Source organism: Streptomyces sp. NBC_00377, assembly GCF_036075115.1.
Lineage (GTDB): Bacteria > Actinomycetota > Actinomycetes > Streptomycetales > Streptomycetaceae > Streptomyces.
Window position 1 is genome coordinate 7498966 of sequence record NZ_CP107958.1, and the last position, 57671, is coordinate 7556636.

Genomic DNA, 57671 nt, shown 5'->3' on the forward strand with positions numbered 1-57671 from the left:
GCTGATCACGGCGGCCGGCGTGGTATTCGAGGACGACCCGAAGCTGGTCCGCGGCCTCGACTACTACACCCGCACGACCTTCGAGTTCGTCCACGACGGGCTGGGATCCCAGTCGGCGGTGGGCGGTGGCGGCCGCTACGACGGTCTCTCCGAGATGATCGGTGGTCCCGTGCTGCCGTCGGTGGGCTGGGCGCTGGGCGTCGACCGTACGGTGCTGGCGCTGGAGGCGGAGGGCGTGGAGCTGGAGCTGCCCGCCGCGACCTCCGTGTTCGCCGTCCCGCTCGGTGAGGAGGCCCGCCGGATCCTCTTCGCGAAGGTCACCGAGCTGCGCAAGCTCGGCGTCGCGGCCGACTTCTCCTACGGCGCCAAGGGGCTCAAGGGCGCCATGAAGAACGCCAACCGCAGCGGGGCCCGGTACACGGTCGTCGCCGGTGAACGCGACCTCGCCGAGGGCGTCGTCCAGCTGAAGGACATGGAGTCCGGCGAGCAGACGGCGATCGGCGTCAACGAGATCGTGGCGGAACTGGAGTCCAGGCTGGGCTGACGGGCGCGCCGCGCAGGGGAAGGGGCCGGGTCGGGGCGACCCGGCCCCTTCGTCGCGCACCGAGGGGTCAACCCGGCGCCCGCCCGTTCCTCCTCCCGGGAGAAGGAACGGGTCCAGGGTCACGCGCGTGTGCCGCCGGCCCGGTGTGCTGCCGGGTCCTGGCCGGAACCGAACGCCCGGGGGCGGCCGTACGTACTTCCTTATGTCCACCGAACGGTGCGCACCCGGTCGGGTGCGGCAGAATGGCCCCTGCCCGAAGATGGTCCAACTCTCAAGCGACGGATCGGCGTGATGAGCAAGACGACAGTGCAAGACGTCTCCACGGAGTCCGAGCCCGAGCGCGTCGCCGCGAGCGAGCCACGGACCGTGGGCGGCAGCCGCGCGTTCGCGATCCTGCTGCTGATCACCGGTGCGGCCGGTCTGCTCGCCGCGTGGGTCATCACGATCGACAAGTTCAAGATCCTCGAGGCCAAGGTCGCGGGCACGACCTTCACGCCCGGGTGCAGCATCAACCCGATCATCTCCTGCGGCAGCATCATGGAGAGCAAGCAGGCGTCCGCCTTCGGCTTTCCCAACCCCATGCTCGGCCTGGTCGCCTACGGCATCGTGATCTGCGTCGGCATGAGCCTGCTGACCCGCGCCCGCTTCCCGCGCTGGTACTGGCTGACCTTCAACTTCGGCACGCTCTTCGGCGTGGCCTTCTGCACCTGGCTCCAGTACCAGTCGCTGTACGAGATCAACGCCCTGTGCCTGTGGTGCTCCCTGGCCTGGGTCGCGACGATCACCATGTTCTGGTACGTCACCTCGTTCAACGTGCGCAACGACCTCCTGCCCGCGCCGGGCTGGCTGAAGCGGTTCCTCGCCGAGTTCACCTGGGTCCTGCCGGTCACCCACGTCGGCATCATCGCCATGCTGGTCCTGACGCGCTGGGGCGCCAACCTCTGGGCCTGAGCCCGCTGACGGACCGGCATCGGACGGGCGCCGGACAGCAGTGTCGGACCCCTGACGTAGGCTCCGATGTGTGGAGCCCGACCTGTTCACCGCCGCAGCCGAAGAACGCCAGGAGAAGGACCCCGCCGGGAGCCCCCTGGCGGTCCGGATGCGTCCGCGCACCCTCGACGAGGTGGTGGGCCAGCAGCACCTGCTGAAGCCCGGCTCACCCCTGCGCCGCCTGGTCGGCGAGGGCGCCACGGGCCCGGCCGGGCCCTCCTCGGTGATCCTCTGGGGTCCGCCCGGCACCGGGAAGACGACCCTGGCCTACGTCGTCTCCAAGGCCACCAACAAGCGGTTCGTCGAACTCTCCGCCATCACCGCGGGCGTCAAGGAGGTCCGCGCGGTCATCGACGGCGCCCGCCGCGCCATCGGCGGCTACGGCAAGGAGACCGTCCTCTTCCTCGACGAGATCCACCGCTTCAGCAAGGCCCAGCAGGATTCCCTCCTGCCGGCCGTCGAGAACCGCTGGGTGACGCTGATCGCGGCGACCACCGAGAACCCCTACTTCTCGGTCATCTCGCCGCTGCTCTCCCGCTCCCTCCTGCTCACCCTCGAGCCCCTCACGGACGAGGACCTGCGCGCCCTGGTCAGGCGTGCCGTGGCCGACGAACGCGGCCTCAAGGGCGCCGTCACCCTCCCCGAGGACACCGAGGCCCACCTCCTGCGCATCGCCGGCGGCGACGCCCGGCGCGCCCTCACCGCCCTGGAGGCCGCCGCCGGAGCCGCCCTCGACCAGGACCAGTCCGCGATCAGCTTGCAGACCCTGGAGCAGACGGTCGACCGCGCGGCGGTGAAGTACGACCGGGACGGCGACCAGCACTACGACGTCGCGAGCGCCCTGATCAAGTCCATCCGGGGTTCGGACGTCGACGCCGCCCTGCACTACCTGGCCCGCATGATCGAGGCGGGTGAGGATCCGCGCTTCATCGCCCGCCGCCTGATGATCTCCGCCAGCGAGGACATCGGCCTCGCGGATCCCAACGCCCTGCCGATCGCCGTCGCCGCCGCCCAGGCCGTCGCCATGATCGGCTTCCCCGAGGCCGCCCTCACCCTCAGCCACGTGACCATCGCCCTCGCCCTCGCGCCCAAGTCCAACGCCGCGACGACGGCGATCGGCGCCGCTCTGGACGACGTACGCAAGGGGCTGGCCGGGCCCGTGCCGCCGCATCTGCGCGACGGGCACTACAAGGGCGCCGCCAAGCTGGGGCACGCCCAGGGATACGTGTACCCGCACGACCTGCCCGAGGGCATCGCCGCCCAGCAGTACGCCCCCGACGCCATCAAGGACCGCGCCTACTACGAGCCCACCCGGCACGGCGCCGAGGCCCGCTACGCGGACGCGGTGGAGTGGACCAGGCAGCGACTCGGTCGCGACGGGTCCTGAGCACCCTGTAGACTCGCCCGAAGTGCCGCGTCCCGTGCAGTCAGAACGGGACAGTCGGCCGGAGCACCGGTCCTCGGACCCGCTCCAGGAGCGTCGCGCACCGTCGATAGGTGTCGCGGGCAGCCCATCACCACCCGGAACTCCGGGAACGGTCGATGGGCAACTCGCGTGCTGCACGTATGTGCCCAGATCAGGGGAGCGGCTGCCCGGCAGGTTCCACGCGGACCCGGCGGGTTTCCCCGGCTGCGGATGCGACCTCCCTTAACCCTGACAAGCCGGAAACCAGGAAAGAGACACACGTGGCGAACCAGCCCCGTCCCAAGGTCAAGAAGTCGCGTGCCCTCGGCATCGCGCTGACCCCGAAGGCCGTCAAGTACTTCGAGGCCCGCCCCTACCCGCCGGGCGAGCACGGCCGCGGCCGCAAGCAGAACTCGGACTACAAGGTCCGTCTGCTCGAGAAGCAGCGTCTGCGCGCGCAGTACGACGTGTCCGAGCGCCAGCTCGTCCGCGCCTACGAGCGTGCCTCCAAGGTCCAGGGCAAGACCGGTGAGGCCCTGATCATCGAGCTCGAGCGCCGTCTCGACGCGCTGGTCCTGCGTTCGGGCATCGCCCGCACGATCTACCAGGCCCGCCAGATGGTCGTCCACGGCCACATCGAGGTCAACGGCCAGAAGGTCGACAAGCCGTCCTTCCGCGTCAAGCCGGACGACGTCGTCATGGTCCGCGAGCGCAGCCGCAGCAAGACGCTGTTCGAGGTCTCCCGCGCCGGTGGCTTCGCCCCCGACGGCGAGACCCCGCGCTACCTCCAGGTGAACCTCGGCGCCCTGGCGTTCCGCCTGGACCGCGAGCCGAACCGCAAGGAGATCCCGGTCATCTGCGACGAGCAGCTCGTCGTCGAGTACTACGCCCGCTGATCCTTCCCCGGATCGGTCCGCGGCGTCCCAGGACTCCGCGCAAGGCCCGTCGTCCCCCTGCCCTTCCGGGCGGGCGGGACGGCGGGCCTTCGCACACCCCTAATCCGGTACGGACCGCCGGTGCCGGCGCGATAGGCTCGCCTTCAGACAGAGGTGTTCGTCAGACAGGGAGCGGGTGCACGCAGTGTCCGGTGGAGAGGTGGCCGGCATCCTGGTGGCCGTGTTCTGGGCGATCCTGGTCTCCTTCCTCGCCGTCGCACTGGCGAGGCTGGCCCAGACGCTCAAGGCGACCACCCGACTGGTCGCGGACGTGACCGAACAGGCCGTCCCGCTGCTGGCCGACGCCTCCGCGGCGGTGCGCTCCGCGCAGACCCAGATCGACCGGGTCGACGCGATCGCCACCGACGTCCAGGAAGTCACGTCGAACGCCTCGGCACTGTCCACCACGGTCGCCTCCACCTTCGGCGGCCCTCTGGTGAAGGTCGCCGCCTTCGGCTACGGCGTACGCCGGGCCCTGGTCGGCCGCAAGGACGACGTGCCCGCCCGGGAACCCCGCAGGACCGTGATCGTGGGCCGTACGGTCTCCCGGCGGGAGAAGCGCAAACCCCGTGGAAAGAGGGACTGAGACCAGCGATGTTCCGCCGTACCTTCTGGTTCAGCACGGGCGTTGCCGCCGGTGTCTGGGCCACCACCAAGGTCAACCGCAAGCTGAGGCAGCTGACCCCCGAGAGCCTGGCCGCGACCGCGGCCAACAAGGCGCTCGAGACGGGAGCGCGCCTCAAGGACCGCGCGGTGGGTTTCGCGCTCGACGTCCGCGACAACATGGCCCAGCGGGAGGCCGAACTGGGGGAGGCGCTGGGACTCCACGAGAACCCCGAACTCCCCGCGCCCAGGCGGTATCCCGCCATCGAGAACAACCGCAGCACCCCCCAGTACCCCGAGCGCATCGACACCACGACGCACTCGCACAACCGGAATGAGGACCACTGATGGAGTCGGCCGAGATCCGCCGCCGCTGGCTGAGCTTCTACGAGGAGCGCGGGCACACCGTCGTGCCTTCGGCGTCGCTCATCGCGGACGACCCGACTCTGCTCCTGGTCCCCGCCGGCATGGTCCCCTTCAAGCCGTATTTCCTCGGCGAGGTCAAGCCCCCGTGGTCGCGCGCCACCAGCGTGCAGAAGTGCGTGCGGACGCCCGACATCGAAGAGGTCGGCAAGACCACCCGCCACGGCACCTTCTTCCAGATGTGCGGCAACTTCTCCTTCGGCGACTACTTCAAGGAAGGCGCCATCAAGTACGCCTGGGAGCTGCTCACCACGCCCCAGGACAAGGGTGGTTACGGCCTGGAGCCGGAGAAGCTCTGGATCACCGTCTACAAGGACGACGACGAGGCCGAGCGCATCTGGCACGACGTCGTCGGCGTGCCCAAGGAGCGCATCCAGCGCCTCGGCATGAAGGACAACTACTGGTCCATGGGCGTCCCCGGACCCTGCGGCCCCTGTTCCGAGATCAACTACGACCGCGGCCCCGAGTTCGGCGTCGAGGGCGGCCCCGCCGTCAACGACGAGCGGTACGTGGAGATCTGGAACCTGGTCTTCATGCAGTACGAGCGCGGCCAGGGCATCGGCAAGGACAACTTCGAGATCCTGGGCGAACTGCCGAGCAAGAACATCGACACGGGCCTCGGCCTGGAGCGCCTCGCCATGATTCTGCAGGGCGTGCAGAACATGTACGAGATCGACACCTCCATGGCCGTCATCAAGAAGGCCACCGAGCTGACCGGCATCGAGTACGGCCGAGCCCACGACTCGGACGTCTCGCTGCGCGTGGTCACCGACCACATGCGCACCTCCGTGATGCTCATCGGCGACGGCGTCACCCCCGGCAACGAGGGCCGTGGTTACGTGCTGCGTCGCATCATGCGCCGCGCCGTCCGCAACATGCGGCTGCTCGGCGCCACCGGCCCGGTCGTCAAGGACCTCGTCGACACCGTGATCGCGATGATGGGTCAGCAGTACCCCGAGCTCGTCACCGACCGCGAGCGCATCGAGAAGGTCGCCGTCGCCGAGGAGAACGCCTTCCTCAAGACGCTGAAGGCCGGCACCAACATCCTCGACACCGCCGTCACCGAGACCAAGGCCTCCGGTGGCCGCGTCCTCGCCGGCGACAAGGCCTTCCTCCTCCACGACACCTGGGGCTTCCCGATCGACCTCACCCTCGAGATGGCCGCCGAACAGGGGCTGTCCGTGGACGAGGACGGCTTCCGCCGCCTGATGAAGGAGCAGCGGGAACGGGCCAAGGCCGACGCCCAGTCCAAGAAGACCGGTCACGCCGGCGTGGGCGCCTATCGCGAGATCGCCGACCAGGCCGGAGCGACCGACTTCATCGGCTACACCGACACCGAGGGCGAGTCCACGATCGTCGGCATCCTCGTGAACGGCGCCTCCTCGCCGGCCGCCACCGAGGGCGACGAGGTGGAGATCGTCCTCGACCGCACTCCGTTCTACGCCGAGGGCGGCGGCCAGATCGGCGACACCGGCCGTATCAGGGTGGACACCGGCGCCGTCATCGAGATCCGTGACACCCAGAAGCCGGTTCCCGGCGTGTACGTCCACAAGGGCGTCGTCCAGGTCGGCGAGGTCACGGTCGGCGCCAAGGCCCATGCCTCGATCGACCAGCGCCGCCGCACGGCCATCGCCCGCGCCCACTCGGCCACCCACCTCACCCACCAGGCGCTGCGCGACGCCCTCGGCCCGACGGCCGCCCAGGCCGGTTCGGAGAACCAGCCCGGCCGCTTCCGTTTCGACTTCGGCTCCCCGGCCGCCGTCCCGACGGCCGTGATGACCGACGTCGAGCAGAAGATCAACGAGGTGCTCGCCCGCGACCTGGACGTCCAGGCCGAGGTCATGGGCATCGACGAGGCCAAGAAGCAGGGCGCCATCGCCGAGTTCGGCGAGAAGTACGGCGAGCGCGTCCGGGTGGTGACCATCGGGGACTTCTCCAAGGAGCTGTGCGGTGGCACGCACGTGCACAACACCGCCCAGCTGGGGCTCGTGAAGCTGCTCGGCGAGTCGTCGATCGGCTCGGGTGTCCGCCGGATCGAGGCCCTTGTCGGCGTCGACGCCTACAACTTCCTGGCCCGTGAGCACACGGTCGTCGCCCAGCTCCAGGAGCTGATCAAGGGCCGTCCGGAGGAGCTCCCGGAGAAGGTCTCCGCCATGCTCGGCAAGCTGAAGGACGCCGAGAAGGAGATCGAGAAGTTCCGCGCGGAGAAGGTCCTCCAGGCCGCCGCCGGACTTGCGGGGTCCGCCAAGGACGTCCGCGGTGTGGCCCTGGTCACCGGGCAGGTCCCGGACGGCACCACCCCCGACGACCTGCGCAGGCTCGTCCTCGACGTGCGCGGCCGCATCCAGGGCGGCCGGGCCGCCGTGGTCGCCCTGTTCACGGTGAACAACGGCAAGCCGCTGACGGTCATCGCCACCAACGAGGCGGCCCGTGAGCGCGGCCTGAAGGCCGGTGACCTGGTTCGTACGGCCGCCAAGACCCTCGGCGGCGGCGGTGGCGGCAAGCCGGACGTGGCCCAGGGCGGCGGCCAGAACCCGGCCGCCGTCGGTGAGGCCGTCGACGCCGTCGAGCGGCTCGTGGCGGAAACGGCCAAGTGAGCGAGCCGATGAGGAAGGGCCGTCGACTCGCGATCGACGTCGGGGACGCCCGGATCGGGGTCGCCTCGTGCGACCCCGACGGGATCCTCGCCACTCCGGTGGAGACGGTTCCGGGCCGGGACGTCCCCGCGGCTCACCGCCGGCTCGGACAGCTGGTCGAGGAGTACGAACCGATCGAGGTCGTCGTCGGCCTGCCTCGCTCCCTCAACGGGGGCGAGGGGCCCGCCGCGGTGAAGGTGCGAGGCTTCGCCCAGGAGCTGGCGAACAAAATCGCTCCCGTATCCGTACGTCTGGTGGACGAGCGGATGACGACCGTGACGGCCGGTCAAGGACTGCGCGCCTCAGGCGTGAAGTCCAAGAAGGGCCGCTCGGTGATCGACCAGGCGGCCGCCGTGATCATCCTCCAACAGGCGCTGGAATCCGAACGGGTGTCAGGCAAAGCACCGGGCGAGGGCGTCGAAGTGGTCATCTGATCGCGATACGGTAACGTTCCGCGCGATGCGGCGGTGTTCGAACAGCGGCCGCACAGAGAGAGACGGAAACGGTGACGGGCCTGACAAAGCCGCGTGATCGCCGCCTCGCGGCTCTAGGGGATCGATGACTGAGTATGGCCGGGGCCCTGGCTCCGAACCGTGGCATCCGGAGGACCCGTTGTACGGGGACGGCGGATGGGAAGGGCAGCAGGCCCCCACGGGCCAGCAGCCTGCCTACGGTGGCCGGCCACAGCACCACCCCTACCCGCAGCAGCAGTCGCAGCAGTCGCAGGGGTCGGAGTACGGCGACTGGGGTCAGGGACAGGCGCAGCAGTACGACCAGCAGCAGTACGAGCAGCAGCAGTACGGCGGCCAGCAGTACGACCCGCAGTACCAGGGTTACGACCAGCAGCAGTACGCCCACCAGGACCCGCAGGACCCGCAGTCCTATCAGCAGGGGTACGAGGGATACCAGGAGGGCGGCTGGGACGGCACGGGCTCGCATGCCCACGTTCCGTACGCGGCCGACCCCGGCGACCCCTACGGCCAGCAGGCCGCGGCCTACGGCGCCGAGCAGCCGGACTTCTACGGCACTCCCGACGCGTATCCGCCGCCGGAGCCGCCCGCCCGGCGGCGCGCCGAGCCCGGACCGGACCCGGTGCAGGAGCCGGTGGAGGAACCCGACCCGCAGTCCGAGCGGAATCCCGACTGGGATCCCGGACCCGACCAGGGGGAGCACGCCTTCTTCGCCGGCGGCGGGGCCGCGGACGACGAGGAGGACGACGAGCCGGAGGGCCGCGGAAACCGGCGGGGCCGGGGCGGCAAGGGCACCAAGAACAAGAACAAGAAGAAGGGCCGCAACGGCTGCGCCTGCCTGGTGGTCGTGCTGGTGTTCGGCGGCGGCATCGCAGGCGTCGGCTACTTCGGCTACGACTACTACAAGAATCGTTACGGCTCGGCTCCGGACTACGCGGGCGCGGGCACCGGCCAGAACGTGAGCGTGGAGGTGCCCAAGGGCTCCGGCGGCGCCGCCATCGGCCGACTTCTGAAGGACGCCGGCGTCGTCAAGAGCGTCGACGCGTTCGTCTCGGCGTTCACGAACAATCCCGAAGCCGACGGTATTCAGGCGGGCGCGTACATCCTGAAGAAGGAGATGTCCGCGAAGAGCGCCGTGGCGATGATGCTCGACCCCAAGAGCCAGGCCAACGTGATGGTCACTCCGGGGCAGCGGAACGTGGCCGTCTACAAGGTCATCGACACCAAACTCGGGCTGACCGCCGGCACCACCAGGCAGGTGGCGGAGAAGCAGTACGCGACGCTCGGACTGCCCAAATGGGCGAACGACAACGACGAGATCAAGGACCCGCTGGAGGGCTTCCTCTTCCCGGGCACGTACGGCGCGGCCAAGGGCATGAAGCCGGAGGCGGTCCTGAAGTCGATGGTCGCCCACGCCAACGAGGTGTACGGCGAGTACGACTTCGTGGCCAAGGCCAAGGCGCTCAAGCTCGAGAACCCGCTTCAGGTCATCACGGTCGCCAGCCTGGTCCAGGCCGAGGGCAAGACGCACGACGACTACCGCAAGATGGCCGAGGTCGTCTACAACCGGCTCAAGCCGACGAACGACCAGACCAACCAACTGCTCCAGTTCGACTCGACCTTCAACTACCTGAAGGGCGAAAGCAAGATCCACATCAGCGAGTCCGAGATCAACAGCAACAAGGACCCGTACAACACCTACACCAACAGGGGCCTGCCGCCCGGCCCGATCGGGAATCCCGGCGAGGACGCGCTGAAGGCCACGATGAATCCGACCGCCGACGGCTGGATCTACTTCGTGGCGACCGACGGCGAGAGCAACACCGAATTCGCCAAGACCTACGCGGAATTCAAGCGACTCAAGGAAAAGTTCGATGCCAGCACGGGCAACTGACGCCCGCCGGGCCGCCGTACTCGGCAGCCCCATCGCCCACTCCCTCTCCCCGGTGCTGCACCGCGCCGCGTACGAGGCGCTGGAACTCGTCGGCTGGACGTACGACCGCTTCGACGTCGACGAGGAGGCGCTGCCCGCCTTCCTCGACGGGCTCGGCGCCGAGTGGGCCGGCCTGTCGCTGACGATGCCGCTGAAGCGGGCGGTCATCCCGCTGCTCGACGAGGTGAGCGAGACGGCCGCCTCCGTGGAGGCGGTCAACACCCTCGTCCTCACCGAGGACGGCCGCCGGCTCGGCGACAACACCGACATCCCCGGCATGGTCGCGGCCCTGCGCGAGCGCGGCGTCGAACAGGTCGACTCGGCCGCGATCCTCGGCGCCGGCGCCACCGCGTCCTCCGCCCTGGCCGCCCTGGCCAGGGTCTGCACCGGCGAGATCGTCGCGTACGTGCGCGGAGCGGCCCGCGCCGCCGAGATGCGGCGGTGGGGCGAGCGGCTCGACACGGAGGTCCGGATCGCCGACTGGGCGGACGCCGCCGACGCGCTGCGCTTCCCGCTGGTCGTCGCCACCACCCCGGCCGGCGCCACGGACGCCCTCGCCCTCTCGGTGCCGGAGCGGCCCGCCACCCTCTTCGACGTGCTCTACGACCCCTGGCCCACCGAGTTGGCCGCCCGCTGGTCGATGTTCGGCGGCGCCGTGGTCAGCGGCCTCGACCTGCTCGTGCACCAGGCGGTCCTCCAGGTGGAGCAGATGACCGGCCGCGCCCCGGCGCCGGTGGAAGCCATGCGCACGGCGGGCGAGCACGCCCTCGCCGCCCGCACGGCCCCGCACCACCCGTAAGCGGCCCGTCCCCGGCCGCTGCCCGTCCGCTTGCTGGACCGGCGACCGGTTCGGGGGCCGGGACGTGGGAGGATCGTAGGTGGCGGGCCAGGGCCGCGCACCCGGTCACGCCGACGCCGTACGCGAAGGACGCGCGTGCGCAGAGCAGTACCAGGGCGCGAGCACTGAGGAGCATCGTTGAGCAGGCTGCGTTGGCTGACCGCGGGGGAGTCCCACGGTCCCGCACTTGTCGCGACGCTGGAGGGCCTTCCCGCCGGCGTGCCGATCACCACGGAGATGGTCGCGGACCACCTCGCGCGGCGGCGGCTCGGTTATGGGCGTGGCGCGCGGATGAAGTTCGAGCGTGACGAGGTCACCTTCCTCGGCGGTGTCCGGCACGGCCTGACCATGGGTTCTCCGGTGGCCGTGATGGTGGGCAACACGGAGTGGCCCAAGTGGGAGCAGGTGATGGCCGCCGACCCGGTCGATCCCGAGATTCTCGCCGGTCTGGCCCGCAACGCCCCGCTCACCCGCCCGCGCCCCGGCCACGCCGATCTCGCCGGGATGCAGAAGTACGGCTTCGACGAGGCCCGGCCGATCCTGGAGCGCGCCTCCGCGCGGGAGACGGCCGCCCGGGTGGCGCTGGGCGCGGTGGCCCGGTCGTACCTCAAGGAGACGGCCGGCATCGAGATCGTCTCGCACGTGGTCGAGTTGGCCGCGGCCAAGGCGCCCTACGGGCTGTACCCGACCCCGGCCGACGTCGAGAAGCTGGACGCGGACCCGGTGCGCTGCCTGGACGCGGACGCCTCCAAGGCGATGGTGGCCGAGATCGACCAGGCCCACAAGGACGGCGACACCCTCGGCGGCGTCGTCGAGGTCCTCGCCCACGACGTGCCGGTGGGCCTCGGCTCGCACGTGCACTGGGACCGTCGGCTGGACGCCCGGCTGGCGGCCGCCCTGATGGGCATCCAGGCGATCAAGGGCGTCGAGGTCGGCGACGGCTTCGACCTCGCGCGCGTGCCGGGTTCGAAGGCGCACGACGAGATCCTCGCCACCGGCGACGGGATCAGGCGCGCCTCAGGCCGCTCCGGAGGCACCGAGGGGGGCCTGACCACCGGCGAGCTGCTGCGCGTGCGTGCGGCGATGAAGCCGATCGCGACCGTGCCGCGGGCCCTGAAGACCGTGGACGTCGCCACCGGCGAGGCGACCCAGGCCCACCACCAGCGCTCGGACGTGTGCGCGGTCCCGGCCGCCGGGATCGTCGCCGAGGCGATGGTCGCCCTGGTGCTCGCGGACGCGGTGGCGGAGAAGTTCGGCGGCGACAGCGTCCCCGAGACCCGTCGCAACGTGCGGTCGTACCTCGACAACCTCCACATCCGATGAGCGGGCCGCGGGTCGTCCTCGTGGGCCCGATGGGCGTCGGCAAGTCCACCGTCGGGCAGCTGCTCGCCGAGCGGCTCGGCGTCGCCTACCGGGACACCGACGACGACATCGTCGCCGAGCAGGACCGCAGCATCGCGGAGATCTTCGTCGACGAGGGCGAGGAGACCTTCCGCGCGATCGAGAAGGTGGCCGTACGGCGCGCCCTCGCCGAGCACGACGGCGTCCTGGCGCTCGGCGGCGGCTCGATCCTGGACGCGGACACCCGCGACCTGCTGGCCGGGCAGCGCGTGGTCTACCTGGCCATGGACGTCGAGGAAGCCGTCAAGCGCACCGGCCTCAACGCGGCCCGTCCGCTGCTCGCCGTCAACCCCCGCAAGCAGTGGCGCGAGCTGATGGAGGCCCGTCGCCATCTCTACGAGGGCGTCGCCACCGCGGTCGTGACCACGGACGGCCGCACGCCCGAAGAGGTCAGTCAAGTGGCCTTGGACGCTTTGGAGTTGAAGGAAGCATGAGCAGCGAGTCGGTAACGCGGATCCAGATCGGCGGCAGCGCGGGCTCGGAGCCGTACGAGGTCCTGGTCGGCCGTCAGCTGCTGGGCGAGCTGGGCGGGCTGATCGGCGACCGGGTGAAGCGGGTCGCCGTGATCCATCCCGAGGCGCTCGCCGGGACGGGGGACGCGCTCCGCGCCGACCTGGCCGAACAGGGGTACGAGGCCGTCGCCATCCAGGTGCCGAACGCGGAGGAGGCCAAGACCGCCGAGGTCGCCGCCTACTGCTGGAAGGCGCTCGGCCAGTCCGGGTTCACCCGCTCCGACGTCGTCGTCGGCGTCGGCGGGGGCTCGACCACCGACCTCGCCGGGTTCGTCGCCGCGACCTGGCTGCGCGGGGTGCGCTGGATCGCCGTCCCGACGACCGTGCTGGCCATGGTCGACGCGGCCGTCGGCGGCAAGACGGGTATCAACACCGCCGAGGGCAAGAACCTCGTCGGCTCCTTCCACCCGCCGGCCGGCGTGCTGTGCGACCTGGCCGCGCTGGACTCGCTGCCGGTCAACGACTACGTCTCCGGGCTCGCCGAGATCATCAAGGCCGGCTTCATCGCCGACCCGGCGATCCTCGAACTGATCGAGTCCGACCCCGAGGCGGCCCGCACCCCGGCGGGCCCGCACACCGCCGAGCTCATCGAACGCTCCATCAGGGTCAAGGCCGACGTGGTGTCGTCCGACCTGAAGGAGTCCGGTCTGCGGGAGATCCTCAACTACGGGCACACGTTGGCGCACGCCATCGAGAAGAACGAGCGCTACAAGTGGCGGCACGGCGCGGCCGTCTCCGTCGGCATGCACTTCGCCGCCGAACTGGGCCGCCTGGCGGGCCGACTCGACGACGCCACGGCCGACCGCCACCGCACGGTGCTGGAGTCGGTCGGGCTGCCGCTGCACTACCGCTACGACCAGTGGCCCAAGCTGCTGGAGAACATGAAGGTCGACAAGAAGTCCCGCGGCGACCTGCTGCGGTTCATCGTCCTGGACGGCCTCGGCAAGCCGAACGTCCTCGAAGGCCCGGACCCGGCCGTCCTGCTGGCCGCGTACGGCGAGGTGGGCGAGTAGGAGCGCGGGCGGGCGACCAGGTCCGCCCGCCTGCCGCCCGCCCGATCCGCTGCGCGCACCGGGCACTTCGGTCCGCCCCCGGCCGTTCACCAAACGACAGCCGGGGGCGGTACCGTTCAGTAGCAGAGAGGGGGGTCCGCGGCCCCCACAGCCAGCGCCCATCGCCTGTACGAGACGGAGTGGCACCGGATGCAGCACGCAGTGGGTTCTCCGCTGCCGCCGCCCCATCAGCCGGGCGGCGCTTCCCAGCAACAGCCGGGGTACCTCGGCGCCCCCTCGGGCCCTGTTCCGCCCGCGCCCCAGCCACCGGTCCCGCCCGTGCCGCACCCTCCCGCCCCGCAGCACGCCCCGGCCCCGCCGCATGCTCCCGCCCCGAGCCACGTCCCGGTCCCGCAGGCTGCCGACACCACCGGACACGTCCCGCTGCCGCCCGGCGGCCCCGTCCCCATGCCCAGCGCACCGTCGGCCCCGACCGCCCCCGACCCGGCGGGCACCACGCTGGCGGTACTGCTGATCGGCCCGGCGGGCGCCGGCAAGACCAGCGTCGCCAAGTTCTGGGCCGACCACCGCCGGGTCCCCACCGCCCACGTCAGCCTCGACGACGTACGCGAATGGGTCCGCTCGGGCTTCGCCGACCCGCAGTCGGGATGGAACGACCACTCCGAGGCCCAGTACCGCCTGGCCCGCCGCACCTGCGGCTTCGCGGCGCGCAACTTCCTGGCCAACGGCATCTCGTGCATCCTGGACGACGCGATCTTCCCCGACCGCCCGGCCGTGGGCCTGGGTGGCTGGAAACGACACGTGGGCCCGGGCCTGCTGCCCGTCGTCCTCCTCCCGGGCCTGGAAGCCGTGCTGGAGCGCAACGCCGAGCGCTCCGGCAACCGCCGTCTCAGCGACGAGGAGGTGGCCCGCATCCACGGCCGCATGGCCGGCTGGTACGGCTCCGGGCTGCCCATCATCGACAACTCCCAGCTGGACGTCCCGACGACCGCCAGGGTGCTGGACGACGTACTGGCGAGGGCGATCGCCAGTCCGCCGAAGTGGTAGAGCACCACTTACCGGCCTTCCGGCCGGTAGACGGCAGGGCTCCGGCACCGCGGGGCTCCGTTTCCATGGACGCCCGGCCCCGTACGCCGCCTCGCCTCCCTGCGGGCGTCCGGCCCTGTGTGCCGACTCCGCTCGGTGTGGGCGTCCGGCCCTGCGTGCCGACTCCGCCCCGTGCGTCCGGCCCCGGTGCGTCCGGTTGCGACCGGACCGCAATCTGGGTGATCGGGCGGGCCCGCCTCGCGCCGTTCCCCCGAACGCCCTCCCAACCGGCGCATTCCGGCCACTCCTCCTACGCTCGTGTCATGTCAGAGGTCTACGCGTCCCGCCGCACCCGGCTGAGAGAACGCTGCAACGCGACCGGCAGCGCCACCGCGCTGATCTCCCGCCCCGCCAACGTGAGATACCTCGCGGGCGCCGCCCCGAACGGCGCCGTCCTGCTGCTCGGCGGACGTGAGGATCTCCTCGTCTGCGCGGGCCCGCTCGACGACCGCGCGAGCGAGGGCCGGCCGGACGAGGCCCTGCGCGTGCACTACTTGCGCCACCCCGAGGGCGATCCGGCGGTCGCAGCCGCCGATCTTCTGGTGGGCGAGGGCGGAGACTCCCTCGCGGTGGAGGAACACCACCTCACGGTGGCCCGCCACCGCGAGTTGCGCTCCGTCGCGCCCCGGCTGCGCCTCGCCGACCTGGGCGGCGCGGTCGAGCAGCTGAGGGTGGTGAAGGACGAGGAGGAGATCTCCTGCCTGCGGATCGGCGCGGAGATCGCCGACCAGGCCCTGGGGGAGCTGCTGGAGTCCATCCTGGTGGGCCGCACGGAGCGGCACCTGGCCCTCGAACTGGAGCGGCGCCTCGTGGATCACGGTGCGGACGGTCCCGCGTTCGTCACCTCCGTCGCTACCGGCCCGCATTCCGGCCGGCGCTGCCACCGGCCCACCGATCGACGGGTCGAGGAGGGCGACTTCCTCTCCGTCTGCCTGGGGGCGAGCTACCGCGGCTACCGCTGTGAGATCGGCCGGACCTTCGTGATCGGCACGTCCCCCGCCGGCTGGCAGATCGAGCTGTACGACCTCGTCTTCGCAGCCCAGCGCGCCGGACGCGAGGCCCTGACCCCCGGCGCCGCCTACCGTGAAGTGGACCGCGCGGCACGTCAGATCCTGGACTCGGCGGGGTACTCCGAGGGCCTCCAGGAGCTCAGCGGACACGGTGTCGGACTCGAAATCGAAGAGGACCCGCAGTTGACTCCCGCGGCCATGGGTAAACTGGACGCTTGCGTGCCGGTCACCGTCGAACCGGGGGTCCACCTCCCGGGCCGGGGCGGTGTCCGGATCGATGACACGCTCGTCGTGCGCCCCGAGGCGGACGGCGGACCCGAGCTACTCACCATCACGACCAAGGAGCTGCTCGCCCTGTAGGCAGGTGCGTGCCCCGGGGTCGTCCACGTCAGTCCAGGAGATTCCGCAACCGTGGCTTCCACGAACGACCTCAAGAACGGCCTGGTGCTCAAGCTCGAAGGCGGCCAGCTCTGGTCCGTCGTCGAGTTCCAGCACGTCAAGCCCGGCAAGGGCCCGGCCTTCGTGCGCACCAAGCTGAAGAACGTGCTTTCCGGCAAGGTCGTCGACAAGACGTTCAACGCCGGCGTCAAGGTCGAGACGGCCACTGTCGACAAGCGCGACATGCAGTTCTCGTACATGGACGGCGAGTACTTCGTCTTCATGGACATGGAGACCTACGACCAGCTGATGGTCGACCGCAAGGCTGTCGGCGACGCCGCCAACTTCCTGATCGAGGGCTTCACCGCCACCGTGGCGCAGCACGAGGGCGAGGTGCTCTTCGTGGAGCTGCCGGCCGCCGTCGAGCTCGTCGTCCAGGAGACCGAGCCGGGCCTCCAGGGCGACCGCTCCACCGGTGGCACCAAGCCCGCCACCCTGGAGACCGGTCACCAGATCCAGGTGCCGCTGTTCATCACCACCGGTGAGAAGATCAAGGTCGACACCCGCACCAGCGACTACCTCGGCCGGGTGAACAGCTAACCGTGGCTGCTCGCAACACGGCCCGCAAGCGCGCCTTCCAGATCCTTTTCGAGGGCGACCAGCGCGGAGTCGACGTCCTGACGGTCCTCGCGGACTGGATCCGGCTGTCCCGGGCCGACACCCGGCAGCCACCGGTGAGCGAGTACACGATGCAGTTGGTCGAGGGCTACGCGCAATACGCGCGGCGCATCGACGAGCTGATCGCCCAGTACTCCGTCGGCTGGACGCTGGACCGGATGCCGGTCGTCGACCGCAACATCCTGCGTCTCGGCGCCTACGAGCTGATCTGGGCCGACGAGACCCCGGACGCGGTCGTCCTCGACGAGATGGTGCAGCTGGCGAAGGAGTTCTCGACGGACGAGTCGCCCTCGTTCGTCAACGGCCTGCTCGGCCGGCTCAAGGAGCTCAAGCCGTCCCTGCGGCGCGAGTAGCTCCGCCGGGCGAGCCGGGGAAGCGCGGGCCGCATGTGGCTCTCGGGCCGCACGTGGCCTGTGGGCCGCAGGCGGCTGCTGAGCCCGTCCGTGGCTCGTCGTACGGTTCCCCGCGCCCCTTCGGGGGCGTGGACATGCCGGAGGGCCCACAGCGCACGCTGTGGGCCCTCCGGCATGTCCACGTACAAGCGGCAGTGGCCGGAACCACTGGGTTCCGGCCACTGCGAGGGTACGTTTCTGCTCAGCCGTGGAGCGGCTAGCCCTCCTCGTGCGAGACCGCGCGACGGGCGTCCGCGTCCAGCACGCCCCAGCTGATCAGCTGCTCGGTCAGGACCGAGGGCGACTGGTCGTAGATGACGGCGAGGGTGCGCAGGTCGTCCTGGCGGATCGAGAGCACCTTGCCGTTGTAGTCACCGCGCTGCGACTGGATCGTGGCCGCGTACCGCTGAAGAGGGCCCGCCTTCTCGACCGGCACGTGAGCCAGTCGCTCCAGGTCCAGGACCAGCTTCGGCGGCGGCTCGGCGGCACCGCCCGGAGTGGTGCCGGGCAGGAGCTCCTGCACGGGGACGCCGTAGAAATCCGCCAGCTCGGCAAGGCGCTGCACGGTCACGGCGCGGTCGCCGCGCTCGTACGAACCGACCACGACCGCCTTCCAGCGTCCCTGGGACTTCTCCTCGACACCGTGGAGGGAAAGGCCCTGCTGGGTGCGGATCGCCCGGAGTTTGGCCCCGAGCTGTTTGGCGTATTCGCTGGACATATAGCTCCCCGGCAGTGGGTCGACGCGGCACCAGCCGCGTGCTGGTAACTCACTGTGAGGTTACGCAGCGTGATTCTTCTGCGTCAAGCCGAATGGTCCACACCGACGCTTCCGTGGTATCGACGGCCGATTAGGCCAGGGGGGTGATCGAAGGCGTCCCCCGGCCTGCTACCGTGGATGGCGCAAATCCGACGTCCTTTAAGGTCCGTCCCGTGAGGCGGAGAAGGAGGTCCGTTTCTTATGGACAAGCAGGACACCCAGCAGGACACTCCGCAGGATCTTCGGCAGGCCGACGCACGGCCCGTGCTCGAAGGCCCCGACATCGCGCGGGTGCTGACCCGCATCGCCCACGAGATCGTCGAACGCGCCAAGGGCGCCGACGACGTGGTGCTGCTCGGCATCCCGACCCGCGGCGTCTTCCTCGCCCAGCGGCTCGCCGCCAAGCTCGAGCAGATCACCGACCGCAGGATCCCGGTCGGCTCCCTCGACATCACGATGTACCGCGACGACCTGCGCATGCACCCGCCGCGTGCGCTGGCCCGCACCGAGATCCCCGGTGACGGCCTGGACGGCAAGCTGGTCGTCCTCGTGGACGACGTGCTCTTCTCCGGCCGCACCATCCGCGCCGCCCTCGACGCCCTGAACGACCTCGGGCGCCCGCGCGCGGTCCAGCTCGCGGTCCTCGTCGACCGCGGCCACCGGGAACTGCCCATCCGCGCCGACTACGTCGGCAAGAACCTCCCCACGTCGTTGCGGGAGACGGTCAAGGTCCAGCTCGCCGAGGAGGACGGTCGCGACACCGTGCTGCTCGGTGTGAAGCAGACCGCCCAGCAGTAGCACGCGCGCATGCGGCCCCGGCGCCGTGCGCCGCGCAGTCGTGCCCTGCACGCCCGTGTTCTCCCCTACCTGAACTGCCTTACGGAGCCTGACAGATGCAGCGTCATCTCATCTCGGCCGCCGACCTCACCCGCGACGACGCCGTCCTGATCCTCGACACCGCCGAGGAGATGGCCCGGGTCGCCGACCGGCCCATCAAGAAACTGCCGACCCTGCGCGGCCGCACGATCGTCAATCTCTTCTTCGAGGACTCCACACGCACGCGCATCTCCTTCGAGGCCGCCGAGAAGCGCCTCTCCGCGGACGTCATCAACTTCTCCGCCAAGGGGTCGTCGGTGTCCAAGGGGGAGTCCCTGAAGGACACCGCGCAGACGCTGGAGGCCATGGGCGTCGACGCGGTCGTCATCCGGCACGGAGCCTCCGGGGCGCCCTACCGGCTGGCCACCTCCGGCTGGATCGACGCGGTCGTCGTCAACGCCGGCGACGGCACCCACCAGCACCCCACCCAGGCCCTCCTGGACGCCTTCACCATGCGCCGCCGGCTGGTCGGCCGGGACGCCGGGATCGGCCAGGACCTCGCCGGCAAGCGCATCACGATCGTCGGCGACGTGCTGCACAGCCGGGTGGCCCGCTCCAACGTCGACCTGCTGCACACCCTCGGCGCCGAGGTCACCCTGGTCGCCCCGCCCACCCTGGTGCCGGTGGGCATCGAGACCTGGCCGTGCGAGGTGTCGTACGACCTCGACAGCACGCTGCCCAAGTCCGACGCGGTGATGATGCTGCGCGTGCAGCGCGAGCGGATGAACGCCGCGTTCTTCCCGACCGAGCGGGAGTACTCGCGGCGCTACGGCCTCGACGGCGACCGCATGGCGCGGATGCCGGAGCACGCCATCGTGATGCACCCCGGCCCGATGGTCCGCGGGATGGAGATCACCGCCGAGGTCGCCGACTCCGAGCGCTGCACCGTCGTCGAGCAGGTGGCCAACGGCGTGTCCATCCGGATGGCCGTCCTGTACCTGCTCCTGGGCGGCAACGAACCCGCCGTCAGCCACGCCCGCTCCACCGAGGAGAAGTAGAAGATGAGCAAGATCCTGATCCGTGGTGCGAAGGTGCTCGGCGGTGAGCCGCAGGACGTCCTGATCGACGGCGCGGTCATCGAGGCCGTGGGCGCGGGGCTCTCCGCCGAAGGGGCCGAGGTCGTCGAGGCGGCCGGCAAGGTGCTGCTGCCGGGCCTGGTCGACCTGCACACCCATCTGCGCGAGCCGGGCCGCGAGGACTCCGAGACGGTGCTGACGGGCACGCGCGCGGCCGCTTCCGGCGGCTACACGGCCGTCTTCGCCATGGCCAACACGTTCCCCGTCGCCGACACCGCCGGCGTGGTCGAGCAGGTCTACCGGCTCGGGCAGGAGCACGGCTACTGCGATGTGCAGCCGATCGGCGCCGTCACCGTCGGCCTGGAGGGGAAGAAGCTCGCGGAGCTCGGCGCGATGCACGAGTCGGCGGCGGGGGTCACCGTCTTCTCCGACGACGGCAAGTGCGTCGACGACGCCGTGATCATGCGGCGCGCCCTGGAGTACGTGAAGGCCTTCGGCGGGGTCGTCGCCCAGCACGCCCAGGAGCCGCGGCTGACCGAGGGCGCCCAGATGAACGAGGGCGTCGTCTCCGCGGAGCTCGGGCTCGGGGGCTGGCCCGCGGTGGCCGAGGAGTCGATCATCGCGCGGGACGTCCTGCTCGCCGAGCACGTCGGCTCCCGGGTCCACATCTGCCACCTCTCCACCGCCGGGTCCGTCGAGATCGTCCGCTGGGCCAAGTCCCGCGGCATCGACGTCACCGCCGAGGTCACCCCGCACCACCTGCTCCTCACGGACGAGCTGGTCCGGTCGTACAACCCGGTCTACAAGGTGAACCCGCCGCTGCGCACCGAGCGGGACGTGCTCGCCCTGCGCGAGGCGCTCGCCGACGGCACCATCGACATCGTCGCCACCGACCACGCCCCGCACCCGCACGAGGACAAGGACTGCGAGTGGGCCGCGGCCGCCATGGGCATGGTGGGCCTCGAGACCGCGCTGTCGGTGGTCCAGGAGACGATGGTCGAGACGGGCCTGCTGGACTGGGCCGGGGTCGCGAGCCGGATGTCGTTCAAGCCCGCCCTGATCGGACAGGCCAGGGGCCACGGGCGTCCCGTCTCGGCAGGTGAGCCCGCCAACCTCACGCTCGTCGACACGGAATACCGTGGCTCCGTGGACCCCGCGGGCTTCGCCTCGCGCAGCCGGAACACTCCGTACGAGGGGCGTGAGCTGCCGGGCCGTGTCACGCACACGTGGCTCCGGGGCAAGGCCACGCTCGTCGACGGGAAGCTCACGTGACATCTGCTGCACTACTGCTCGCGGCCGAGAAGGAATCGGCCGAAGTGACCGACTGGGCCGCGCGGATCGGCTGGGTGGTCGGCCTCGGCCTGTTCGTCGCGCTCGTCTACTGGCTGATGCGCGAGGGCTGGAAGTGGCGCGGCACGCTCCAGGGCGACCTGCCCGAGCTCCCCACCCGCCCGTCGCCCACCACCACCCGCAAAGAAATGCCGGACGACTTCGGTCCGGTGAGACTGAGCATGAGCGGCCGCTACCACGGCTCCACCACCGCCGGACAGTGGCTCGACCGCATCGTGGCGCACGGCCTGGGCACCCGCAGCCGGGTCGAGCTCACCCTGACGGACGCGGGACTGGACGTCGTGCGCCCCGGGGCGGCCGACTTCTTCGTCCCGGCCGCCGCACTGCGCGAGGCCCGGCTCGACAAGGGAATCGCCGGCAAGGTCCTCACCGAGGGCGGACTGCTGGTGGTGACCTGGGCGCACGGCGAACGGCTTCTCGACTCCGGCTTCCGCTCGGACCACGCGGCCGAGCACCGCGCGTGGGTCGACGCCATCAACTCCATGATCGACAAGACGGACAACCCGACGGAAACGGAAGGCGCACGATGACGACCTCCACCAGGGGAACCACCAAGGTTCCCGCCGTACTCGTCCTGGAGGACGGCCGGATCTTCCGCGGCCGTGCCTACGGGGCCCTGGGGGAGACCTTCGGCGAAGCGGTGTTCTCCACCGGCATGACCGGCTACCAGGAGACCCTCACCGACCCGTCGTACGACCGCCAGATCGTCGTCGCGACCGCGCCGCAGATCGGGAACACCGGCTGGAACGACGAGGACGACGAGTCGGGCCGCATCTGGGTCTCCGGCTATGTGGTGCGCGACCCCGCGCGCGTGCCGTCCAACTGGCGCGCCACGCGTTCCCTGGACGACGAGCTCGTCGCGCAGAGCGTCGTCGGCATCTCCGGCATCGACACCCGCGCGCTGACCCGCCACCTCCGCGAGCGTGGCTCCATGCGCGCCGGCATCTTCTCCGGTGAGGCGGTCCGCTCCGAGACCGAGCTCCTCGCGCGCGTGCAGGCCCAGCCGCACATGAAGGGCGCGAGCCTCTACGAGGAGGTCGCCACCAAGGAGGCCTACGTCGTCCCGGCGGTCGGCGAGAAGCGCTTCACGGTCGCCGCCATCGACCTCGGCATCAAGGGCATGACGCCCCACCGCATGGCCGAGCGAGGCATCGAGGTGCACGTGCTCCCGGCCACCGCCTCGGCCGCGGAGGTGTACGCCGTGAACCCCGACGGCGTGTTCTTCTCCAACGGGCCCGGCGACCCGGCCACCGCCGACGGTCCGGTCGCGCTGATGACCGAGGTGCTGGAGCGCAGGACGCCGCTGTTCGGCATCTGCTTCGGCAACCAGATCCTCGGCCGCGCCCTCGGGTTCGGCACCTACAAGCTGAAGTACGGCCACCGCGGCATCAACCAGCCGGTCCAGGACCGCACCACCGGCAAGGTCGAGGTCACCGCGCACAACCACGGCTTCGCCGTGGACGCGCCGCTCGACAAGGTCAGTGAGACGAAGTTCGGCCGCGCCGAGGTCTCCCACGTCTGCCTCAACGACGACGTCGTGGAGGGGCTCCAGCTGCTCGACCAGCCGGCCTTCTCCGTCCAGTACCACCCCGAAGCGGCAGCGGGTCCGCACGACGCCGCCTACCTGTTCGACCGCTTCGTATCCCTGATGGAGGGCCAGCGTGCCTAAGCGCACCGATATCCAGTCCGTCCTGGTCATCGGCTCCGGCCCGATCGTCATCGGACAGGCCGCCGAGTTCGACTACTCCGGCACCCAGGCGTGCCGCATCCTGCGCGCCGAGGGTCTGCGCGTCATCCTGGTCAACTCCAACCCGGCGACGATCATGACCGACCCGGAGATCGCCGACGCCACCTACGTCGAGCCGATCACTCCCGAGTACGTCGAGAAGATCATCGCCAAGGAGCGCCCCGACGTCCTGCTGCCGACACTCGGCGGCCAGACGGCCCTCAACACCGCCATCTCCATGCACGAGCAGGGTGTGCTGGAGAAGTACGGCGTAGAGCTGATCGGAGCCAACGTCGAGGCCATCAACAAGGGCGAGGACCGCGACCTCTTCAAGGGCGTCGTCGAGGCCGTCCGCGAGAAGATCGGGCACGGCGAGTCGGCCCGGTCGGTGATCTGCCACACCATGGACGACGTGATCGCGGGCGTCGGGACGCTCGGCGGCTACCCCGTCGTCGTCCGCCCCTCCTTCACCATGGGCGGCGCCGGCTCCGGCTTCGCCCACGACGAGGAGGAGCTGCGCCGCATCGCCGGCCAGGGCCTCACCCTCTCGCCGACCACCGAGGTGCTCCTGGAGGAGTCCATCCTCGGCTGGAAGGAGTACGAGCTGGAGCTGATGCGCGACAAGAACGACAACGTCGTGGTCGTCTGCTCCATCGAGAACTTCGACCCCATGGGCGTGCACACCGGCGACTCGATCACCGTCGCCCCGGCGATGACGCTGACCGACCGCGAGTACCAGCGGCTGCGCGACATCGGCATCGCGATCATCCGTGAGGTCGGCGTCGACACCGGCGGCTGCAACATCCAGTTCGCGGTCAACCCCGAGGACGGCCGGATCATCGTCATCGAGATGAATCCGCGCGTGTCGCGGTCCTCGGCCCTCGCCTCCAAGGCGACCGGCTTCCCGATCGCCAAGATCGCGGCCAAGCTCGCCGTCGGCTACACCCTCGACGAGATCCCCAACGACATCACCCGGGAGACCCCCGCCTCCTTCGAGCCCACGCTCGACTACGTGGTGGTCAAGGCCCCGCGCTTCGCCTTCGAGAAGTTCCCGAGCGCCGACTCCACGCTGACCACGACGATGAAGTCGGTCGGCGAGGCCATGGCCATCGGCCGCAACTTCACCGAGGCCTTCCAGAAGGCGCTGCGCTCCCTGGAAAAGAAGGGCAGCCAGTTCACCTTCGTCGGCGAGCCCGGCGACAAGGACGCGCTGCTCGCCGAGGCCGTCCGGCCCACCGACGGCCGGATCAACACCGTGATGCAGGCCATCCGTGCGGGCGCCACCCCCGAGGAGGTCTTCGAGTTCACCAAGATCGACCCCTGGTTCGTCGACCAGCTGTTCCTCATCAAGGAGACCGCCGACGAGCTGGCCGCCTCCGACCGCCTGGACGCGGAGCTGCTCGCCGAGGCCAAGCGGCACGGCTTCTCGGACCAGCAGATCGCCGAGATCCGCGGCCTGCGCGAGGACGTCGTCCGTGAGGTCAGGCACACGCTGGGCATCCGCCCGGTCTACAAGACCGTCGACACCTGTGCGGCCGAGTTCGCCGCCACGACGCCGTACTTCTACTCCTCCTACGACGAGGAGAGCGAGGTCGCGCCCCGCGAGAAGCCGGCCGTCATCATCCTGGGCTCCGGCCCGAACCGCATCGGCCAGGGCATCGAGTTCGACTACTCCTGCGTCCACGCCTCCTTCGCGCTGTCCGACGCCGGGTACGAGACCGTGATGGTCAACTGCAACCCGGAGACCGTCTCCACCGACTACGACACCTCCGACCGCCTGTACTTCGAGCCGCTGACGCTCGAGGACGTGCTGGAGATCGTGCACGCGGAGTCGCTGGCCGGGCCGATCGCCGGTGTCGTCGTCCAGCTCGGGGGTCAGACCCCGCTCGGCCTGGCGCAGGCGCTGAAGGACAACGGCGTGCCGATCGTCGGCACCTCCCCCGAGGCCATCCACGCGGCCGAGGACCGGGGCGCCTTCGGGCGCGTGCTCGCCGAGGCCGGTCTGCCGGCCCCGAAGCACGGCACGGCCACCACCTTCGCCGAGGCCAAGACCATCGCGGACGAGATCGGCTACCCGGTCCTCGTGCGGCCCTCGTACGTGCTCGGCGGACGCGGCATGGAGATCGTCTACGACGAGACCCGGCTGTCGTCCTACATCGCCGAGTCGACCGAGATCAGCCCCACCCGGCCGGTCCTCGTCGACCGCTTCCTCGACGACGCCATCGAGATCGACGTCGACGCCCTCTACGACGGCGACGAGCTGTACCTCGGCGGCGTCATGGAGCACATCGAGGAGGCCGGCATCCACTCCGGCGACTCGGCGTGCGCCCTGCCCCCGATCACGCTGGGCGGCTTCGACATCAAACGGCTGCGGGCCTCCACCGAGGCGATCGCCAAGGGCGTCGGCGTACGCGGCCTGATCAACATCCAGTTCGCGATGGCCGGCGACATCCTGTACGTCCTGGAGGCCAACCCGCGCGCGTCCCGCACGGTCCCCTTCACCTCGAAGGCGACCGCGGTACCGCTGGCCAAGGCCGCCGCCCGCATCTCCCTGGGCGCGACCGTCGCCGAGCTGCGCGCCGAGGGGCTGCTCCCCGCGACCGGCGACGGCGGCGAGCTGCCGATGGACGCGCCGATCTCCGTCAAGGAGGCCGTGATGCCGTGGACCCGCTTCCGCGACACCTCCGGCCGCGGCGTCGACACCGTCCTCGGCCCGGAGATGCGCTCCACCGGCGAGGTCATGGGCATCGACTCCGTCTTCGGCACGGCGTACGCCAAGTCGCAGGCGGGCGCGTACGGCCCGCTGCCCACCAAGGGCCGCGCGTTCATCTCGGTCGCCAACCGCGACAAGCGCTCGATGATCTTCCCGGCCCGCGAGCTGGTCGCCCACGGCTTCGAGCTGCTCGCCACCTCCGGCACGGCCGAGGTGCTCAGGCGCAACGGCCTCACCGCGAAGGTCGTACGCAAGCAGTCCGAGGGCACCGGCCCGAACGGCGAGAAGACCATCGTCCAGCTCATCCACGACGGCGAGGTCGACCTCATCGTCAACACCCCGTACGGCACCGGTGGCCGCCTCGACGGCTACGAGATCCGTACGGCGGCCGTGGCGCGGTCCGTGCCGTGCCTCACGACGGTCCAGGCGCTGGCCGCGGCCGTCCAGGGCATCGACGCCCTCAACCACGGGGACGTGGGCGTGCGCTCACTCCAGGAACACGCGGAACACCTGACCGCGGCCCGCGACTAGCAGCCCTCGGGGGACACCGGAAACGGTGTCCCCCTCTTCATGACACCTCTTCGCGAGGCTCCTTGGAGGACATGATCATGTACAAGCAATTCTTCCGGCTGGTCTTCCGGCGGATGGACCCCGAGCGCGCCCACCACCTGGCCTTCCGCTGGATCCGGCTCGCGGTCCGCGTCCCGGTGCTGCGCACGTTCGTCGCGGCCGCCCTGGCCCCCCGCTACCCGGAACTGCGCACCGAGGCCTTCGGACTGCGCATGCACGGCCCCTTCGGCCTCGCCGCCGGCTTCGACAAGAACGCCGTCGCGATCGACGGGATGTCGATGCTGGGCTTCGACCACGTCGAGATCGGCACGGTCACCGGCGAGCCGCAGCCCGGCAACCCGCAGAAGCGGCTGTTCCGGCTCGTGAAGGACCGGGCGCTCATCAACCGGATGGGCTTCAACAACGAGGGCTCGCTGGCCGTCGCCGCGCGCCTCGCCTCCCGTACGCCCGTCTTCAAGCCGGTCGTGGGCGTCAACATCGGCAAGACCAAGGTCGTACCGGAGGAGGAGGCCGTCGGCGACTACGTGAAGTCGACCGAGCGGCTCGCCCCGTACGCCGACTACCTGGTCGTCAACGTGTCCTCGCCCAACACGCCGGGGCTGCGCAGCCTCCAGGCCACCGACGCGCTCCGGCCGCTGCTGAGCGCCGTCCGCGAGGCCGCCGACCGTGTGGTGAGCGCACGGCGCGTCCCGCTGCTGGTGAAGATCGCCCCGGACCTGGCCGACGAGGACGTCGATGCCGTCGCCGACCTGGCCGTGGAACTCGGGCTGGACGGCATCATCGCCACCAACACCACCATCGCGCGCGAGGGGCTCGGTCTGACCTCCGAACCCTCGCTGGTGAAGGAGACCGGCGGACTGTCCGGGGCGCCCCTCAAGGCGCGCTCGCTGGAGGTGCTGCGCCGCCTCTACGCGCGTGTGGGCGACCGCGTCACCCTGGTGGGCGTCGGCGGGGTCGAGGACGCCGAGGACGCCTGGCAGCGCATCCTGGCCGGGGCCACCCTGGTCCAGGGGTACAGCGCCTTCGTCTACGAGGGGCCCTTCTGGGGCCGCGCGATCCACAAGGGCCTGGCCGCCCGCCTGCGGACGAGCCCGTACGCCAGCCTCGCCGACGCGGTCGGCGCCGACGTGAGGAAGACGGCATGACCCTGGAGCCCTTCGGCGCGCGGTTGCGCCGGGCCATGGACGAGCGCGGGCCGCTCTGCGTCGGCATCGACCCGCACGCCTCCCTGCTCGCCGAGTGGGGCCTGAACGACGACGTCGCGGGCCTGGAGCGGTTCAGCCGCACCGTCGTCGAGGCGACGGCCGACCGGGTCGCCCTGCTGAAGCCGCAGAGCGCCTTCTTCGAGCGGTACGGATCGCGCGGGATCGCCGTCCTGGAGAAGTCGGTGCGGGAGGCGCGGGAGGCCGGCGCGCTGGTCGTGATGGACGCCAAGCGCGGCGACATCGGCTCGACCATGGCCGCGTACGCCGAGTCGTTCCTGCACAAGGACGCCCCGCTGTTCTCCGACGCCCTCACCGTCTCGCCCTACCTCGGCTACGGATCCCTGTCCCCGGCCGTGGCGGCGGCGCGCGAGAGCGGCGCCGGTCTGTTCGTGCTCGCCCTGACCTCCAACCCGGAGGGCCGCGAGGTCCAGCACGCGGTGCGGGCCGACGGACGGAACGTGGGCGCGACGATGCTGGCCCACCTGGCGGCGGAGAACGCCGGGGAGGAGCCGCTGGGCTCCTTCGGGGCGGTCGTCGGCGCCACGCTGGGCGACCTCTCGGCCTACGACCTCGACATCAACGGTCCGCTCCTGGCGCCGGGAGTCGGCGCCCAGGGGGCGACCCCGGCCGACCTTCCGCGCGTCTTCGGGTCCGCGGTGCGCAACGTCGTACCGAACGTGAGCCGGGGTGTGTTGCGTCACGGTCCGGACGTCGTCGCTCTGCGTGACGCCGTGGAGCGGTTTGCGCGAGAAGTCAGGGCGGCCGTGGCCGCCGTCTGACGGACCTCGGCCGCCCGACCGGGGGCTCGGTCGGGCGGCTCGGGAGCGACTTGAGCCTGGATACATCCTCAAATCCGGGGCACTTTGTCTTAAATGTCCGCCCTGGCGGAGGCTGACCAGGACTTTTCCTCTGTTCTCGCTGACTCTGGCGGAGTTGGCCGCTAGTCTCCGACGGAGAGTGAACGGGCAGCGTGTTTTGCTCGTAGCTCACCAGGTGAGGGGCGACAGGTTCCTCATCGGTCCGTATCCGACAGTTCGACATCCGAGGTGACGTAGGCGTGGCTCTTCCGCCCCTTACCCCCGAACAGCGCGCAGCCGCGCTCGAAAAGGCCGCCGCGGCTCGCCGGGAGCGGGCCGAGGTCAAGAATCGACTGAAGCACTCCGGCGCCTCGCTTCACGAGGTCATCAAGCAGGGTCAGGAAAACGACGTCATCGGCAAGATGAAGGTCTCCGCCCTCCTGGAGTCGCTCCCGGGCGTGGGCAAGGTCCGCGCCAAGCAGCTCATGGAGCGACTCGGCATCTCCGAGAGCCGCCGCGTGCGTGGCCTCGGTTCCAACCAGATCGCGTCCCTGGAGCGTGAGTTCGGCAGCACCGGTTCCTGATTCCCGGCTCCTGCGGGACAGGAGTCCCGGGCACTCCGGGATTGCTGGAATAATCGCTGCATGGCAGTAACACTCCGGGGGACGACCCCCGAACCCCCGGACGCACGTCCGCGGCTGACCGTGCTCTCCGGCCCCTCCGGGGTCGGCAAGAGCACGGTCGTCGCTCATATGCGCAGGCAACATCCCGAGGTCTGGCTCTCGGTGTCGGCGACGACCCGTAGGCCCCGCCCCGGCGAGAAGCACGGAGTCCACTACTTCTTCGTCACCGACGAGGAGATGGACAAGCTGATCGCCAACGGCGAGCTGCTGGAGTGGGCCGAGTTCGCCGGCAACCGCTACGGCACCCCGCGCACCGCCGTGCTGGAACGCCTGGAGTCGGGCGAGCCGGTCCTCCTGGAGATCGACCTCCAGGGAGCCCGGCAGGTCCGCGAGTCCATGCCCGAGGCGCAGCTGGTGTTCCTGGCCCCTCCCTCCTGGGAGGAACTGGTGCGCAGGCTCACCGGGCGGGGCACCGAAGCGCCCGAGGTGATCGAGCGCCGCCTGGAGGCGGCGAAGATCGAACTCGCGGCCGAGCCGGAGTTCGACGTGACCCTGGTCAACACCTCCGTCGAGGACGTGGCGCGTGAGCTGCTAGCCTTGGTCGATGTTGTGTGATCACAAGTCTGTGATCTGAAGTCAATGATCACGATTCTGTGATCGTGACCGATCTTTTCCCATCCATCGGAAGGTAGAGCGTGTCCTCTTCCATCTCCGCGCCCGAGGGCATCATCAACCCGCCGATCGACGAGCTCCTCGAGGCCACCGACTCGAAGTACAGCCTCGTGATCTACGCGGCCAAGCGTGCCCGCCAGATCAACGCGTACTACTCGCAGCTCGGCGAGGGCCTCCTCGAGTACGTCGGTCCGCTCGTGGACACTCACGTCCACGAGAAGCCGCTCTCGATCGCCCTCCGCGAGATCAACGCCGGTCTGCTGACGTCCGAGGCCGTCGAGGGCCCGGCTCAGTAGTATTTTCGGCTCGCAGTAGGTTTTTCCACAGGCCCGGCAGCACGTCTGCCGGGCCTGTGGTGTCTCATGGACACGTACGCCGGAGCCGCGACGTACGTTCCGGCGAGGTACGGGGAGAAACGGTGGACAAGCCGAGGGTCGTCCTGGGGGTCAGCGGTGGCATCGCCGCCTACAAGGCCTGTGAGCTGCTGCGCAGACTGACCGAGTCGGGCCATGACGTCCGGGTGGTCCCCACCGCCTCCGCGCTGCACTTCGTCGGCGCCGCCACCTGGTCCGCGCTCTCCGGTCACCCCGTCTCCACGGAGGTCTGGGACGACGTCCACGAGGTCCCGCACGTCCGCATCGGCCAGCACGCCGATCTGGTGGTCGTCGCCCCGGCGACGGCGGACACGCTGGCCAGGGCCGCCCACGGCCTCGCCGACGACCTCCTCACCAACACGCTCCTCACGGCCCGCTGTCCGGTCGTCTTCGCCCCCGCGATGCACACGGAGATGTGGGAGCACCCGGCCACCCAGGAGAACGTGGCGACCCTGCGCCGCCGGGGCGCCGTCGTCGTCGAACCGGCCGTCGGCCGCCTCACCGGCGTCGACACCGGCAAGGGTCGGCTGCCCGATCCGGCCGAGATCTTCGAGGTCTGCCGCCGGGTCCTGGCCAGGGGGGTCCGCGAACCCGACCTCACCGGCCGGCACGTCGTGGTCAGCGCCGGCGGCACCCGCGAGCCCCTCGACCCGGTCCGCTTCCTCGGCAACCGTTCCTCGGGCAAACAGGGCTACGCGCTCGCCCGGACCGCCGCCGCCCGTGGCGCCCGCGTCACGCTGATCGCGGCGAACACCGGGCTGCCCGACCCGGCCGGGGTCGACGTCATCCAGGTCGGCACCGCCGTACAGCTGCGCGAGGCGGTACTGAAGGCGGCCCCGGACGCCGACGCGGTCGTCATGGCGGCCGCCGTGGCCGACTTCCGGCCGGAGACGTACGCGGCCGGAAAGATCAAGAAGCAGGACGGCCGGGAGCCGGACCCGATCGTCCTGGTGCGAAATCCGGACATCCTCGCGGAGATCTCCGCCGACCGGGCGCGCTCCAACCAGGTGGTTGTGGGCTTCGCCGCCGAGACCGACGACGTCCTCGCGAACGGCCGGTCGAAGCTGCGGCGCAAGGGCTGCGATCTGCTCGTGGTGAACGAGGTGGGGGAGCGCAGGACGTTCGGCTCCGAGGAGAACGAGGCCGTCGTGCTGGGCGCCGACGGCACGGAAACCCAAGTGGCACACGGCCCGAAGGAGGCCTTGGCCGAAACCGTGTGGGATCTCGTGGTCCAGCGCCTGAGCTGAGCGTCGCGGACACCTCGCCGATGCCTGGTGCCTCGGTCGAATCGGGCGTGGCGCCTCTGGCCAACGGTGCTCGGCATTCGGCAGAATGCCCGTGCCGCAGGTCACAGCGCTCCCGAGAGGCGAGACGGGTGGGCCGGTGGCGGGGCGCGACCGATAAACTGTTCCCGGACGACGCCGGGCGCAGCTCCTGTCGCGTCCGCCAATGATCAGCCAGCAGCCGCTGCAACCCCAGGGAGCGTTGTGTCCCGTCGCCTGTTCACTTCGGAGTCTGTGACCGAGGGTCACCCCGACAAGATCGCTGACCAGATCAGCGACACCATCCTCGATGCCCTGCTGCGTGAGGACCCGGCCTCCCGGGTCGCCGTCGAGACCCTGATCACGACCGGTCTGGTGCATGTGGCCGGCGAGGTCACCACCAAGGCCTACGCGCCGATTCCCCAGCTGGTGCGCGACAAGATCCTCGAGATCGGCTACGACTCCTCCAAGAAGGGCTTCGACGGCGCCTCCTGCGGCGTCTCGGTGTCCATCGGCGCGCAGTCCCCGGACATCGCCCAGGGTGTCGACACGGCGTACGAGAACCGCGTCGAAGGCGACGAGGACGAGCTGGACCGCCAGGGCGCCGGCGACCAGGGCCTGATGTTCGGTTACGCGTCGGACGAGACGCCGACCCTGATGCCGCTGCCGATCTTCCTGGCGCACCGCCTGTCGAAGCGCCTGTCGGACGTCCGCAAGAACGGGACCATCCCCTACCTGCGCCCGGACGGCAAGACCCAGGTCACCATCGAGTACGACGGCGACAAGGCCGTCCGTCTCGACACGGTCGTCGTCTCCTCGCAGCACGCGAGCGACATCGACCTGGACTCCCTGCTGGCCCCCGACATCCGCGAGTTCGTGGTGGAGCCGGAGCTGAAGGCGCTCCTGGACGAGGGCATCAAGATCGACACCGAGAACTACCGCCTGCTGGTCAACCCGACCGGCCGCTTCGAGATCGGCGGCCCGATGGGCGACGCCGGCCTCACCGGTCGCAAGATCATCATCGACACCTACGGCGGCTTCGCCCGTCACGGCGGCGGTGCCTTCTCGGGCAAGGACCCGTCCAAGGTCGACCGCTCCGCTGCCTACGCGATGCGCTGGGTGGCGAAGAACGTGGTCGCGGCGGGTCTGGCGGCCCGCTGCGAGGTCCAGGTCGCCTATGCGATCGGCAAGGCCGAGCCGGTCGGTCTCTTCGTCGAGACCTTCGGCACCGCCAAGGTCGACGCCGAGAAGATCGAGAAGGCCATCGACGAGGTCTTCGACCTGCGCCCGGCCGCGATCATCCGCGACCTCGACCTGCTGCGCCCGATCTACGCCCAGACCGCCGCCTACGGCCACTTCGGCCGTGAGCTCCCCGACTTCACCTGGGAGCGCACGGACCGCGTGGACGCGCTGCGCAAGGCCGCGGGTCTGTAACCCCACCCCTCTCAGCGATTCGCCGAGGCCCGGCCCCCTTCCGAGGGCCGGGCCCCGGCGCGTCCGGGGGCGCCGACGGCCGGCGGAAAAAGCCGGCGACGAGGCGCGGGGACCCGTAGGCCGGTGATCTTCCGGTGCGAAGGCCGGCTGCTTCGGTGGAGCGCGCCTCGGGACGTGCGGTGAATCCGGGCAGGACCCTCCGCTGCCGGCTTGAACTCGGGAGGACGACGCCGGGGACCTCACGGCGTCCTCGGTTGTCAGTGGGGTGCGGTAAGAATGCAGGTGTGAGCAGCGAGAACGGGCGGGGGGAAGGTGGCGCGGCCGGGGAGGGCGCGCCGCCCGAGCAGCTCGCGCTGATCCGGGAGAGCGTGCGGCAGGCCAAGGCGCCCCGGGCCAAGCCCCGCACCTGGCGGGGGGCCGCGCTGGCCGATGAGCTCCCGGTCGCGCGGGTGCTCGTCGACAAGGGCGTACTGCATCTGGACCGCTACTTCGACTACGCGGTGCCGGCCGAGCTGGCCGCTGACGCCCAGCCGGGCGTGCGGGTGCGCGTACGGTTCGGAGCCGGTCGCGGGCGGGTGCGCGAAGGGCGCCGCGAGGGCGGCGGACTCATCGACGGGTTCCTCGTCGAGCGGCTCGCCGCGTCGGACTACCCGGGGCCGCTCGCCGCGCTCGCCCAGGTGGTGTCGCCCGAGCCGGTGCTGGGCCCGGAGCTGCTGAATCTGGCGCGGACCGTCGCCGACCGCTACGCGGGAAGCCTCGCCGACGTCCTCCAGCTCGCCGTGCCGCCGCGCAACGCGCGTGCCGAGCAGCGGGCCTCCGCCGCGCCGCTGCCGCCGCCCGGGGCGCCGGAGCCCGGATCGTGGACACGCTACGAACGCGGGGGCGCGTTCCTGGAGTCGCTGGCGTCCGGGGGCGCGCCACGGGCCGTGTGGAACGCGCTGCCCGGTCCCGGATGGAGCGGCGAACTGGCGAAGGCCGTCGTCGCCACGCTGGCCTCGGGACGCGGGGCACTGGTCGTCGTGCCCGACGGACGGGCCGCCGCCCGGGTCGACGCGGCGCTGACGGCGTCACTGGGGGAGGGGCGGCACGCGCTGCTCACCGCGGACGCCGGGCCCGAGAAGCGGTACCGGGAGTGGCTGGCCGTGCGGCGGGGGTCCGTGCGGGCGGTCGTCGGTACGCGTGCCGCGATGTTCGCGCCGGTCCAGGACCTCGGTCTGGTGGCGCTCTGGGACGACGGGGACGACAGCCACAGCGAGCAGCACGCCCCGCAGCCCCATGCCCGTGAGGTGCTGCTGCTGCGGGCAGCCCAGGACAAGTGCGGTTTCCTGCTCGGGGGCTGGAGCTGCACCGTGGAGGGCGCACAGCTCGTCGAGAGCGGGTGGGCGCGGCCGCTGATCGCCCCGAGGGAGCAGGTGCGGCGCAGCGCTCCGCTCGTGCGCACCGTGGGCGACCAGGACCTCGCACGCGACGAGGCCGCCCGGGCCGCCCGGCTGCCCACCCTCGCCTGGCAGTCGGTCCGGGAGGGGCTGCGGCACGGGCCGGTCCTCGTCCAGGTGCCCCGGCGGGGATATGTGCCGCGGATGGCGTGTGCGCAGTGCCGGGCCGCCGCCCGGTGCCGGCACTGCTCCGGGCCGCTGGAGGCCCGGGACGAGGGCGCGTTGTGGTGCGGGTGGTGCGGGCGGGAGGAGAGCGCCTGGCACTGCCCGGAGTGCGGTTCGTTCCGGTTGCGGGCACAGGTCGTGGGGGCGCGGCGGACCGCCGAGGAACTGGGGCGGGCGTTTCCCGCCGTCCCGGTGCGGACGTCGGGGCGGGAGCAGGTGCTGGACACCGTGCCGGGGGCGCCCGCGCTCGTGGTGTCCACGCCCGGGGCCGAGCCGGTCGCCGAGGGCGGGTACGCGGCCGCTCTGCTGCTGGACGGCTGGGCCATGCTCGGGCGGCCCGACCTGAGGGCGGGCGAGGACGCGCTGCGCCGCTGGATCGCGGCCGCCGCGCTGGTGCGGCCGTCGGAGGAGGGGGGGACCGTGGTCGTCGTCGCCGAACCGACCCTGCGGCCCGTGCAGGCGCTGGTGCGCTGGGATCCCGTGGGGCACGCGGTGCGCGAGCTCGCCGAGCGGGCCGAACTGGGCTTCCCGCCGGTGTCGCGGATGGCGGCGGTCTCGGGGACGGCCCAGGCCCTCGCCGCGTTCCTGGACGCCGTCGAACTGCCCCGGGAGGCGGAGCTGCTGGGGCCGGTTCCGCTGCCGGCCGCGACCCCGGGAAGCCCCCGGCGGCCGGGTGCTCCGCCGCCGGGGGAGGAGTGGGAGCGGGCGTTGATCCGGGTGCCGCCCGGGAGGGGCGCCGCGCTGGCGGCCGCCCTGAAGTCGGCACAGGCGGCCCGGATGGCCCGGGGCGGGGAAGAGGCCGTGCGGGTGCGGATCGATCCACCGGACATCGGGTGAGGGGCGGACGGGAGCCTGCGGTGGCGGAGCATGGAAGGCCGGTGGTGGCTGTGTGCGGGAGGCCGGTGGCCGTGGTTCCAGGGACACCTGTGGTGGGCGTCGCGGGGCTGTAGGTGGTCCCGGTGGCCGGGGTGGCGGGCGTCGGTGAGCGGGGGTGTTCGGGGGAGGTGGGCGTCGGGTGCTGCGGGGGCGGGGTTTGCTTCGCCCGGCGCGCTGGGCGCGGTCGGCGGGTGTGGCGCCCTGTGGTGGGCGTCGCGGGGCTGTAGGTGGTCCCGGTGGCCGGGGTGGCGGGCGTCGGTGAGCGGGGGTGTTCGGGGGGAGGTGGGCGTCGGGTGCTGCGGGGGTGGGGTTTGCTTCGCCCGGCGCGCTGGGCGCGGGTGTGGCGGGGTGCGGGGGCGCCGGTCATGCGGCTGCCCTCTCGGGCGGGTGGGCCGAGAGGGCAGGACGGGGTGGGGAGGTGCTCGGTGTCGTGGGGTGCGGTGCGTCAGCCGGTGCGCGGGCCGGGGACGGGGAAGGCGGTCGGCCGTGCCTCGTCGCGCAGGGACGGGCTGCCCGCCGTCGGCTGGGTCGGCATCGAACGGGCGGCCGGAACCGTGGGAACCGTCGGGATGCCGGTGCTCACGCCGACCGCGCGGGCGGCGGTGGGTTCGGCCGGCCGCTCGGCCTCGGCGGTAGCGGTGACGGTCGCGGTGGACGTGGACGCGGCAGACTGGGCGGCGGCGCGACGGGCGCCGTAGCGACGGTGCACGGCCTGCTTGGTGACGCCGAGAGCGGAGCCCACCGCGTCCCACGAGAAGCCGAGCGAACGGTCGAAGTCCACCGCCGCGGTGACGAGGGTCTCGACGCTGTCCCGCAGCTCCTGGGCGAGTCGGACGGTGGGAGCGGGGGCGCGTCCGTAGACGACGAAGCCCGTGGAGGGGCCGGAGCGGCGGGGGCGGTAGACGTTGCCCAGCTGGGCGGTGAGGGTGCGCAGTGCGTCCACCTGCCGGCGGACGCGCTCGATGTCCCGCACCAGCAAGTGCAGGCTGGCCCGGGCCTGGGCGTCGTGGGTTGCATGGTCGGCCATGAACAAGCCTCTCGAACCGGCGATGAAGTAGGTGTGGTCAACTCTTTCTTGACCAACGCGGGTTCGCTCCGCTGGTCACGGTGTGGGGGCGTATGGGTATGTGCGTACGCCCCCCGGCGGTGGGGGTGCGCGGCCGCCGTACGGTATCGGCGGCCCTTGTGCCCGTCGTCCTAAACTTGTGCGTTGCCCGTCGTCCGTCCCGCCCGAGAGGCCCCGCCCACTCATGAAGCTCGTCTTCGCCGGTACCCCCGAGGTCGCCGTTCCCGCTCTGGACGCTCTGATCGCCTCAGGGCGCCACGAGGTGGCCGCCGTCGTCACGCGGCCGGACGCGCCGGCCGGGCGGGGCCGCAGGCTGGTCGCCTCGCCCGTCGCTCAGCGCGCCGAGGAGGCGGGCATCGAGGTGCTGAGGCCCGCCAAGCCCCGGGACCCGGAGTTCCTCGAGCGGTTGCGGGAGATCGCGCCCGACTGCTGCCCCGTCGTGGCCTACGGGGCGCTGCTGCCCCGGGTGGCGCTGGACGTCCCGGCCCGTGGCTGGGTCAACCTGCACTTCTCGCTGCTGCCCGCCTGGCGCGGGGCGGCTCCCGTGCAGCACTCGATCATGGCGGGGGACGAGATCACCGGCGCGTCCACCTTCCTCATCGAGGAGGGGCTCGACTCGGGGCCTGTCTACGGGACGGTCACCGAGGAGATCCGGCCCACCGACACCAGTGGTGACCTGCTCACCCGGCTGGCCTTCGCCGGCAGCGGGCTGCTCGCGGCGACCATGGACGGGATCGAGGACGGCACTCTCCAGGCCGTGCCGCAGCCGGGCGAGGGGGTCACCCTCGCGCCGAAGATCACCGTCGAGGACGCCCGGATCGACTGGGCGACCCCCGCCCTGCGGGTCGACCGCGTCGTGCGCGGCTGCACCCCCGCCCCCGGCGCCTGGACCGCTTTCCGCGGGGAGCGGCTCAAGCTGATCCAGGTCCGGCCGGTTCCCGAGCGGACCGATCTCGCGCCGGGCGCGCTGCTCGTCGGCAAGAACAGCGTGCACGTCGGCACCGGCTCGTACGCGGTCGAACTGCTGTGGGTGCAGGCGCAGGGCAAGAAGCCGATGCGGGCCGCGGACTGGGCGCGGGGCGTGCGCATCGGGGACGGCGAGAGGGTCGGGGCGTAACGCTCCTGCACAGGCCCCCGCACGGCCGGCGAGGCGATCCGTCCTGCCGTCCCGTGATCCCCGCCCGGCGTGCCCTCCGACGTACCCTGAGCGCATCTTCCCTCCTGCAATCCGGAGCACCTTTTCGTGAGCGACCAGCCCCACCGATCCCGCAAGCCGGGCAAGCCCTACCGGCGGCCCCAGAAGGACCCCGTCCGCCTCCTCGCCTTCGAGGCGCTGCGAGCCGTGGACGAGCGGGACGCGTACGCCAACCTCGTGCTGCCGCCGCTGCTGCGCAAGGCACGCGAGAAGGAGGGACCCGACAAGTTCGACGGACGGGACGCGGCCCTCGCCACCGAGCTCGTCTACGGCACACTGCGCCGGCAGGGGACGTACGACGCCGTCATCTCCGCGTGTGTCGACCGGCCGCTGCGTGAGGTCGATCCGCCGGTTCTCGACGTGCTGAGCCTCGGCGCGCACCAGCTGCTCGGGACGCGCATCCCGACCCACGCGGCCGTGTCCGCCACGGTCGATCTGGCCCGGGTCGTGCTGGGCGACGGGCGGGCCAAGTTCGTCAACGCGGTCCTGCGCAAGGTCGCGGCGCACGACCTCGACGAATGGATCGACAAGGTCGCCCCGCCCTACGACGACGATCCCGAGGACCATCTCGCCGTGGTGCACTCGCATCCGCGCTGGGTCGTCTCCGCGCTGTGGGACTCCCTCGGCGGCGGGCGGGCGGGTATCGAGGACCTGCTGGCGGCGGACAACGAGCGACCCGAGGTGACGCTCGTGGCCCGGCCCGGCCGGGCCACCACCGAGGAACTGCTCCGCGAGGAGGCGGCGGTCGCCGGGCGCTGGTCGCCCTACGCGGTGCGGCTCACCGAGGGGGGTGAGCCGGGGGCCATCGACGCCGTCCGGGACGGGCGTGCGGGTGTGCAGGACGAGGGCAGCCAGCTCGTGGCGCTCGCGCTGGCCAACGCGCCGCTGGACGGGTCCGACGCGTTGTGGCTCGACGGGTGCGCCGGACCCGGTGGCAAGGCCGCGCTGCTCGCCGCGCTCGCCGCCGGGCGGGGGGCCGCGCTGCTCGCCTCCGAGAAGCAGCCGCACCGCGCGGGGCTGGTCGCCAAGGCGCTGGCCGGCAACCCCGGGCCCTACCAGGTCATCGCCGCCGACGGGACGCGGCCGCCGTGGCGGCCCGGCTCGTTCGACCGGGTGCTGATGGACGTGCCGTGCACGGGGCTCGGCGCCCTGCGGCGCAGGCCCGAGGCGCGCTGGCGGCGCCGTCCGGAGGATCTCGACGGGTTCGGCCCGCTCCAGCGCGGGCTGCTGCGCAGCGCGCTGGAGTCCGTGCGGGTCGGGGGCGTCGTCGGGTACGCCACCTGCTCGCCGCATCTCGCCGAGACCCGGGCCGTCGTCTCCGACGTCCTCAAGCAGTACCCGCAGGCCGAGCTGATCGACGCGCGGCCCCTGCTGCCGGACGTACCGGAGCTGGGCGACGGGCCCGACGTCCAGCTGTGGCCGCATCTGCACGGGACCGACGCCATGTACCTGGCGCTGATCAGGAAGACCGGCTGAGACGGGCGCGGGTTCCAGGCCCACCGGCGAGGCACCGGCGAGGTGTGCCGGCGCGGTGCGTGAAGGAGGCCGGCCGCACGCCCTGCGGCGTGCGGCCGGCCTCCTTCACGGGTGGGCGCCCTGCCGGGGTCAGTCCGTGCCGAACTCCATCGCGGCGCGGTCCAGCAGCTGGTCGTCGTCCGAGACCTCGCCGCGGGAGGCGATGGCCTCGGCGCCGCCCTCGGGCAGCTCCGTCATGGTGCCGATGAGGCCGGTCGCGGCCGCCTGGGCGGCGCCGATCGAAGGGCTGCCGCCGCCGATCAGACCGAGCCCGGCGTACTGCTCCAGCTTGGCGCGCGAGTCGGCGATGTCGAGGTTGCGCATGGTGAGCTGGCCGATCCGGTCCACCGGGCCGAACGCGGAGTCCTCGGTGCGCTCCATGGACAGCTTGTCCGGGTGGTAGCTGAAGGCCGGGCCCGCGGTGTTCAGGATCGAGTAGTCCTCGCCGCGCCGCAGCCGCAGCGTCACCTCGCCGGTGACGGCCGCGCCGACCCAGCGCTGGAGCGACTCCCGGATCATCAGCGCCTGCGGGTCCAGCCAGCGGCCCTCGTACATCAGCCGGCCCAGCCGCCGTCCCTCGTTGTGGTACTGGGCGACGGTGTCCTCGTTGTGGATCGCGTTGACCAGCCGCTCGTATGCCGCGTGCAGCAGGGCCATGCCGGGCGCCTCGTAGATGCCGCGGCTCTTGGCCTCGATGATGCGGTTCTCGATCTGGTCCGACATGCCCAGGCCGTGGCGGCCGCCGATGGCGTTGGCCTCCATCACCAGATCGACGGGGGTGGCGAACTCCTTGCCGTCGATCGTCACCGGGCGGCCCTGGTCGAAGCCGATCGTCACGTCCTCGGTGGCGATCTCGACCGACGGGTCCCAGAACCGCACGCCCATGATGGGCTCGACGGTCTCGATGCCGGTGTCCAGGTGCTCCAGGGTCTTGGCCTCGTGGGTGGCGCCCCAGATGTTGGCGTCGGTGGAGTACGCCTTCTCCGTGCTGTCCCGGTAGGGCAGGTCGTGGGCGACGAGCCACTCCGACATTTCCTTGCGCCCGCCGAGCTCGGTCACGAAGTCCGCGTCCAGCCAGGGCTTGTAGATCCGCAGGTGCGGGTTGGCCAGCAGGCCGTAGCGGTAGAACCGCTCGATGTCGTTGCCCTTGAAGGTCGAGCCGTCGCCCCAGATCTGGACGTTGTCCTCGAGCATCGCGCGGACCAGGAGGGTGCCGGTGACGGCACGGCCCAGCGGCGTGGTGTTGAAGTAGGCACGCCCGCCCGAGCGGATGTGGAACGCCCCGCAGGTGAGTGCGGCCAGGCCCTCTTCGACCAGTGCGGCGCGGCAGTCGACCAGGCGCGCGATCTCCGCGCCGTAGGTCTTCGCCCGGCCGGGCACCGAGGCGATGTCGGGCTCGTCGTACTGACCGATGTCGGCGGTGTAGGTGCACGGGACGGCGCCCTTGTCGCGCATCCACGCGACCGCGACCGAGGTGTCGAGCCCGCCGGAGAAGGCGATGCCGACGCGCTCGCCGGCGGGAAGGGAGGTGAGGACCTTGGACATAGGAAGATTATGCATGAACTCGCATGGTCATGCAAAGGGCTTTCAGGTCTCCCTGCTCTTCGCGGACTGCGCGGGGTCCTGCACGGGGTCCTTCGGCGGGGCCGGGTGGCCTTCCCGGGACAACCGGTGCGGCCACCAGATCTTCGGTCCGATGTCGAGGAACAGTGAGGTGACCAGCACCGACCGTACGACGAAGGTGTCCAGCAGGACGCCCAGGGCCACCGCGAAGCCGATCTCGGCGAAGGCGACCATGGGCAGGCTGGCGAGGGCCGCGAAGGTGCCGGCCAGGACCAGCCCCGCCGAGGTGATCACCGCACCGGTCGCCGAGAGGCCGGTCACCACACCCCTGCGCGTGCCCTGGTGGGCGGCCTCCTCGCGGATCCGGGTGGTCAGGAAGATGTTGTAGTCGATGCCGAGGGCCACCAGGAAGACGAAGACGAACAGCGGGAAGTCCGTCGACTCTCCGGCGTAGTCGAAGACGTGCCGGAACGCCAGCGCGCTGAGCCCCAGGGCCGCGGTGAAGGACAGGATCACCGTCCCGACCAGCAGCAGCGGGGCGATCACGGCGCGCAGCAGTGCGCAGAGGATGAGCAGGACCACGGCCAGGACCAGCGGGATGATCAGCCGGTTGTCGTGGGTGGTCGCCTTCTCCATGTCGAGCAGCGCGGCCGTGCCGCCGCCCACCTGTGCGTCGGCCCGGGGCACCTCGTGCACCGCGTCCCGGACCCGCTCGACGGTCCGCTTCGCCGCCTCGCTGTCGGACGGGGCGGTCATCGTGGCCTCGAACAGCACCTTGCCGTCGTGGACCGGTGCGGTACCCGGGGGCAGAGTGAGGGACGTCGGCACGACGCCCTCCGTCCGCGCGACGACGAGCTTCACCTGCCCGGCCCTGGCCTCGTCGCTGATGACGACCAGCGGATCGCCGCTGCCCGCCGGGAAGTACTTCTCCGACACCTCCTGGCCCGTGATCGAGTCGGGTTTCCCGGTGAAGGCGTCGGCGTTGGAGATGCCCTCGGCGCGCAACTGGATCAGGCCGAGGGAGCAGACCGCCAGGACCAGCGTCGTGACGGCCCAGACCAGGCGCGGGCGGCGGGCGATGCTGCGGCCCGTGCGGGCCCAGACACCGCGCTCGGTCGGGTCCGGGGAGGCGAAGTGCGGGATCACCGGCCAGAAGATCCAGCGACCGCAGATCACCAGCAGGGCGGGGAACAGGGTCATCATTGCGAGCAGCGCCACCGCCACGCCGATGGCCGCCACCGGGCCCAGGCCGCGCGTGGAGTTCATCTCGGCGGCCAGCAGCATCAACATGCTCAGGACGACGGTGGCACCGGAGGCGAGCACCGCGGGGCCCGCGCGGTGGAGCGCCCGGGCCATCGCCTCGTGCCGGTCCTCGTGCCGGCGCAGCTCCTCCCGGTAACGGGCCACCAGCAGCAGGGCGTAGTCCGTGCCCGCGCCGAACACGAGCACCGTGAGGATGCCGGCGCTCTGACCGTTCACCGTCAGGCCCGCGTGCTGGGCCAGGAAGTAGATCAGGGCCTGCGCGGTGAACAGGGCGGCCACCACGGCGAGCACCGGGACGACCAGCAGGGTCGGACTGCGGTAGGTGATCAGGAGCATGACGACGACCACCCCCATCGCCGCCAGCAGCAGGGTCGAGTCGATGCCCTCGAAGGCGTCGGAGAAGTCCGCGGAGGTGCCGCCGGGTCCGGTGATGTGCACGGCCAGGCCGTCGGGGCCGTCGTCGACGACGGCGCGGATCGAGTCGACGGCCGGGGCGATGCGTTCCCAGCCCTTCTCGTCCATGGTGATCGGCACATAGATCTGGGCGGCCCGGGGACCGGCCGGACGGTCGTAGACCGGGCCGCGGGTCTCGGCGCCGCGGATGCCGTGGTCGGTGAGCTGTCGGAGCTGGGCCGCGTCCTCGGCGATCCGCGCCCGGTCCCCGGCGGTCAGGCCCCCGTCACGGGCGTAGACGACGACCGCGGGGATCTGCTCGGGCCTGAAGTCCTGCGAGATCTCCAGTACCTGGGTGGACTCCGCCGACCCCGGAAGCCACGAGGACGCGTCGTTGTCCTGGGCGCCGGTGAGCTTCGAGGCGAAGGGCGCCGTCAGGAACAGCAGCACCACCCACAGCGCCAGCACGAGCCACTTGGCCCGCCGTCCGCAGACCAGGTGTGCGATACCGCGATGCGCAGCCATGAATACCCCCTGGGCCGGTCTGTCGCCGCCGTGTACGGTCGCACCCTCCGAGGGGCGCGGGGAACCGAGCGATCAGCCACGGCCGGTCCGCCGGCGGCCAACCACGTTCCCGCCGTGGGACCGATGCCCGCAACCCCCGGAGGGCATGGCAGGCTTGGGGCATGGCCGTGCAGATCAACCCCAGCATCCTGTCCGCCGACTTCTCCCGCCTCGCGGACGAGGCGCAGGCGGTCGCCGGAGCCGACTGGCTCCACGTCGACGTCATGGACAACCATTTCGTCCCGAACCTCACGCTCGGTGTGCCGGTCGTAGAGTCACTGGCCCGTGCGACGGACACTCCGCTGGACTGCCATCTGATGATCGAGGCCCCCGATCGCTGGGCCCCGCAGTACGTCGAGGCGGGTGCCTCGTCCGTCACCTTCCACGTCGAGGCGGCCGCCGCGCCCGTACGACTGGCCCGCGAGATCCGGGCCAAGGGCGCCCGTGCCTCCATGGCGCTCAGGCCTGCCACGCCCATCGAGCCGTACGAGGACCTGCTGCCCGAGCTCGACATGCTGCTGATCATGACCGTCGAGCCCGGATTCGGGGGTCAGGCCTTCCTCGACATCATGCTGCCCAAGATCCGCCGCACTCGCGAGTTGATCAGCAAGCACGGCCTGGACCTCTGGCTCCAGATCGACGGCGGGGTCTCGGCCTCGACGATCGAGCGCTGCGCCGAGGCGGGCGCGGACGTGTTCGTGGCGGGTTCGGCGGTGTACGGGGCGGACGACCCGGCTGCGGCGGTCCGTGGCCTGCGGGCTCAGGCGGAGGCCGCGACCGCCGGAGCCACCTGGGGTTGTGAACACTGAACCAACCACTTACCGACAGGAATGTGAACGGCTCCCATCAGAGCTGATCAACAGCGCCGGATCTGCGAGGATGAACGGCGTATCCAGAGTGTGAACAGCAGTGAGGAGATCGCCGTGTCGGGTATGTCGGCGGGCCGGTCAGCCATGCGGATGGGACCCGCTGAGCTGGTGCAGGCGGCGGCCATGGCCCGCCGCTTCTACCTCGAGGGCAAATCCAAGATCCAGATCGCGGAGGAGTTCGGCGTCAGCCGCTTCAAAGTGGCCCGGGTCCTGGAGACCGCCCTCGAACGGGATCTCGTACGGATCGAGATCCGCGTGCCGGCCGAACTGGACGCGGAGCGCTCCGACGCGCTCCGTGCCCGTTACGGCCTCAGGCACGCCGTCGTGGTCGAGTCCCCGGCCGAGGCCGAGGAGACCACGGACCCCGAGAACCTGGGGGAAGTGGCCGCCGACCTGCTCGGCGAACTGGTGGACGAGGGGGACGTACTGGGACTGGCCTGGGGCCGGTCCACCATTCACATGGCGGCGGCGCTGGACCGGCTGCCGCCGTGCACGGTGGTGCAGCTGACGGGTGTCTACGACGCCGGGACCGCGGAGCGCGGCTCGGTCGAGGCAGTCCGCCGCGCCGCCCAGGTGTCCGGCGGTGACGCGCACCCCATCTACGCGCCGATGCTGCTGCCGGACGCGGCCACCGCGATGGCGCTGCGCCACCAGACCGGGATCGCCCGGGCCTTCGAGTACTTCGACAAGGTCACGGTCGCCTGCGTCTCCATCGGCTCCTGGGAGCCGGGCATCTCGACGGTGCACGACATGCTCAGCGACGAGGAGCGGGCGCACTACGCCTCGCTCGGGGTCGCCGCCGAGATGTCCGCGCACCTCTTCGACGCCGAGGGCCGCCGGGTCGGACGCGACCTCGGGGAGCGGTGCATCACCGTCAAGGCCGACCAGCTGCGCCGGATCCCCGAGGTCGTCGCGATAGCGGGCGGTCAGCGCAAGGCGGCCGCGATCGACGCGGTGCTGCGGTCCGGGCTCGTCACCAGCCTGGTGACGGACACCTCCGCGGCCGACTTCCTGATGACGGCCGGACCGGCGCCGAAGTCCGCCCTCAACCGGACGGACCCCGACGGGATCTGACCGGACCCCGGCCGCAGGCCATGAGGGGACGGCCGTGACAGCATCGACGCATGCTGCCGCGGTTCGTCCCCCGCGTGCTTTCCAGCCGGGGCAGGGCGGCGGGAGCCACCACATCCATGATCACTACGACATGTGCCGGGCGGTGCCGAGATGACGCAGTTCGTGGTCACGCTGGATCTGGACGGGGTGAGTGACAAGTCCGCCCTGATGGACCGCTGCGCCGAGGCCCTCGGTCTCCCCGGCCACTTCGGCCGCAACTGGGACGCTCTCGCCGACAGCCTCACCGACCTCCCCGCACCTCCCGGGGACGGCGGTCTCCAGATCGTCGTACGCAACTGGCGGCCGTACGCCGAGGCGCGGCCGCAGGAGTGGGAGATCGCCCAGGACGTGTTCGCGCAGGCGGCGGACCGGACACCGGCGCTCTCCGTGCTGCTCGCCCTCGGAGGATCCTCCTAAGCCCCCCTGAGCTGCTTGGACGTTCCGTCCGGGCACCGCACGACGGCCGTCGTGGGACAATGAAGTACGTGCTTCTCCCCCTGGCTGACCTGTCAGGGGGTCACCTCTGATCGACCGGGATGTGCAGCACGTGCGTTTCCTCAACGACATCCAGCCCGCCCACGACCTCACCTACGACGACGTCTTCATGGTGCCGAGCCGCAGCGCGGTCGGCTCGCGTCAGGCCGTGGACCTCGGCGCCCCGGACGGCACGGGAACCACGATCCCGCTGGTCGTCGCCAACATGACCGCCGTCGCCGGCCGCCGGATGGCCGAGACCATGGCCCGGCGCGGTGGGCTGGTGGTGATTCCGCAGGACATTCCGATCGACGTCGTCACCGACGTCATCAGCTGGGTCAAGAGCCGCCATCTGGTGCTGGACACCCCGATCGTGCTCGCCCCCCACCAGACCGTCGCCGACGCCCTGGCCCTGCTGCCCAAGCGTGCGCACAACGCCGGTGTCGTCGTCGACGACGAGTTCCGCCCCGTCGGTGTCGTGACCGACGCGGACCTCAGCGGCGTCGACCGCTTCACGCAGCTCGAGGTCGTCATGTCCCGCGACCTGCTGCTCCTGGACGCCGGCATCGACCCGCGCGAGGCGTTCAACATCCTCGACGGGGCCAACCGGCGCTACGCACCCGCCGTCGACGGGGACGGCAAGCTCGCCGGCATCCTGACCCGCAAGGGCGCCCTGCGCGCCACCCTGTACACGCCGGCCGTCGACGCCGGGGGCAGGCTGCGCGTGGCCGCGGCCGTCGGCATCAACGGCGATGTCGCGGGCAAGGCCAAGCAACTGCTCGACGCGGGCGTGGACACGCTCGTCATCGACACCGCGCACGGCCACCAGGAGTCGATGATCAGCGCGATCCGGACCGTGCGCGCGCTCGACCCGCAGGTGCCGATCGTCGCCGGGAACATCGTGTCGGCCGAGGGCGTCAAGGACCTGATCGAAGCGGGCGCCGACATCATCAAGGTCGGTGTCGGACCGGGCGCCATGTGCACCACCCGGATGATGACCGGCGTCGGCCGGCCGCAGTTCTCGGCCGTCCTGGAGTGCGCGGCCGAGGCGAAGAAGTACGGCAAGCACGTGTGGGCCGACGGCGGTGTCCGCCACCCCCGCGACGTCGCCATGGCGCTGGCCGCCGGTGCGTCCAACGTGATGATCGGGTCGTGGTTCGCGGGCACCTACGAGTCTCCGGGCGACCTCCAGCAGGACGCGGGCGGCCGCCTGTACAAGGAGTCGTTCGGCATGGCGTCCGCGCGCGCCGTCGCCAACCGCACCTCCGACGAGTCGGCGTACGACCGTGCCCGCAAGGCGCTGTTCGAGGAGGGCATCTCCACCTCCCGCATGTTCCTCGACCCGGCCCGCCCGGGCGTCGAGGACCTGATCGACTCGGTCATCGCGGGCGTCCGCTCCTCCTGCACGTACGCGGGCGCGGGCTCCCTCGAGGAGTTCGCCGAGAAGGCCGTCGTGGGCATCCAGAGCGCGGCCGGCTATGCGGAGGGCAAGCCGCTGCACGCGAGCTGGTAGCTCCGCCGGTCGGGCCGTATGCCGGGTGTCGGATGCGGGTCCGCCATGGCTGGTCGCGCGGGTTCCCGCACCCCTGCCGGGGCGCGTACAGCCGGCCTGCAACGAATGTGCAGCCTGCTGCGATGAACGCAACGTTCTTGCGTGTGTGCGCAAGGTTGCAGCATTACAAGCGCGACGGCCCTGCTCATAGGGTCGTGCGCTGTACGTGGCGTGGCGGGGACCCCGCTCGGTGGGTGTCCCTGTTCGCGCAGGTGCGCCGCCGGTCCCTGTCGCGCCGAGAGGCAGCGACGAAGGAGTCAGCGCGTGCTCGATCAAGGCGCACCCCCGCAACAGCGCAGTCGGACCGGCCCCGCGTCCCCGGGGGTCCTCGCGCGCCTCATGCGGCGCAAACCTGTGGAACACCTGGTCGCCGAGGGCGGCCAGGGCGAGGGCGGGTCCCTCAGGCGCTCTCTGGGCCTGTGGCAGCTCACGATGATCAGCATCGGCGCCACCCTCGGGACCGGCATCTTCGTCGTCCTCGGCGAGGCGGTCCCCAAAGCCGGTCCCGCCGTCACCCTCTCCTTCGTGATCGCCGGGTTCACGGCGCTCTTCTCGGCGCTCTCCTACGCCGAACTGGCGGGCACCATCCCGGTCGCCGGCTCCTCGTACTCGTACGCATACGCGACGATGGGCGAACTTATCGCCTGGATCTGCGGCTGGTGCCTGGTCCTCGAGTACGGCGTGTCGGTCGCCGCCGTGGCCGTCGGCTGGGGCGAGTACCTCAACGAGCTCCTCGACGGCACCATCGGTGTGACCATCCCGGACGCGCTGTCGGCGCCGCCGGGGGACAGTGGCATCTTCAACCTGCCGGCCCTGATCGTCGTCCTGCTCGCCATGGCCTTCCTGCTCGGCGGCGCCCGGGAGTCGGCGCGCGCCAACACCGTCATGGTGGCCGTGAAGATCGCCGCGCTGGTGCTGTTCTGCGCCATCGGCGTCCAGGGCTTCCGCTCCGGGAACTACGCCCACTTCATGCCGCTCGGCATGGCGGGCGTCAGCGCGGCCGGGGCCACGCTGTTCTTCTCGTACATCGGCTTCGACGCGGCCTCCACCGCCGGTGAGGAGGCGAAGAACGCGCAGCGTGACCTGCCCCGCGCGATCATGCTGTCGCTCGGCATCGTGACGGCGCTGTACGTCCTCGTCGCAGCCGTCGCCGTGGGCGCCGAGCCCTGGCAGCGGTTCGGCGACTCCGAGGCCGCGCTCGCGCAGATCATGCGCGAGGTGACCGGCCAGTCCTTCTGGGGCACGCTCCTCGCCCTGTGCGCGGTCATCGCCATCGCGAGCGTCGTCCTGACCGTGCTGTACGGCCAGACCCGCATCCTCTTCGCGATGTCCCGGGACGGGCTGGTGCCCAAGGTGTTCTCCCGGGTCCACCCGAGGACCGGTACGCCCCGCGTGAACACGGTGATCGTGTCGCTGTTCTGCGGTGTGCTGGCCGCGGCGATCCCGTTGGGCCAGCTGGCGGACGCCACCAGCATCGGCACCCTGTTCGCGTTCGGGCTGGTCAACATCGCGGTCGTGGTGCTGCGCCGGACCCGTCCGGACATGCCCCGCACCTTCCGGGTGCCGCTCTCGCCGGTGCTGCCGGCCCTGGGTCTCGCCTTCTGCGTCTGGATGATGGGCAGCCTTTCGGCCGTCACCTGGGTGGTCTTCGGGGTCTGGATGGCGGTGGGGCTCGTGTTCTACTTCCTCTACGGCCACCGCCGCTCCCGTCTCGCAGCGCCCGCACCATCTGAGAAGTGATCAACCCACTGTGCTGAACGATCTCGACGAACGCATCGTGCACGCCCTCGCCGAGGACGCCCGCCGCTCCTTCGCGGACATCGGGCACCTGGTCGGCCTGTCCGCGCCCGCCGTGAAGCGGCGCGTGGACCGGCTGCGGGCCACCGGGGCCATCACCGGCTTCACCGTACGGGTCGACCCGGCGGCCCTCGGCTGGGAGACCGAGGGGTTCGTCGAGATCTACTGCCGGCGCAACACCTCCCCGGAGACCATCCAGCGGGGCCTGGAGCGCTACCAGGAGGTCGTGGCCGCGTCCACGGTCACCGGGGAGGCGGACGCCGTCGCCCAGGTCTTCGCCGCCGACATGCGCCACTTCGAGCGGGTGCTCGAGCGCATCGCGGGGGAGCCGTTCGTGGAACGGACGAAGTCCGTGCTGGTGCTGTCGCCGCTGCTGCGCCGCTTCTCCGCGGGCTCTCCGACCTGAGCCGGCTCAGGGCCTACTCGGTCGCCTCGCGGCGCGCCAGTGCGTTGTTGCCTATCGAGTTGTGCACGCTGAAGCTGACCGCGTCCGAGCGGTAGCGGTCGTCCGACCACTCGACCGGGCGGCCTTCGCGGGTCGTCGTGACCCGGCGGACGCGCAGCAGGGGACTCGTGCGCCGGACGCCGAGGAGTTCCGCGTCCCGGGCGCCCGCCGCCACCGCGTCGATGACGTGCTCGCCGTAGGCGAAGACCAGACCGGTGTCGTCGAGGAGACGCTGGGTCACGGAGGGGCAGTCCGCCTCGATCGACTCGACGGCCGGGGAGATCCAGTCCGCGTACACGGTCCGCTCCAGGAGCACCGGCTCGCCGTCCAGGCCGCGCAGTCGCAGGACGTGCAACACGGGTGTCCCTTCGCGTAGTTGGAGGTGCACGGCGTCCTCGGCGGTGGCCGGGCGGTACTCCTGGGCGACCACCTCGCCGCTCGCCTCGCGGCCTGCCGCGCGCGCCCACTGGGCGAAGCTGCGCAGCTCGGCGAAGCTCTGGCTGCGGCGGCTGGCCAGGACCACCCGGCGGGCCCCCTGGCGGGAGCCGATCAGTCCCTCGGCGGTCAGCGCCGCCACCGCCTGACGGACCGTGCCGCGCGAGACGCCGTAACGGGCCGCGAGGTCGGTCTCGGCGGGCAGTCGCGCACCGACCGCGTACTCCTCCCGGCCGATCGCCCGGCGCAGCTCGTCGGCGATCTCCTCGTGTCGCGCGGCCATGCTTCCCCTCTGCGTCGACGGCTGTACACAGCTTGACCAGCCTAGTCGACCTGGGGAGCCACTCGGCGGCAGTCGCAACTGTGTGTGAAATCAGGGCTGAGGGTTTCGCCGGTGTTTACCCAGGGGACATCAGCGGCGTGCGTACTGAGGCCAACTTGTTCAGACAAGTTCGTCTCATCTCGCCTCGTCTCCTGCATTCTCGCGCGTCCCCTGGAGAAGCCGTGACCGTGCCCCTGCCGAGAACCGCCGTCCGTGGTGGTGTCCTCGCCGCCCTCGCCGCACTCGCCCTGAGCGCCTGTGGCGCCGCCCCCGACACCACCGCAGCCTCCGCCGACGGCAAGAGCGCCGCCACCGCCACCTCCGCCGCCGACCTCGGCGGCCTCGACGCCCTGGTGAAGGCGGCGAAGAAGGAGGGCACGCTGAACGCCATCGCGCTGCCGCGCGACTGGGCCAACTACGGCGCCCTCATCGACGGGTTCCAGAAGAAGTACGGCATCAAGGTCGCGGTCGAGAACCCCGACGGCTCCAGCCAGGACGAGATCAACGCCGTCACCTCCCGCAAGGGCCAGGACCGCGCGCCCGACGTCCTCGACCTCGGAAGCTCCTTCGCGCTGAGCGCGGCACAGCAGGGGCTGCTCGCCCCCTACAAGGTGGCCTCCTTCGCCGACATAGCCGCCGGCCAGAAGGACGCGCAGGCCCGCTGGTACAACGACTACGGCGGCTACATCTCCATCGGCTGCGACGCAAAGCGCGTCAAGACCTGCCCGACGACCTTCGCGGACCTGCTGAAGCCGCAGTACAAGGGCCAGGTCGCCCTCAACGGCAACCCCACCAAGTCCGGTTCGGCCTTCGGCGGCGTCTACGCGGCCGCCCTCGCGAGCGGCGGCTCCTTCGACGACATCCAGCCCGGCCTCGACTTCTTCGCCAAGCTGAAGAAGAACGGCAACTACACGCCCGTCGAGTCGACCCCGGCCACCGTCGAGAAGGGCGAGACGCCCATCAGCATCGACTGGGACTACCTCAACGCCGGATACGCCGACGAGTTCAAGTCCAAGGGCGTCGACTGGAAGGTGTCGGTACCCGCCGACGGCCAGTTCTCCCAGTACTACTCCCAGGCGATCAACAAGGACGCCCCGCACCCGGCGACGGCCCGTCTGTGGCAGGAGTACCTCTACAGCGCCGAGGGCCAGAACCTGTGGCTCAAGGGGTACGCCCGTCCCGCCCTCATGACCGCCATGGAGAAGGCCGGCACCCTGGACAAGACGGCCGCGGCCAAGCTGCCCGAGGTCTCCGGGACGCCGTCCTTCCCGACCGAGGCCCAGCAGAGCAAGGCCAAGACGGTCCTCGGGCAGGGCTGGGCCAAGGCCGTCTCCGGATGACCACCACCGCCGTACGGGTCGACACGGCGACCGCCGCCGAGGCGAAGCGGCGGCGCCGGTCCCTCGGCTGGGTCGCCGTCGTCCCGCTGCTCGCCTTCACCGCGCTCGCCTTCGGGCTGCCCGCCGCAGCGATGCTCGACGGCGCCTTCACCGCCAAGGACCCGGCCACGGGCGCCACCTCGTACACGGTCGACAACCTGACGGCCTCGCTGCGGGGCGCGTATCTCACGGCCCTGCTCGGCAGCGTGAAGCTGTCCGCCGTGTCGGCGGGACTGGGGGCGCTGCTGGGCCTGCCGCTGGCCCAGGCCGTGGTGACCTCCCGCTTCCGCGCGCTGCGCGAGGCCGTGCTCACCGCCTCCGGAGTGCTGGCCAACTTCGGCGGCGTCCCGCTGGCGTTCGCCTTCGTCGCCACGCTCGGCAACGCCGGTGTGCTGACCCGGCACTTCGGTCTCACCGACCACGGCTGGGACCTGTACAGCTTCTGGGGACTGGTGATCGTCTACCTGTACTTCCTGATCCCGCTGATGGTGCTCACCATCACCCCCGCCCTGGAGGGCCTGCGCACCCAGTGGCGCGAGGCGGCGCAGAACAACGGCGCGACCCCCGCGCAGTACTGGCGGCACGTCGCCCTGCCCGTCCTGCTGCCCTCGCTCCTCGGCGGACTCGTGCTCCTCTTCGGCAGCGCCTTCGCCGCGTACGCCACCGCCGCCGCCATGGTGGGCAGCTCGATCCCCCTGGTCACCCTTCAGATAGCCGACGCCATCTCCGGCAACGTCCTCGTCGGACAGGAGAACGTGGCGCTCGCCCTCAGCCTCGACATGGTCCTGGTCGCCGGACTGGTCATGGCCGTCTACCTGCCCCTGCAACGACGGAGCGCCCGATGGCTCGCCTGAACCTGTGGCGGTGGGGTGTCCTCGGCCTCGCCGGACTGTACTTCCTGGTGCCCCTGGCCGCGTCGGTCGTCTTCACCGTCGACGTGCCCGGGCAGGGCGTCACCTTCGACGCCTACACCCGGATCTTCTCCACCCCCGGCTTCGGGGCGAGCCTGCTGCTCTCGCTGGAGCTGGCCGCCGCCACCATCGTCGTCGTCCTGCTGCTGATGGTCCCCGCCATGGTGGCGCTGCGGCTGGGCTCGCCGCGGCTGCGGCCGGTCGTCGAGGTGGTCTGCTCGCTGCCGCTGGTGGTGCCGCCGATCGCGTTCGTCGCCGGCATCGGGACGGTGCTCAAGTGGGGACCCGAGCATCTCTCGCGCACCCCGCTGTTCGAGACGTTCGTGGCGATCCAGGACCCCGGCTTCCCCGTCGTCCTCGTCCTGGCGTACGTCGTGATGGCGCTGCCGTTCGTGTACCGCGCCCTGGACGCGGGGCTGCGCTCCGTCGACGTACGCACCCTCGTCGAGGCCGCGCGCAGCTGCGGAGCCGGCTGGCCGCAGGCGCTGGCCGGGGCCGTCCTGCCCAACCTGCGGGGCGCGCTGCTCAACGCCTCCTGCCTCACCCTGGCCCTCGTGCTCGGCGAGTTCACCGTCGCCCAGCTGCTCGGCTTCCAGCCCTTCGCCGTCTGGATCGTGAACATCAGCGGCTCGCAGGCCCAGCTGTCCGTCGCCGTGTCCGTGCTCAGCCTGCTCGTGACCTGGCTGCTGCTCCTCGTCCTCGCCGGATTCGGCGGACGCACCCGTCCTACTTCCCGGGGATGAACATGACCGTGCCAAGCACCGAAGCCACAGCGGCAGCCACGACGACGCGGACGAAGGCGGCGACCGTCGAATTCCGCGGACTGTGCCGGGAGTTCGGGCCGACCGTTGCCCTCGACGGCCTCGACCTCACCGTCCGGCCCGGTGAACTCCTCGCCCTGCTGGGCCCCTCCGGATGCGGCAAGACCACCGCGCTGCGGATGCTCGCCGGGTTCGAACACCCCGACTCCGGTGCGGTGCTGGTCGACGGCGAGGACGTCACCCGGGTCCCGGCCCACCGCCGGGACGCGGGGATGGTGTTCCAGTCGTACAGTCTCTTCCCGCACCTCGACGCGCTCGACAACGTGGCCTTCGGACTGCGCATGCGCAAGGTGCGCACCGTTCAACGGCGGGCGCGAGCGGCGGAGTTGCTGGAGCTGGTGGGTCTCGCCGACAAGGGCGCGCGGTTTCCGCACCAGCTCTCCGGCGGTCAGCAGCAGCGCGTCGCGCTGGCCCGCGCCCTGGCCCTGCGCCCGCGGGTCCTGCTCCTGGACGAGCCGCTCTCCGCGCTCGACGCCAAGGTGCGGCTGACCCTGCGCGAGGAGATCCGGCGGCTCCAGCAGGAGCTCGGCATCACCACCCTGTTCGTCACCCATGACCAGGAGGAGGCGCTGTCCATGGCGGACCGGGTCGCCGTGATGCACGCCGGACGGCTCGAACAGTGCGCCGCCCCCGCCGAGTTGTACGGCAGACCCGTTACGGCCTTCGTCGCCGAGTTCGTGGGCACGACGAGCCGGATCCCTGGACGGCTGGACGGCGGCACCGTCGAGGTGCTGGGGCGCCGGCTGCCCGTCGACGGCCGGGTCCCGGCCACGACCGAGGTGGACGCGCTGGTGCGGCCGGAGGCCGTGCGGGTGCGGGCCGACGACGGCGGCGACGCGCGCGTGGTCGCCACCTCCTTCCTGGGCTCGGCCGTCCGCGTCACCGTCCGGCTCGCCGACGGCACCGAGGTGAAGGCCGACCTGCCCGCCCACGAGGCCGCCCCGCTCGCCGCGGGCGCCGCGGTCACCGTGTCGCTGCCGGACCGCCCGGTGCTCGTGGCCGAACGTGCTTCCTGATCCCCCATCGAAAGAGGCAACCGTGACCCGACTCCCGCTCCAGGCCGTCCTGTTCGACATGGACGGCACGCTCGTCGACACCGAGCGGCTGTGGTGGGAGGCGGTGGAACGGGTCGCAGGACGGACCCTCACCGAGGCGGACCGGCCGGAAGTGCTCGGCCGTCCCGTCGAGCACACCGCCGGCTGGCTCGCCACCGGCACCGGCCGGCCCGCACCGGTCCTCGCCGAGGCGCTGCACCGTGAGTTCGCGGACCGCGTCCGCGCCGGGATCGTGCCGCGCCCCGGCGCCCTCGCGCTGCTGGACGCCCTGGCCCGGGAGGGCGTGCCGACGGCTCTGGTGACGGCCTCGCCCCGGGCGGTCGCCGACCTCGTGCTCGACGCGCTCGGCGCGGGCCGGTTCGCCGTCACCGTCACCGCCGACGACACCGAGCACACCAAGCCCGCCCCCGACCCCTATCTCGCCGCCTGCCGCGCCCTGGGCGTGCACCCGGCGGCCTGTGTGGCCGTCGAGGACACCGAGACCGGGGTGGCCTCGGCCGAGGCGGCCGGCTGCGCGGTGCTGGCGGTGCCGTCGCTCGCGCCGATCGGGCAGGCGCCCGGCCGGACGGTCGTGCCCGGCCTCACGGGCATCACCCCCGAGCGGCTGCGCTCCCTGCTGCCCCACCGGCTCCGCGTCATGACCTGGAACCTCTGGCACGGCGGCACGAAGGTCCGCGACCACCGGGCCAAGCAGCTCAAGATCCTCACCGAGACCGACGTGGACGTGGTCGGCCTCCAGGAGACGTACGGCACCGCCGCCGAGGAGCTCGCCGAAGCCCTCGGCTGGCACCACCACCGGGCCGGGGAGAACCTCGGCGTCCTCAGCCGCCACCCGGTCACGGCCGCCCTCGGCGACCCGGACGTGGGCTTCTACGGTGCGGCGGGCGTCCGCGTCCGGGTCGGCGGCGGCGAGGTGGACGTATGGACGGCCCACCTGGACTGTGCGCCGTACGGGCCCTACGAGGCGGCCTTCGACGGGCTCGCCACGGACGCCCTGACCGCCCACGAGGAGGGGCGGCTCGCGCGGCTGAGGGACGCGCTGCACCGGATCGGGGAGAGCCCGGACGTGCCCGTCGTCCTGGTCGGCGACTTCAACTGCCCCTCGCATCTGGACCGGGCGGACGCCGGGTGGCCGGTGACGAGGGCCGCCGAGGAGGCGGGCTTCGCCGACTCCTACCGCGAGGCGCATCCCGACCCCGTGCGGGAGCCCGGTCACACCTGGTCCCCGGTGCACGCCGAGCACGAGGACGGCAGCGGCCGCCCCGAACCGCAGGACCGGATCGACTTCGTGCTCCACCGGGGCCTCAGGGTGCTCGACTCGCGGACTCACGTGAGCGGCAGCCCCCGGCCGTGGCCGGACGTCGAGGACAACGACTGGCCCTCCGACCACGCCGCGGTGATCACCACCTTCGCGCTCACCCCCTCGGCGGTCGGCGGTAAACCGGTGGGCGCCGGGGCGTGAACTGTCTACCATCGGTGACATGACCTGGCGACATTGATCCACGACCGGCTCCGACGTCCGTCGACTGACCGCCACGCTGTACGCGTACGCGTTCCTCGACGAGTTCGTGCTGCTCTACCCGGTGTACGCGCTGCTGTTCGCGGACAGCGGCCTGTCCGTCGGGCAGATCTCCTCCCTCTTCGTCCTGTGGTCGCTCACCGGCGTCCTGCTGGAGGTCCCCACAGGCGTCTGGGCGGACGCCGTCTCCCGGCGGCTGCTGCTGTGGACCGGCCCGTTGTTGGGCGCGGCCGGCTTCGCCCTGTGGGTGCTGTTCCCGTCGTACTGGGCCTTCGCGGCCGGCTTCGTCCTGTGGGGCGCCCGCGGCGCGCTGGGCTCCGGCGCGCTGGAGGCGCTCGTCTACGAGGAGCTGGACCGGGCCGGGGCCGCCGACCGGTACGCCCGGACCATGGGGCGCGCGCACGCGGTGGGCCAGCTGGCCGTGATGACGGCGACGGGCCTGGCCGGACCGGTCTTCGCGGTCGGCGGCTACCCGGCCGTCGGTACGGCCAGCGTGCTGGCGTGTCTGCTCTGCGCCGTGACGGCGACCCGCTTCCCGGAGCACCGGACCGCGGCCGTGGCCGAGAGCGACGCCGAGAGCGACGCCGAGGGCGAGAGCGACGGCGGTGGCGCGGGTGACGGCTGCGGTGGTGGCGGTGGAGCGAGCCACGGCGGTGCCGACGGCGAGGGCGGCGACGGTAACAAGGCCGACGGGCGGCGCGGCGGGACCCCAGGGGCCGCCGGACTCACCCGGCTGTACGGGCGCCTGGGCCTCTCCGGCCTCTCCGGACTCCGCCGGGAGCGTCCCCTTCTCGGCGCACTGCTGCTGGTCCCCGCCGTCACGTCCGTGTGGGGAGCACTCGACGAGTACACCCCGCTCCTGGTCAGGGAGACCGGGGCACCGGACACCGCCGTTCCCTACCTGCTCATGGTGATCTGGGCCGGTGTCACGGCCGGAAGCCTGCTGGCCGGTGCGGCCGAGCGCCTCGGCCGCACCGGCCTCGCCGCGCTCCTCGCGGGCGCCGCGCTCGCCCTGGCCGCCGGTGCGCTGACGGGGGCGCCGGCCGGCATCGCCCTCGTCGCCCTCGCCTTCGGCGGCTTCCAGGCGGCGACCGTCCTGGCCGACGTCCGGCTCCAGCAGCGCATCGAGGGCACCGCCCGGGCCACCCTCACCTCCCTCGCGGGGCTGGGCACCGAGCTGGTGACCATCGTTGTGTACGGCGCCTACGGCGTCCTCGGGGCCGGCTTCGCGCACGGCACCGTGTTCGCCCTGTGCGCGGTGCCGTACCTGCTCACGGCCCTGGTGATCGGCCGGCGGAGCAGGGGGCAGGCGCCTGAGGGTGAGCCGGGGGAGCAGGAGGCAGGCGCCTGAGGGTGAGCCGGGGGAGCAGGGGGCAGGCGCCTGAGGGTGAGCCGGGGGAGCACGGGGGCTGACGCCCGACGGCGGCCCGGAGAAGAGGCGGCGGGGAGGGCGCGCAACGAATCGCCGCCGCACCGGCCGGGCACGCAACGATCCGCTCCCCGGCGCGCAACGGCTCCGTCTTGCCCGGCCCGCGCGGCCGACCGTACCGTCTACTTGGCCCCCAGGTCCGCCCCCCGAACCCCCTCGTACCGGTGAGGATCACGCATGCGCACCGCCCTGCTCCAGAGCTCCGGCCGCCCCGGCTCGGTCGCCGAGAACCTCAAGGTCCTCGACGAGGCCGCGGACCGTGCCGCCGCCGCGGGCGCCGGGCTGCTCGCCGTGCCGGAGATGTTCCTCACCGGATACGCGATCGGCGACGACATCGCCCGCCTCGCCGAGCCGGCCGACGGCGGCTCCGCGGACGCCGTCGCCCGGATCGCCGGCCGGCACGGGCTCGCGATCGCCTACGGCTACCCGGAGTGCGACGGCGGGACGGTCTACAACTCCGCCCAGCTGATCTCCGCCGACGGCGCCCGGCTCGCGAACTACCGCAAGACCCACCTCTTCGGCTGCTTCGAGCGCGACCACTTCCGGCCGGGAGAGCAGCAGGTCGTCCAGGCGGAGCTGAACGGTCTCACCGTCGGCCTCATGATCTGCTACGACGTCGAGTTCCCGGAGAACGTCCGCGCCCACGCCCTCGCCGGCACCGACCTCCTCCTGGTGCCGACCGCGCAGATGCACCCCTTCCAGTTCGTCGCCGAGTCGGTGATACCGGTCCGCGCCTTCGAGAACCAGCTGTACGTGGCGTACGTGAACCGGGTGGGCCAGGAGGGCGAGTTCGAGTTCGTGGGGCTCTCCACGCTGGCCGGTCCCGACGGCGTCGCCCGCACCCGCGCCGGACGCGGTGAGGAACTGGTCTTCGCCGACGCGGACCCGGTCG

The 57671-nt window shown here is 71.5% G+C and carries 51 protein-coding genes (2 of these 51 only partly in view); 46 read left to right on the forward strand and 5 right to left on the reverse strand.

Annotated elements, in window-relative coordinates:
• The 17 genes from hisS to nusB form a co-directional block, all read left to right on the forward strand.
• Positions 1 to 544, forward strand: the 3' portion of a protein-coding gene (gene hisS / locus OHS71_RS33345) for a histidine--tRNA ligase (protein ID WP_328483035.1). The gene continues 719 nt to the left of window position 1, outside the view; the window shows 544 of its 1263 coding nt (coding positions 720-1263); its start codon lies beyond the left edge, outside the window; its stop codon occupies positions 542 to 544.
• Between the two features lie 291 nt (positions 545 to 835).
• Positions 836 to 1495, forward strand: coding sequence for a vitamin K epoxide reductase family protein (locus OHS71_RS33350; RefSeq protein ID WP_328483036.1), 660 nt, complete (start codon positions 836 to 838; stop codon positions 1493 to 1495).
• A 70-nt stretch (positions 1496 to 1565) separates the two neighbouring features.
• Positions 1566 to 2921, forward strand: coding sequence for a replication-associated recombination protein A (locus OHS71_RS33355; protein WP_328483037.1), 1356 nt, complete (start codon positions 1566 to 1568; stop codon positions 2919 to 2921).
• A 299-nt stretch (positions 2922 to 3220) separates the two neighbouring features.
• Positions 3221 to 3835: a 30S ribosomal protein S4 gene (gene rpsD / locus OHS71_RS33360; RefSeq protein ID WP_093775827.1), complete on the forward strand. Its 615-nt coding sequence runs from the start codon at positions 3221 to 3223 to the stop codon at positions 3833 to 3835.
• 175 nt (positions 3836 to 4010) lie between these two features.
• Positions 4011 to 4460 (forward strand): DUF948 domain-containing protein, encoded by a 450-nt coding sequence (locus tag OHS71_RS33365; RefSeq protein WP_328483038.1) that lies wholly within the window; start codon positions 4011 to 4013, stop codon positions 4458 to 4460.
• Between the two features lie 8 nt (positions 4461 to 4468).
• Complete coding sequence (locus tag OHS71_RS33370; protein ID WP_328483039.1) at positions 4469 to 4825, forward strand: hypothetical protein; 357 nt, start codon at positions 4469 to 4471, stop codon at positions 4823 to 4825.
• On the forward strand, positions 4825 to 7497 hold the full coding sequence (gene alaS / locus OHS71_RS33375) for an alanine--tRNA ligase (RefSeq protein ID WP_328483040.1): 2673 nt from the start codon (positions 4825 to 4827) through the stop codon (positions 7495 to 7497). The genes OHS71_RS33370 and alaS overlap by 1 nt, the downstream gene beginning before the upstream one ends.
• A gap of 8 nt (positions 7498 to 7505) precedes the next feature.
• A complete protein-coding gene (gene ruvX, locus OHS71_RS33380; RefSeq protein ID WP_328484723.1) occupies positions 7506 to 7970 on the forward strand; it encodes a Holliday junction resolvase RuvX in 465 nt (154 codons plus the stop codon).
• Positions 7971 to 8094: 124 nt separating this feature from the next.
• Positions 8095 to 9900 carry an endolytic transglycosylase MltG gene (gene mltG, locus OHS71_RS33385; protein ID WP_328483041.1) on the forward strand — a complete coding sequence of 602 codons (1806 nt, stop codon included), beginning with the start codon at positions 8095 to 8097 and terminating at the stop codon, positions 9898 to 9900.
• A complete protein-coding gene (locus tag OHS71_RS33390; protein ID WP_328483042.1) occupies positions 9881 to 10738 on the forward strand; it encodes a shikimate dehydrogenase in 858 nt (285 codons plus the stop codon). Before mltG ends, OHS71_RS33390 begins: the two co-directional genes overlap by 20 nt.
• Positions 10739 to 10915: 177 nt before the next feature.
• Positions 10916 to 12100: a chorismate synthase gene (gene aroC / locus OHS71_RS33395; RefSeq protein ID WP_328483043.1), complete on the forward strand. Its 1185-nt coding sequence runs from the start codon at positions 10916 to 10918 to the stop codon at positions 12098 to 12100.
• Positions 12097 to 12612, forward strand: coding sequence for a shikimate kinase (locus tag OHS71_RS33400; protein ID WP_328483044.1), 516 nt, complete (start codon positions 12097 to 12099; stop codon positions 12610 to 12612). Before aroC ends, OHS71_RS33400 begins: the two co-directional genes overlap by 4 nt.
• Positions 12609 to 13703, forward strand: coding sequence for a 3-dehydroquinate synthase (gene aroB / locus OHS71_RS33405; protein ID WP_328483045.1), 1095 nt, complete (start codon positions 12609 to 12611; stop codon positions 13701 to 13703). The genes OHS71_RS33400 and aroB overlap by 4 nt, the downstream gene beginning before the upstream one ends.
• 189 nt (positions 13704 to 13892) lie before the next feature.
• Positions 13893 to 14750, forward strand: a complete 858-nt coding sequence (locus OHS71_RS33410; RefSeq protein ID WP_328483046.1) for a Pro-rich N-terminal domain-containing protein — start codon at positions 13893 to 13895, stop codon at positions 14748 to 14750.
• A gap of 302 nt (positions 14751 to 15052) precedes the next feature.
• Entirely contained in the window at positions 15053 to 16159 is a 1107-nt protein-coding gene (locus OHS71_RS33415) for an aminopeptidase P family protein (RefSeq protein ID WP_328483047.1), read from the forward strand.
• Between the two features lie 51 nt (positions 16160 to 16210).
• Positions 16211 to 16777 (forward strand): elongation factor P, encoded by a 567-nt coding sequence (gene efp / locus OHS71_RS33420; protein ID WP_020117452.1) that lies wholly within the window; start codon positions 16211 to 16213, stop codon positions 16775 to 16777.
• A 2-nt stretch (positions 16778 to 16779) separates the two neighbouring features.
• Positions 16780 to 17208 carry a transcription antitermination factor NusB gene (gene nusB, locus OHS71_RS33425; RefSeq protein ID WP_328483048.1) on the forward strand — a complete coding sequence of 143 codons (429 nt, stop codon included), beginning with the start codon at positions 16780 to 16782 and terminating at the stop codon, positions 17206 to 17208.
• Between the two features lie 256 nt (positions 17209 to 17464).
• Here the strand turns inward: nusB and bldD are convergent, their stop codons facing one another.
• The gene (bldD, locus tag OHS71_RS33430; protein ID WP_020128858.1) at positions 17465 to 17965 is read right to left on the reverse strand and encodes a transcriptional regulator BldD; all 501 of its coding nucleotides are present in this window, start codon (positions 17963 to 17965) and stop codon (positions 17465 to 17467) included.
• Positions 17966 to 18205: 240 nt separating this feature from the next.
• On the opposite strand from bldD, the gene pyrR reads away from it, so the two are divergent.
• The 14 genes from pyrR (at position 18206) to OHS71_RS33500 (ending at position 35060) form a co-directional block, all read left to right on the forward strand.
• Positions 18206 to 18802, forward strand: coding sequence for a bifunctional pyr operon transcriptional regulator/uracil phosphoribosyltransferase PyrR (gene pyrR / locus OHS71_RS33435; RefSeq protein WP_328483049.1), 597 nt, complete (start codon positions 18206 to 18208; stop codon positions 18800 to 18802).
• Between the two features lie 95 nt (positions 18803 to 18897).
• Positions 18898 to 19878 (forward strand): aspartate carbamoyltransferase catalytic subunit, encoded by a 981-nt coding sequence (locus OHS71_RS33440; RefSeq protein ID WP_328483050.1) that lies wholly within the window; start codon positions 18898 to 18900, stop codon positions 19876 to 19878.
• A gap of 3 nt (positions 19879 to 19881) precedes the next feature.
• Positions 19882 to 21168, forward strand: coding sequence for a dihydroorotase (locus OHS71_RS33445; protein WP_328483051.1), 1287 nt, complete (start codon positions 19882 to 19884; stop codon positions 21166 to 21168).
• On the forward strand, positions 21165 to 21776 hold the full coding sequence (locus OHS71_RS33450) for a PH-like domain-containing protein (RefSeq protein ID WP_328483052.1): 612 nt from the start codon (positions 21165 to 21167) through the stop codon (positions 21774 to 21776). The genes OHS71_RS33445 and OHS71_RS33450 overlap by 4 nt, the downstream gene beginning before the upstream one ends.
• Positions 21773 to 22915 (forward strand): glutamine-hydrolyzing carbamoyl-phosphate synthase small subunit, encoded by a 1143-nt coding sequence (gene carA / locus OHS71_RS33455; protein ID WP_328483053.1) that lies wholly within the window; start codon positions 21773 to 21775, stop codon positions 22913 to 22915. Before OHS71_RS33450 ends, carA begins: the two co-directional genes overlap by 4 nt.
• On the forward strand, positions 22908 to 26216 hold the full coding sequence (gene carB / locus OHS71_RS33460) for a carbamoyl-phosphate synthase large subunit (protein ID WP_328483054.1): 3309 nt from the start codon (positions 22908 to 22910) through the stop codon (positions 26214 to 26216). Before carA ends, carB begins: the two co-directional genes overlap by 8 nt.
• A 77-nt stretch (positions 26217 to 26293) precedes the next feature.
• Complete coding sequence (locus OHS71_RS33465) at positions 26294 to 27400, forward strand: quinone-dependent dihydroorotate dehydrogenase (protein WP_328483055.1); 1107 nt, start codon at positions 26294 to 26296, stop codon at positions 27398 to 27400.
• The gene (gene pyrF / locus OHS71_RS33470; protein ID WP_328483056.1) at positions 27397 to 28239 is read left to right on the forward strand and encodes an orotidine-5'-phosphate decarboxylase; all 843 of its coding nucleotides are present in this window, start codon (positions 27397 to 27399) and stop codon (positions 28237 to 28239) included. The genes OHS71_RS33465 and pyrF overlap by 4 nt, the downstream gene beginning before the upstream one ends.
• A 278-nt stretch (positions 28240 to 28517) precedes the next feature.
• Positions 28518 to 28841: an integration host factor gene (locus tag OHS71_RS33475; protein ID WP_147977088.1), complete on the forward strand. Its 324-nt coding sequence runs from the start codon at positions 28518 to 28520 to the stop codon at positions 28839 to 28841.
• A gap of 60 nt (positions 28842 to 28901) precedes the next feature.
• Positions 28902 to 29495 (forward strand): guanylate kinase, encoded by a 594-nt coding sequence (gene gmk / locus OHS71_RS33480; protein ID WP_328483057.1) that lies wholly within the window; start codon positions 28902 to 28904, stop codon positions 29493 to 29495.
• 80 nt (positions 29496 to 29575) lie between these two features.
• Complete coding sequence (rpoZ, locus tag OHS71_RS33485; protein WP_003988945.1) at positions 29576 to 29848, forward strand: DNA-directed RNA polymerase subunit omega; 273 nt, start codon at positions 29576 to 29578, stop codon at positions 29846 to 29848.
• 122 nt (positions 29849 to 29970) lie between these two features.
• Positions 29971 to 31173 (forward strand): bifunctional phosphopantothenoylcysteine decarboxylase/phosphopantothenate--cysteine ligase CoaBC, encoded by a 1203-nt coding sequence (coaBC, locus tag OHS71_RS33490; RefSeq protein ID WP_328483058.1) that lies wholly within the window; start codon positions 29971 to 29973, stop codon positions 31171 to 31173.
• Between the two features lie 240 nt (positions 31174 to 31413).
• The gene (gene metK / locus OHS71_RS33495; protein ID WP_328483059.1) at positions 31414 to 32622 is read left to right on the forward strand and encodes a methionine adenosyltransferase; all 1209 of its coding nucleotides are present in this window, start codon (positions 31414 to 31416) and stop codon (positions 32620 to 32622) included.
• Between the two features lie 284 nt (positions 32623 to 32906).
• On the forward strand, positions 32907 to 35060 hold the full coding sequence (locus tag OHS71_RS33500; protein WP_328483060.1) for a primosomal protein N': 2154 nt from the start codon (positions 32907 to 32909) through the stop codon (positions 35058 to 35060).
• A gap of 484 nt (positions 35061 to 35544) precedes the next feature.
• On the opposite strand, the gene OHS71_RS33505 is transcribed toward OHS71_RS33500, so the two are convergent.
• Positions 35545 to 36126, reverse strand: coding sequence for a hypothetical protein (locus OHS71_RS33505; protein ID WP_328483061.1), 582 nt, complete (start codon positions 36124 to 36126; stop codon positions 35545 to 35547).
• A gap of 223 nt (positions 36127 to 36349) precedes the next feature.
• On the opposite strand from OHS71_RS33505, the gene fmt reads away from it, so the two are divergent.
• Together fmt and OHS71_RS33515 are read left to right on the forward strand one after the other, a co-directional pair.
• Positions 36350 to 37282 carry a methionyl-tRNA formyltransferase gene (gene fmt, locus OHS71_RS33510; RefSeq protein WP_328483062.1) on the forward strand — a complete coding sequence of 311 codons (933 nt, stop codon included), beginning with the start codon at positions 36350 to 36352 and terminating at the stop codon, positions 37280 to 37282.
• Positions 37283 to 37408: 126 nt separating this feature from the next.
• Positions 37409 to 38836, forward strand: coding sequence for an RsmB/NOP family class I SAM-dependent RNA methyltransferase (locus OHS71_RS33515; protein WP_328483063.1), 1428 nt, complete (start codon positions 37409 to 37411; stop codon positions 38834 to 38836).
• A 129-nt stretch (positions 38837 to 38965) separates the two neighbouring features.
• Here the strand turns inward: OHS71_RS33515 and argG are convergent, their stop codons facing one another.
• Positions 38966 to 40420 (reverse strand): argininosuccinate synthase, encoded by a 1455-nt coding sequence (gene argG, locus OHS71_RS33520; RefSeq protein ID WP_328483064.1) that lies wholly within the window; start codon positions 40418 to 40420, stop codon positions 38966 to 38968.
• Positions 40421 to 40462: 42 nt separating this feature from the next.
• Positions 40463 to 42619 (reverse strand): MMPL family transporter, encoded by a 2157-nt coding sequence (locus tag OHS71_RS33525; RefSeq protein WP_328483065.1) that lies wholly within the window; start codon positions 42617 to 42619, stop codon positions 40463 to 40465.
• 161 nt (positions 42620 to 42780) lie between these two features.
• Between OHS71_RS33525 and rpe the strand changes: the two genes are divergently transcribed.
• From rpe to OHS71_RS33555, 6 genes are all read left to right on the forward strand, one after another.
• Complete coding sequence (rpe, locus tag OHS71_RS33530) at positions 42781 to 43467, forward strand: ribulose-phosphate 3-epimerase (protein WP_328483066.1); 687 nt, start codon at positions 42781 to 42783, stop codon at positions 43465 to 43467.
• A 90-nt stretch (positions 43468 to 43557) separates the two neighbouring features.
• Positions 43558 to 44601, forward strand: a complete 1044-nt coding sequence (locus OHS71_RS33535; protein ID WP_328483067.1) for a sugar-binding transcriptional regulator — start codon at positions 43558 to 43560, stop codon at positions 44599 to 44601.
• Between the two features lie 150 nt (positions 44602 to 44751).
• The gene (locus tag OHS71_RS33540) at positions 44752 to 45057 is read left to right on the forward strand and encodes a barstar family protein (RefSeq protein WP_328483068.1); all 306 of its coding nucleotides are present in this window, start codon (positions 44752 to 44754) and stop codon (positions 45055 to 45057) included.
• A gap of 130 nt (positions 45058 to 45187) precedes the next feature.
• The gene (locus OHS71_RS33545) at positions 45188 to 46627 is read left to right on the forward strand and encodes a GuaB1 family IMP dehydrogenase-related protein (RefSeq protein WP_328484724.1); all 1440 of its coding nucleotides are present in this window, start codon (positions 45188 to 45190) and stop codon (positions 46625 to 46627) included.
• Between the two features lie 303 nt (positions 46628 to 46930).
• Positions 46931 to 48406, forward strand: coding sequence for an amino acid permease (locus tag OHS71_RS33550; protein ID WP_328483069.1), 1476 nt, complete (start codon positions 46931 to 46933; stop codon positions 48404 to 48406).
• 10 nt (positions 48407 to 48416) lie between these two features.
• Positions 48417 to 48869, forward strand: coding sequence for an Lrp/AsnC family transcriptional regulator (locus OHS71_RS33555; protein ID WP_328483070.1), 453 nt, complete (start codon positions 48417 to 48419; stop codon positions 48867 to 48869).
• A 13-nt stretch (positions 48870 to 48882) separates the two neighbouring features.
• Here the strand turns inward: OHS71_RS33555 and OHS71_RS33560 are convergent, their stop codons facing one another.
• Positions 48883 to 49626, reverse strand: a complete 744-nt coding sequence (locus OHS71_RS33560; RefSeq protein ID WP_328483071.1) for a GntR family transcriptional regulator — start codon at positions 49624 to 49626, stop codon at positions 48883 to 48885.
• 221 nt (positions 49627 to 49847) lie between these two features.
• Between OHS71_RS33560 and OHS71_RS33565 the strand changes: the two genes are divergently transcribed.
• From OHS71_RS33565 to OHS71_RS33595, 7 genes are all read left to right on the forward strand, one after another.
• Positions 49848 to 51005 (forward strand): ABC transporter substrate-binding protein, encoded by a 1158-nt coding sequence (locus OHS71_RS33565; protein WP_328483072.1) that lies wholly within the window; start codon positions 49848 to 49850, stop codon positions 51003 to 51005.
• Positions 51002 to 51898, forward strand: coding sequence for an ABC transporter permease (locus OHS71_RS33570; protein ID WP_328483073.1), 897 nt, complete (start codon positions 51002 to 51004; stop codon positions 51896 to 51898). Before OHS71_RS33565 ends, OHS71_RS33570 begins: the two co-directional genes overlap by 4 nt.
• Positions 51886 to 52698, forward strand: a complete 813-nt coding sequence (locus OHS71_RS33575) for an ABC transporter permease (protein WP_328483074.1) — start codon at positions 51886 to 51888, stop codon at positions 52696 to 52698. Before OHS71_RS33570 ends, OHS71_RS33575 begins: the two co-directional genes overlap by 13 nt.
• 8 nt (positions 52699 to 52706) lie before the next feature.
• Positions 52707 to 53792 carry an ABC transporter ATP-binding protein gene (locus OHS71_RS33580; protein ID WP_328483075.1) on the forward strand — a complete coding sequence of 362 codons (1086 nt, stop codon included), beginning with the start codon at positions 52707 to 52709 and terminating at the stop codon, positions 53790 to 53792.
• A gap of 22 nt (positions 53793 to 53814) precedes the next feature.
• Entirely contained in the window at positions 53815 to 55293 is a 1479-nt protein-coding gene (locus tag OHS71_RS33585) for an HAD-IA family hydrolase (RefSeq protein ID WP_328483076.1), read from the forward strand.
• Between the two features lie 106 nt (positions 55294 to 55399).
• Positions 55400 to 56701: an MFS transporter gene (locus OHS71_RS33590; protein WP_328483077.1), complete on the forward strand. Its 1302-nt coding sequence runs from the start codon at positions 55400 to 55402 to the stop codon at positions 56699 to 56701.
• A gap of 255 nt (positions 56702 to 56956) precedes the next feature.
• Positions 56957 to 57671: the 5' portion of a carbon-nitrogen hydrolase family protein gene (locus OHS71_RS33595; RefSeq protein WP_328483078.1), read on the forward strand. It continues 74 nt past the right edge of the window; 715 of the gene's 789 nt are visible here — the first part of the coding sequence; the start codon lies at positions 56957 to 56959; the stop codon falls past the right edge of the window.

Coding starts and splice junctions, on each gene's coding strand:
- OHS71_RS33350 (WP_328483036.1), top strand. CDS start 836: ATGAGCAAGACGACAGTGCAAGACGTCTCCACGGAGTCCGAGCCCGAG.
- OHS71_RS33370 (WP_328483039.1), top strand. CDS start 4,469: ATGTTCCGCCGTACCTTCTGGTTCAGCACGGGCGTTGCCGCCGGTGTC.
- alaS (WP_328483040.1), top strand. CDS start 4,825: ATGGAGTCGGCCGAGATCCGCCGCCGCTGGCTGAGCTTCTACGAGGAG.
- ruvX (WP_328484723.1), top strand. CDS start 7,506: ATGAGGAAGGGCCGTCGACTCGCGATCGACGTCGGGGACGCCCGGATC.
- mltG (WP_328483041.1), top strand. CDS start 8,095: ATGACTGAGTATGGCCGGGGCCCTGGCTCCGAACCGTGGCATCCGGAG.
- OHS71_RS33390 (WP_328483042.1), top strand. CDS start 9,881: ATGCCAGCACGGGCAACTGACGCCCGCCGGGCCGCCGTACTCGGCAGC.
- OHS71_RS33400 (WP_328483044.1), top strand. CDS start 12,097: ATGAGCGGGCCGCGGGTCGTCCTCGTGGGCCCGATGGGCGTCGGCAAG.
- aroB (WP_328483045.1), top strand. CDS start 12,609: ATGAGCAGCGAGTCGGTAACGCGGATCCAGATCGGCGGCAGCGCGGGC.
- OHS71_RS33410 (WP_328483046.1), top strand. CDS start 13,893: ATGCAGCACGCAGTGGGTTCTCCGCTGCCGCCGCCCCATCAGCCGGGC.
- OHS71_RS33415 (WP_328483047.1), top strand. CDS start 15,053: ATGTCAGAGGTCTACGCGTCCCGCCGCACCCGGCTGAGAGAACGCTGC.
- bldD (WP_020128858.1), bottom strand. CDS start 17,965: ATGTCCAGCGAATACGCCAAACAGCTCGGGGCCAAACTCCGGGCGATC.
- pyrR (WP_328483049.1), top strand. CDS start 18,206: ATGGACAAGCAGGACACCCAGCAGGACACTCCGCAGGATCTTCGGCAG.
- OHS71_RS33440 (WP_328483050.1), top strand. CDS start 18,898: ATGCAGCGTCATCTCATCTCGGCCGCCGACCTCACCCGCGACGACGCC.
- OHS71_RS33445 (WP_328483051.1), top strand. CDS start 19,882: ATGAGCAAGATCCTGATCCGTGGTGCGAAGGTGCTCGGCGGTGAGCCG.
- carA (WP_328483053.1), top strand. CDS start 21,773: ATGACGACCTCCACCAGGGGAACCACCAAGGTTCCCGCCGTACTCGTC.
- OHS71_RS33465 (WP_328483055.1), top strand. CDS start 26,294: ATGTACAAGCAATTCTTCCGGCTGGTCTTCCGGCGGATGGACCCCGAG.
- pyrF (WP_328483056.1), top strand. CDS start 27,397: ATGACCCTGGAGCCCTTCGGCGCGCGGTTGCGCCGGGCCATGGACGAG.
- gmk (WP_328483057.1), top strand. CDS start 28,902: ATGGCAGTAACACTCCGGGGGACGACCCCCGAACCCCCGGACGCACGT.
- OHS71_RS33505 (WP_328483061.1), bottom strand. CDS start 36,126: ATGGCCGACCATGCAACCCACGACGCCCAGGCCCGGGCCAGCCTGCAC.
- fmt (WP_328483062.1), top strand. CDS start 36,350: ATGAAGCTCGTCTTCGCCGGTACCCCCGAGGTCGCCGTTCCCGCTCTG.
- argG (WP_328483064.1), bottom strand. CDS start 40,420: ATGTCCAAGGTCCTCACCTCCCTTCCCGCCGGCGAGCGCGTCGGCATC.
- OHS71_RS33525 (WP_328483065.1), bottom strand. CDS start 42,619: ATGGCTGCGCATCGCGGTATCGCACACCTGGTCTGCGGACGGCGGGCC.
- rpe (WP_328483066.1), top strand. CDS start 42,781: ATGGCCGTGCAGATCAACCCCAGCATCCTGTCCGCCGACTTCTCCCGC.
- OHS71_RS33540 (WP_328483068.1), top strand. CDS start 44,752: ATGACGCAGTTCGTGGTCACGCTGGATCTGGACGGGGTGAGTGACAAG.
- OHS71_RS33560 (WP_328483071.1), bottom strand. CDS start 49,626: ATGGCCGCGCGACACGAGGAGATCGCCGACGAGCTGCGCCGGGCGATC.
- OHS71_RS33570 (WP_328483073.1), top strand. CDS start 51,002: ATGACCACCACCGCCGTACGGGTCGACACGGCGACCGCCGCCGAGGCG.
- OHS71_RS33575 (WP_328483074.1), top strand. CDS start 51,886: ATGGCTCGCCTGAACCTGTGGCGGTGGGGTGTCCTCGGCCTCGCCGGA.